54 protein-coding genes and 5 pseudogenes (1 of these 59 running past the window's edge) are annotated in these 56768 nt (G+C 60.5%); 13 read left to right on the top strand and 46 right to left on the bottom strand.

The features are described from left to right. The 8 genes and pseudogenes from RlegSU303_RS24845 to RlegSU303_RS24810 form a co-directional block, all read right to left on the bottom strand. Window positions 1-95: the 5' end (the start) of an amino acid ABC transporter ATP-binding protein gene (locus tag RlegSU303_RS24845; RefSeq protein ID WP_017956575.1), read on the bottom strand. Its footprint begins 676 nt before the window's first position; only the first 95 of its 771 coding nucleotides appear in the window; its start codon is at window positions 93-95; its stop codon lies beyond the left edge, outside the window. 12 nt (window positions 96-107) lie between these two features. Next, window positions 108-767 carry an amino acid ABC transporter permease gene (locus RlegSU303_RS24840; RefSeq protein WP_024319797.1) on the bottom strand — a complete coding sequence of 220 codons (660 nt, stop codon included), beginning with the start codon at window positions 765-767 and terminating at the stop codon, window positions 108-110. Between the two features lie 4 nt (window positions 768-771). Next, a complete protein-coding gene (locus tag RlegSU303_RS24835; RefSeq protein WP_131627372.1) occupies window positions 772-1434 on the bottom strand; it encodes an amino acid ABC transporter permease in 663 nt (220 codons plus the stop codon). Between the two features lie 113 nt (window positions 1435-1547). Further along, window positions 1548-2387, bottom strand: coding sequence for a transporter substrate-binding domain-containing protein (locus RlegSU303_RS24830; RefSeq protein WP_029871147.1), 840 nt, complete (start codon window positions 2385-2387; stop codon window positions 1548-1550). 142 nt (window positions 2388-2529) lie between these two features. Next, a pseudogene (locus RlegSU303_RS24825) lies at window positions 2530-2766 on the bottom strand (PAS domain S-box protein); the annotation flags it as partial. Next, a pseudogene (locus RlegSU303_RS34410) lies at window positions 2753-3081 on the bottom strand (DUF1217 domain-containing protein); the annotation flags it as partial. The pseudogenes RlegSU303_RS24825 and RlegSU303_RS34410, both read right to left, overlap by 14 nt. Window positions 3082-3086: 5 nt before the next feature. Continuing rightward, window positions 3087-3734, bottom strand: coding sequence for a TetR/AcrR family transcriptional regulator (locus RlegSU303_RS24820; protein ID WP_131627374.1), 648 nt, complete (start codon window positions 3732-3734; stop codon window positions 3087-3089). A gap of 363 nt (window positions 3735-4097) precedes the next feature. Next, window positions 4098-4330, bottom strand: a pseudogene (locus tag RlegSU303_RS24810) (plasmid stabilization protein); the annotation flags it as partial. Window positions 4331-4530: 200 nt separating this feature from the next. Between RlegSU303_RS24810 and RlegSU303_RS24805 the strand changes: the two are divergent. Then, window positions 4531-6348, top strand: coding sequence for a methyl-accepting chemotaxis protein (locus RlegSU303_RS24805; RefSeq protein ID WP_131627376.1), 1818 nt, complete (start codon window positions 4531-4533; stop codon window positions 6346-6348). Window positions 6349-6498: 150 nt separating this feature from the next. Here the strand turns inward: RlegSU303_RS24805 and doeB are convergent, their stop codons facing one another. The 10 genes from doeB to ehuR form a co-directional block, all read right to left on the bottom strand. Then, the gene (doeB, locus tag RlegSU303_RS24800; protein ID WP_017956582.1) at window positions 6499-7515 is read right to left on the bottom strand and encodes a N(2)-acetyl-L-2,4-diaminobutanoate deacetylase DoeB; all 1017 of its coding nucleotides are present in this window, start codon (window positions 7513-7515) and stop codon (window positions 6499-6501) included. Between the two features lie 7 nt (window positions 7516-7522). Next, window positions 7523-8704, bottom strand: a complete 1182-nt coding sequence (doeA, locus tag RlegSU303_RS24795) for an ectoine hydrolase DoeA (RefSeq protein WP_094088150.1) — start codon at window positions 8702-8704, stop codon at window positions 7523-7525. 32 nt (window positions 8705-8736) lie between these two features. Continuing rightward, window positions 8737-9729 (bottom strand): ectoine utilization protein EutC, encoded by a 993-nt coding sequence (gene eutC, locus RlegSU303_RS24790; protein WP_131627378.1) that lies wholly within the window; start codon window positions 9727-9729, stop codon window positions 8737-8739. Next, window positions 9726-10727 (bottom strand): hydroxyectoine utilization dehydratase EutB, encoded by a 1002-nt coding sequence (gene eutB / locus RlegSU303_RS24785; RefSeq protein ID WP_017956585.1) that lies wholly within the window; start codon window positions 10725-10727, stop codon window positions 9726-9728. The genes eutC and eutB overlap by 4 nt, the downstream gene beginning before the upstream one ends. 4 nt (window positions 10728-10731) lie before the next feature. Then, a complete protein-coding gene (gene eutA / locus RlegSU303_RS24780; RefSeq protein ID WP_131627380.1) occupies window positions 10732-11511 on the bottom strand; it encodes an ectoine utilization protein EutA in 780 nt (259 codons plus the stop codon). 2 nt (window positions 11512-11513) lie between these two features. After that, entirely contained in the window at window positions 11514-12173 is a 660-nt protein-coding gene (ehuD, locus tag RlegSU303_RS24775; RefSeq protein ID WP_017956587.1) for an ectoine/hydroxyectoine ABC transporter permease subunit EhuD, read from the bottom strand. 4 nt (window positions 12174-12177) lie between these two features. Continuing rightward, complete coding sequence (ehuC, locus tag RlegSU303_RS24770) at window positions 12178-12837, bottom strand: ectoine/hydroxyectoine ABC transporter permease subunit EhuC (protein ID WP_003550191.1); 660 nt, start codon at window positions 12835-12837, stop codon at window positions 12178-12180. A gap of 180 nt (window positions 12838-13017) precedes the next feature. Next, window positions 13018-13866, bottom strand: coding sequence for an ectoine/hydroxyectoine ABC transporter substrate-binding protein EhuB (ehuB, locus tag RlegSU303_RS24765; protein ID WP_017956588.1), 849 nt, complete (start codon window positions 13864-13866; stop codon window positions 13018-13020). A 56-nt stretch (window positions 13867-13922) separates the two neighbouring features. Continuing rightward, window positions 13923-14708 (bottom strand): ectoine/hydroxyectoine ABC transporter ATP-binding protein EhuA, encoded by a 786-nt coding sequence (ehuA, locus tag RlegSU303_RS24760; RefSeq protein ID WP_017956589.1) that lies wholly within the window; start codon window positions 14706-14708, stop codon window positions 13923-13925. Between the two features lie 122 nt (window positions 14709-14830). Continuing rightward, entirely contained in the window at window positions 14831-16216 is a 1386-nt protein-coding gene (gene ehuR / locus RlegSU303_RS24755; RefSeq protein ID WP_051077313.1) for a MocR-like ectoine utilization transcription factor EhuR, read from the bottom strand. A gap of 101 nt (window positions 16217-16317) precedes the next feature. On the opposite strand from ehuR, the gene RlegSU303_RS24750 reads away from it, so the two are divergent. From RlegSU303_RS24750 to RlegSU303_RS24730, 5 genes are all read left to right on the top strand, one after another. Beyond that, window positions 16318-16815, top strand: a complete 498-nt coding sequence (locus RlegSU303_RS24750) for an Lrp/AsnC family transcriptional regulator (protein ID WP_017956591.1) — start codon at window positions 16318-16320, stop codon at window positions 16813-16815. A 120-nt stretch (window positions 16816-16935) separates the two neighbouring features. Next, the gene (locus tag RlegSU303_RS24745) at window positions 16936-18432 is read left to right on the top strand and encodes an NAD-dependent succinate-semialdehyde dehydrogenase (protein WP_131718950.1); all 1497 of its coding nucleotides are present in this window, start codon (window positions 16936-16938) and stop codon (window positions 18430-18432) included. 42 nt (window positions 18433-18474) lie between these two features. Beyond that, the gene (locus RlegSU303_RS24740) at window positions 18475-19854 is read left to right on the top strand and encodes an aspartate aminotransferase family protein (protein WP_131718951.1); all 1380 of its coding nucleotides are present in this window, start codon (window positions 18475-18477) and stop codon (window positions 19852-19854) included. A gap of 14 nt (window positions 19855-19868) precedes the next feature. Beyond that, the gene (locus RlegSU303_RS24735) at window positions 19869-20942 is read left to right on the top strand and encodes an alcohol dehydrogenase family protein (protein ID WP_131718952.1); all 1074 of its coding nucleotides are present in this window, start codon (window positions 19869-19871) and stop codon (window positions 20940-20942) included. A gap of 170 nt (window positions 20943-21112) precedes the next feature. After that, window positions 21113-21508, top strand: a complete 396-nt coding sequence (locus RlegSU303_RS24730) for a DUF4112 domain-containing protein (RefSeq protein ID WP_131718953.1) — start codon at window positions 21113-21115, stop codon at window positions 21506-21508. 146 nt (window positions 21509-21654) lie between these two features. Here RlegSU303_RS24730 and RlegSU303_RS24725 read toward each other — a convergent pair whose 3' ends face one another. The 10 genes and pseudogenes from RlegSU303_RS24725 to RlegSU303_RS24680 all read right to left on the bottom strand — a co-directional run bounded on the left by RlegSU303_RS24725 (window position 21655) and on the right by RlegSU303_RS24680 (window position 30945). Further along, on the bottom strand, window positions 21655-22692 hold the full coding sequence (locus tag RlegSU303_RS24725) for a Gfo/Idh/MocA family protein (RefSeq protein ID WP_131718954.1): 1038 nt from the start codon (window positions 22690-22692) through the stop codon (window positions 21655-21657). Between the two features lie 152 nt (window positions 22693-22844). Beyond that, window positions 22845-23006, bottom strand: a pseudogene (locus RlegSU303_RS24720) (ThuA domain-containing protein); the annotation flags it as partial. A gap of 164 nt (window positions 23007-23170) precedes the next feature. Continuing rightward, window positions 23171-24136: an ROK family protein gene (locus RlegSU303_RS24715; RefSeq protein ID WP_094088156.1), complete on the bottom strand. Its 966-nt coding sequence runs from the start codon at window positions 24134-24136 to the stop codon at window positions 23171-23173. A 14-nt stretch (window positions 24137-24150) separates the two neighbouring features. Then, window positions 24151-24852, bottom strand: a complete 702-nt coding sequence (locus RlegSU303_RS24710) for a ribulose-phosphate 3-epimerase (protein ID WP_094088157.1) — start codon at window positions 24850-24852, stop codon at window positions 24151-24153. A gap of 4 nt (window positions 24853-24856) precedes the next feature. Next, complete coding sequence (locus RlegSU303_RS24705; protein ID WP_017956599.1) at window positions 24857-25666, bottom strand: alpha/beta fold hydrolase; 810 nt, start codon at window positions 25664-25666, stop codon at window positions 24857-24859. Next, entirely contained in the window at window positions 25663-26508 is an 846-nt protein-coding gene (locus tag RlegSU303_RS24700) for a sugar phosphate isomerase/epimerase family protein (RefSeq protein WP_131718955.1), read from the bottom strand. Before RlegSU303_RS24700 ends, RlegSU303_RS24705 begins: the two co-directional genes overlap by 4 nt. Continuing rightward, complete coding sequence (locus tag RlegSU303_RS24695; protein ID WP_131718956.1) at window positions 26508-27584, bottom strand: Gfo/Idh/MocA family protein; 1077 nt, start codon at window positions 27582-27584, stop codon at window positions 26508-26510. The genes RlegSU303_RS24700 and RlegSU303_RS24695 overlap by 1 nt, the downstream gene beginning before the upstream one ends. Before the next feature lie 133 nt (window positions 27585-27717). Then, window positions 27718-28863, bottom strand: coding sequence for an ABC transporter ATP-binding protein (locus RlegSU303_RS24690; RefSeq protein ID WP_029871177.1), 1146 nt, complete (start codon window positions 28861-28863; stop codon window positions 27718-27720). A gap of 337 nt (window positions 28864-29200) precedes the next feature. Then, on the bottom strand, window positions 29201-30142 hold the full coding sequence (locus RlegSU303_RS24685) for a PfkB family carbohydrate kinase (protein WP_131719021.1): 942 nt from the start codon (window positions 30140-30142) through the stop codon (window positions 29201-29203). Between the two features lie 2 nt (window positions 30143-30144). Continuing rightward, a complete protein-coding gene (locus RlegSU303_RS24680) occupies window positions 30145-30945 on the bottom strand; it encodes a class I fructose-bisphosphate aldolase (protein ID WP_094088162.1) in 801 nt (266 codons plus the stop codon). Window positions 30946-31189: 244 nt separating this feature from the next. Here RlegSU303_RS24680 and RlegSU303_RS24675 point away from each other — a divergent pair, with 244 nt between their 5' ends. Next, window positions 31190-31951 (top strand): DeoR/GlpR family DNA-binding transcription regulator, encoded by a 762-nt coding sequence (locus RlegSU303_RS24675; protein ID WP_003550157.1) that lies wholly within the window; start codon window positions 31190-31192, stop codon window positions 31949-31951. A gap of 92 nt (window positions 31952-32043) precedes the next feature. Here RlegSU303_RS24675 and RlegSU303_RS24670 read toward each other — a convergent pair whose 3' ends face one another. Next, complete coding sequence (locus RlegSU303_RS24670) at window positions 32044-32862, bottom strand: sugar phosphate isomerase/epimerase family protein (RefSeq protein WP_131718957.1); 819 nt, start codon at window positions 32860-32862, stop codon at window positions 32044-32046. Window positions 32863-33136: 274 nt separating this feature from the next. On the opposite strand from RlegSU303_RS24670, the gene RlegSU303_RS24665 reads away from it, so the two are divergent. Further along, entirely contained in the window at window positions 33137-34285 is a 1149-nt protein-coding gene (locus RlegSU303_RS24665; protein WP_094088164.1) for a Gfo/Idh/MocA family protein, read from the top strand. Beyond that, window positions 34282-35217: an alpha/beta hydrolase gene (locus tag RlegSU303_RS24660; RefSeq protein ID WP_094088165.1), complete on the top strand. Its 936-nt coding sequence runs from the start codon at window positions 34282-34284 to the stop codon at window positions 35215-35217. The genes RlegSU303_RS24665 and RlegSU303_RS24660 overlap by 4 nt, the downstream gene beginning before the upstream one ends. A gap of 20 nt (window positions 35218-35237) precedes the next feature. Here the strand turns inward: RlegSU303_RS24660 and RlegSU303_RS24655 are convergent, their stop codons facing one another. Beyond that, window positions 35238-36272 carry a LacI family DNA-binding transcriptional regulator gene (locus RlegSU303_RS24655; RefSeq protein WP_094088166.1) on the bottom strand — a complete coding sequence of 345 codons (1035 nt, stop codon included), beginning with the start codon at window positions 36270-36272 and terminating at the stop codon, window positions 35238-35240. A gap of 570 nt (window positions 36273-36842) precedes the next feature. Here RlegSU303_RS24655 and RlegSU303_RS24650 point away from each other — a divergent pair. The 3 genes from RlegSU303_RS24650 (at window position 36843) to RlegSU303_RS24640 (ending at window position 39968) form a co-directional block, all read left to right on the top strand. Further along, complete coding sequence (locus RlegSU303_RS24650) at window positions 36843-38090, top strand: ABC transporter substrate-binding protein (RefSeq protein ID WP_094088167.1); 1248 nt, start codon at window positions 36843-36845, stop codon at window positions 38088-38090. A gap of 88 nt (window positions 38091-38178) precedes the next feature. Continuing rightward, complete coding sequence (locus tag RlegSU303_RS24645; RefSeq protein ID WP_094088168.1) at window positions 38179-39117, top strand: carbohydrate ABC transporter permease; 939 nt, start codon at window positions 38179-38181, stop codon at window positions 39115-39117. Window positions 39118-39122: 5 nt separating this feature from the next. Beyond that, window positions 39123-39968, top strand: a complete 846-nt coding sequence (locus tag RlegSU303_RS24640; RefSeq protein ID WP_094088362.1) for a carbohydrate ABC transporter permease — start codon at window positions 39123-39125, stop codon at window positions 39966-39968. Here RlegSU303_RS24640 and RlegSU303_RS24635 read toward each other — a convergent pair. From RlegSU303_RS24635 to ugpB, 7 genes are all read right to left on the bottom strand, one after another. Continuing rightward, a complete protein-coding gene (locus RlegSU303_RS24635) occupies window positions 39926-40771 on the bottom strand; it encodes an HAD-IIB family hydrolase (RefSeq protein ID WP_094088169.1) in 846 nt (281 codons plus the stop codon). The two genes, RlegSU303_RS24640 and RlegSU303_RS24635, sit on opposite strands and share 43 nt — an antisense overlap. Continuing rightward, complete coding sequence (locus RlegSU303_RS24630; protein ID WP_094088170.1) at window positions 40768-41553, bottom strand: DeoR/GlpR family DNA-binding transcription regulator; 786 nt, start codon at window positions 41551-41553, stop codon at window positions 40768-40770. Before RlegSU303_RS24630 ends, RlegSU303_RS24635 begins: the two co-directional genes overlap by 4 nt. 9 nt (window positions 41554-41562) lie before the next feature. Next, window positions 41563-42312, bottom strand: coding sequence for a glycerophosphoryl diester phosphodiesterase (locus RlegSU303_RS24625; RefSeq protein ID WP_094088171.1), 750 nt, complete (start codon window positions 42310-42312; stop codon window positions 41563-41565). A gap of 55 nt (window positions 42313-42367) precedes the next feature. Then, a complete protein-coding gene (locus tag RlegSU303_RS24620) occupies window positions 42368-43414 on the bottom strand; it encodes a sn-glycerol-3-phosphate import ATP-binding protein UgpC (protein WP_094088172.1) in 1047 nt (348 codons plus the stop codon). 1 nt (window position 43415) lies between these two features. After that, window positions 43416-44264 carry a sn-glycerol-3-phosphate ABC transporter permease UgpE gene (gene ugpE, locus RlegSU303_RS24615; protein ID WP_003562583.1) on the bottom strand — a complete coding sequence of 283 codons (849 nt, stop codon included), beginning with the start codon at window positions 44262-44264 and terminating at the stop codon, window positions 43416-43418. Between the two features lie 12 nt (window positions 44265-44276). Further along, window positions 44277-45161 carry a sn-glycerol-3-phosphate ABC transporter permease UgpA gene (gene ugpA / locus RlegSU303_RS24610; RefSeq protein ID WP_094088173.1) on the bottom strand — a complete coding sequence of 295 codons (885 nt, stop codon included), beginning with the start codon at window positions 45159-45161 and terminating at the stop codon, window positions 44277-44279. Between the two features lie 65 nt (window positions 45162-45226). Then, window positions 45227-46549 carry a sn-glycerol-3-phosphate ABC transporter substrate-binding protein UgpB gene (gene ugpB, locus RlegSU303_RS24605; protein WP_094088174.1) on the bottom strand — a complete coding sequence of 441 codons (1323 nt, stop codon included), beginning with the start codon at window positions 46547-46549 and terminating at the stop codon, window positions 45227-45229. Between the two features lie 376 nt (window positions 46550-46925). On the opposite strand from ugpB, the pseudogene RlegSU303_RS24600 reads away from it, so the two are divergent. Continuing rightward, a pseudogene (locus RlegSU303_RS24600) lies at window positions 46926-47300 on the top strand (inorganic phosphate transporter); the annotation flags it as partial. Here the strand turns inward: RlegSU303_RS24600 and RlegSU303_RS24595 are convergent. The 9 genes from RlegSU303_RS24595 to repA form a co-directional block, all read right to left on the bottom strand. Then, window positions 47297-48271: a sugar kinase gene (locus RlegSU303_RS24595; protein WP_094088175.1), complete on the bottom strand. Its 975-nt coding sequence runs from the start codon at window positions 48269-48271 to the stop codon at window positions 47297-47299. The pseudogene RlegSU303_RS24600 and the gene RlegSU303_RS24595 overlap by 4 nt on opposite strands. Window positions 48272-48289: 18 nt before the next feature. Continuing rightward, on the bottom strand, window positions 48290-49105 hold the full coding sequence (locus tag RlegSU303_RS24590; protein WP_017956614.1) for a carbohydrate ABC transporter permease: 816 nt from the start codon (window positions 49103-49105) through the stop codon (window positions 48290-48292). Further along, window positions 49105-50043, bottom strand: coding sequence for a carbohydrate ABC transporter permease (locus RlegSU303_RS24585; protein ID WP_131718958.1), 939 nt, complete (start codon window positions 50041-50043; stop codon window positions 49105-49107). Before RlegSU303_RS24585 ends, RlegSU303_RS24590 begins: the two co-directional genes overlap by 1 nt. Then, entirely contained in the window at window positions 50043-51371 is a 1329-nt protein-coding gene (locus RlegSU303_RS24580; RefSeq protein WP_027664815.1) for an ABC transporter substrate-binding protein, read from the bottom strand. Before RlegSU303_RS24580 ends, RlegSU303_RS24585 begins: the two co-directional genes overlap by 1 nt. A gap of 55 nt (window positions 51372-51426) precedes the next feature. Continuing rightward, window positions 51427-52104: a GntR family transcriptional regulator gene (locus RlegSU303_RS24575; RefSeq protein WP_011648806.1), complete on the bottom strand. Its 678-nt coding sequence runs from the start codon at window positions 52102-52104 to the stop codon at window positions 51427-51429. Window positions 52105-52111: 7 nt separating this feature from the next. Next, entirely contained in the window at window positions 52112-52996 is an 885-nt protein-coding gene (locus RlegSU303_RS24570) for a dihydrodipicolinate synthase family protein (RefSeq protein WP_094088177.1), read from the bottom strand. 113 nt (window positions 52997-53109) lie between these two features. After that, window positions 53110-54414: a plasmid replication protein RepC gene (repC, locus tag RlegSU303_RS24565; RefSeq protein WP_094088178.1), complete on the bottom strand. Its 1305-nt coding sequence runs from the start codon at window positions 54412-54414 to the stop codon at window positions 53110-53112. Window positions 54415-54568: 154 nt separating this feature from the next. After that, window positions 54569-55570: a plasmid partitioning protein RepB gene (gene repB / locus RlegSU303_RS24560; protein ID WP_094088179.1), complete on the bottom strand. Its 1002-nt coding sequence runs from the start codon at window positions 55568-55570 to the stop codon at window positions 54569-54571. 4 nt (window positions 55571-55574) lie between these two features. After that, window positions 55575-56768, bottom strand: coding sequence for a plasmid partitioning protein RepA (repA, locus tag RlegSU303_RS24555; RefSeq protein WP_131718959.1), 1194 nt, complete (start codon window positions 56766-56768; stop codon window positions 55575-55577).

Below are 56768 nucleotides of genomic sequence, written 5' to 3'. Positions count from 1 at the left end.
TCGCCCTCCTCAACGGCGCAATCGACGCCCTTGAGGACTTCGTGGATGCCGTAAGTCTTGCGCAGACCCTGGATGTCGAGAATGGTCTTGGCCATCGGGGGAACTCCTCAGGACGGCAGGGCGGTCTTGCGCTCGACATATTTGCCGAAGTGCTCGATGCCGTAGTTGATGATGAAATAGAGACCACCGGCCAGGAAATAGAACTGGAGGCTCATGAAATTGCGGGAGATGATCTCCTGCGTGCGCAGGAGAAGCTCGGCGACGCCGATGACGGAGAGCAGCGTCGAGGCCTTCACCATCTCGGCCGCCGTATTCACCCAGGCCGGCAGGCACTGGCGCATGGCCTGCGGCCACAGCACCGAGGTGAAGGTCTGGGTAAAGGTCAGGCCGATCGCCTTGGCTGCTTCGGTCTGCCCCTTCGGGATCGCCTGAAGCGCCCCACGCACGATTTCGCCGACATGGGAGGAGCAGAAGATGGCAAGGGCGAGCACACCGGCAGAGAACGGCCCGAGATCGAGGCCGACGGCAGCGGAGACATAGTAGCTCGCCAGCACCAGCACGAGCACCGGCGTGCCACGGATGATATCCGTATAGGCGCGCACGGCCAGACGCAAAACAACGCCGCCATAGACGAGCGCCAAGCCGACGAACACGCCGAGTACGGAGCCCGCGAGGATGGCCAGGAGGGAGATCGACACGGTCACGCCGATGCCGTTCATGATGACGTATCGGGCGATCCAGAGTTGTTCGAGAAAGGTGTGGGACATCGGCTTATCTCTGCAGGGCCAGACGGCGCTCGATGAAGCGCATCACGGCGGCGATGAGGAAACAGGTCGCGACATAGAGCGCGGATGTGACCATCCAGGTCTCTATGACGCGGAAGCTCTCGACATTGATCTTGCGGGCGGCAAAGGTCAGTTCCGGCACGGCGATGGCGGCGGCAAGCGAGGTGTCCTTGAAGAGAGAGATGATCGTCGAGGACAACGATGGCAGCACGTTGCGCAGCATCAGCGGAGCGATGATGGAGCTGCGGATCTGCATCCCCGTCAGGCCGATGGCAAGCCCCGCTTCCGTCAACCCTCTCGGAATAGACAGCAGCCCGGCACGGAACACCTCGGCCAGATAGGCGCCGGAATAAAGCGACAGAACCAGGACGAAGCTTTTTATCTTGTCGAGGCGAAAGCCCATCTGCGGCAGCGCGAAAAAGACGAAAAGCACCAGGACGAGAATCGGCAGGTTGCGAATGACAGTGACATAGACCCGCGCCGGCACGACCGCAAAGCGGCTTTTGGACGTCAGCGCGAAGGCCACCACAAGACCGATCGCGGCCCCGATCAGGATCGAGATCACGGCAAGGCCGAGGCTGAGCGCGAGCCCGCTCAAAAGAAAATCGAAATTGCGCCAGACGGCAGCGAAATTCAACGTGTAACCCATACGGGACGCCCTTTCAGACCAGAGCATGATACCGAAAAGTGCGAGCGGTTTTCGGCGTCATGCTCTCACTCTTTAAGTGCAGAGCGGGAAACATGCCCCGCTCCGCATGGCTGTTACTTGAACTCGACCGGGAAGCCGATCTGCGGCGGCGTCAGATCTTTGCCGAACCAGGTCTTGAAGGACTTGGCGTAAAAGTCGAATTCAACGCCGGTCATGGCTTCGTGCAGGGCGGTGTTGACGAAGTTCAGCCAATCCTGATCGCCGCGCTTGACGGCGCAGGCGTAGGTCTGCGGGTTCCAGCCGTAGCCAGCATCTTTATAGCGGCCCGGATTCTGGGTCATGTACCAGGCGAGCGACGACTGGTCCGTGGCGACTGCATCGGCACGTCCCGATTCCAGTGCCTGATAGATCAGGTCGACGGAATCGTACTGGTCGACGGTCGCCTCCGGCAAGGCCGCATGCACCATCGCCTCGGCGTAGACGTTCTGGAGAACCGAGATGGTGACGGAGGAGCCTGCCGCCTTGAGGGCGGCGTAGTCGCCATATTTGCCATCCGCCTTGAGCATCAAGCCGACACCCTCGCGATAATAAGGAATGGTGAAGGCAACCTGCTGGGCGCGCTCGCCGGTAACAGTCATGAACTGGCAGGTGATGTCGACTTTGTCGGTGGTGATGTTCGGGATGCGGGCGTCGGAGGACTGGTTCACATACTCGATCTTTTCGGGATCACCGAAGAGCGCCTTGGCGATGATGTGGCCCATGTCGACGTCGAATCCCTGAAGCTTGTCGTCGGCGCTCTTGAAGTGCCAAGGCGCATTGGTGCTGCCCGTGCCGAGGACGAGATGGCCGCGGGCCAGCACTTCATCGAGCTTGCTGCCTTCGGCCAGAGCAGGCGTGGACAACAGAGCGGCGACGGCCAGCGACATCACGCCGGTGCGAAAGGAAATGGTCATGGCGTTCCCCTTATGGATGGTTCCTATTGTTCCAGTATAATGGACGCATATCTGTTTTACTGGAACAATGTTATGAAGTGCCATCAAGGATGAATTGTCAATGGGTCATGCTGAAAAAGCGCGCAGCGGCGCGCGTGGCGATTTTTTCGGCAGTGCAGGATGTATAGGCAGGTTCGACAAACATGCTGTGATGTTTTCCGACGATCTCCCTCAACTCGTAACCAAGCGCCCTGCAGAAGCTTTCGTTTGCGGTGAGGATATCGCCCGATAAATCAAACTCGATCATGGCTTGCGAATTCGACAGAGCCGCAAGAACCTCGACAGCATCTGCACCACGATCAAGAATACTCACGCGCGACGCGCGCGTCCGACGTGACATCGTTGGGATCGAGCCCCTTCGCCTCGAGCACGAAGGAACCAGACGATCGTCGGCCAGGAATTCGCTGGCCGTGGTCGTCGCCATCCGGTCGCGAAAATAGGCAAATTTCTTCGTCCGCCGCGTCGGTCGCTTCCGTCAACTCGTCGCCTTCGAGATATCGGATCTTGTCCTGCTTGCAGTAGGTTGCATAGTCGTCGGAGAAACGGTCACGTCACCATTGCTGTCGAAGTTGATGGCTTCGGCGACTAACCGGTCATCATCGAGGCTGTTGTAATTGCTTCGAGTCCGAGCATCGCTTTCCAGGATTTTTCGAATGCGCTTTAGGCGGCGCCGACGCCTGCGGCAAAGATGGCAATGCAGCGGCGAAGATGGGCAAACAGTTGAGCCCGATCGGGCCGGGCCCGCGCGCGCCCTTCCGGCGGACCCATGCCGCCGAGGATCATATCCATCAGCATCCGGGCTCCGCTCGCCGTATCGTCCAGCGTCAATCTGCCTTCCGACCGGCGTTCGCTCAACCAGTCGGCGAGATTCTGGTGGCTGGCAAGCATGCCTTCGCGCTGCAGGATATCGACAAGTTCCGGAAATTGCGCCGCTTCGCGAAAGACGAGCTGCAGGAAGCCGGTGCGATCGGCATCCTTGTCCTCATCCATATCGATCATGAAGATACGTTCGAGGCTCGCGGCGATCGAGATATCTTCAGCAGGCCTGGGCAGATCGAGCATCAGGCGTCGATGCGCGCCGACCACGGCAGCAAACAACTCTTCCTTGCTCTGAAACAGCTTATAGAGCGTCTGCTTCGAAACGCCCGCCTCGGAGGCGACGATCGCGGTCGTGCTTCCGGCATAACCGTATTTGACGAAAACGCGGCCGGCGACTTCAACGATATGCGCCCGCTTGTCCTCGTCGCTGGAAACTTTCGGCCGGCCCCGCTTGCGCGGCTCAGCCGCAGTCTCGTCGACAATATCCATGATGGTCTAGACCACTCTGCCGAAACGCGTAGCGACGACCTGAGAACGTAGACTACGATTTCTGAGGGATAGTGTTCTCGGTTGTGGCATTAGTGATTTCGATTTAAAGAACTAATCAGTTCTGCAATGCGCGTTGCGTCCCCACCTCCCTAGCGATGGAGCGCTTATGACGACCATTTCTGCTGCAACATCAGTCTCTTCCTATTTCTATAGCAAGCGCCCGACATCCGCGTCCCAGAACATCTTATCCTCTAATACGGTTTCGTCGGCAAAAGCAACCAAAAGCGGGCAGCTCGACGGAGACACGTCGAGCAGCGCCGATCCGATATGACGTTGGTATCGAGAAAGATCAAAGTTCGATGCCTTGTTTGCCCGCCTGTCCTCTTTGATAACTGATTCAAGGTCGATATCCGTGCCGCTTTGCTGCAGAAGACGAGCATAGAAGGTCGTGGCTGCCTCGCGGCCGGCTTCCCGTATTTCATGCGATTCGAGAGCCCCCTCAACGATGTCAGCTATTGAGCGATTTTCGCGCCGGGCAAAGCCGATGCGCAAGATCGCGTGCCTTCGCACTGCACGGAAAGTTGAGGTTCAGCCATGTCGGTCTCCTCTCACCTGTATATAGCATCAGTCAGCCATCAACATGGCAACTGATGGCTTGATACCACAAGTATTCAGGGTCCTGATTTTGTTCCGATGTCTAAAAGAATTAACCATATCTCAGTGGTCTTACGAAATAATGCCATACGTAGATCAGGCATCTCGAAGCAGAGAGGCCAAAAGTTATTTGGAGACAGTCTTGGCACTTACCATTGCTCGTAGTCTAGTGGCGTTTGGTGTCGCCGTTTCAGCCGGCCTTTTCATGTCGATCGGTTTGCAGCAATCGGCGCTCGAACGGCTGAAAGTCAACGGGCCGGTTTATGAGCAGGTCGTCTACGGCAAAGATTTGATTGCCGATATTCTGCCGCCGCCGCTGTTTGTGGTCGAATCCTACATGCTGTCCTTCGAGGCAAGCAAATTTCCCGAACTCACAGAAACCAATCTTGCCAAGATCGCAAATCTCAAGGCCGCTTACGACGACCGCCGCGCCTATTGGAAAACCACCCGGCTGCCGCAAGCTTTGAAGGACGAGCTTGAAAACGATGTCATCGGCAAGGGCGATACATTCTGGGGGGTGATGAACCGTGAGATCATCCCGGCCCTGAATGCCAAGGATGAAGACAAGGCGCATGGTGCGATCGAGCAGCTGCGCGTCGCCTTCCATTCGCACCAGGATGCAGTCGAGAAACTCGTTGCCAATTCCGACGCCTTCCTGAAGGGCGAGGAGCGCAATGCTGCCTCGGAGATCGTCACCTGGACGATCTATGCGGGTGCTGCGGGTCTCGGTTCGTTCGGGCTGTTGCTGGTGGGGCTCTATCTCTTGCGTCGCCGAGCAATCGTGCCGCTCGATGGCATGAAGGCCTATATGGGCAACCTTGCCGAAGGCGACTTTTCGACCGAAGTTCCCTATGCCAACCGGTCCGACGAGATCGGAGCCATGTCCAAGGCCGTGGCGGTATTCCGCCACAACGCGCTTGAGCGGCAAGACGCGCAGAAGCGCGAGACCGCACTGCGCGATGCGGAATTTGAGCGCGAACGCAGCCAGCTGGCCGAAAGGGCCGCAGAGGAGCAGATCCGCGAAACGGTGATCGATCGGTTGACATACGGCCTGGAACAGCTGTCGACCGGCAATCTCGATTGCCGGATCACGACGCCGTTCGCCGCCGCCTATGAGACTTTGCGCGCGAAGTTCAACGACAGTATGGACGCGCTTTGCGCTTCGATGGCCGAGATCGCCCAGACCTCCAAGCAGGTGGGCAGTTCCTCGGCCGGCATCACCGATGCAGCCGACAGCCTTGCCTCACGCACGGAACAGCAGGCCGCCATGCTCGAAGAGGCAACAGCCGCGCTCGATGAGATGAATGCCAAGGCGAAGGACGCCTCCGCTCATGCCGGCAAGGCAACCGGCATGATGGCCGAGACGCGCACCAGCGCCGAACATTCGGCCGCCGTCGTTCGCGAAGCCATCGCCGCCATGGAAAGGATCGAAGGCTCGTCCTCCCAGATCGGCGATATCGTCAATGTCATCGATGAAATCGCCTTCCAGACCAATCTTCTGGCGCTCAATGCCGGGGTTGAAGCCGCCCGTGCCGGCGAAGCAGGCAAGGGTTTCGCCGTCGTGGCGCAGGAAGTGCGCGAACTCGCCTTGCGCTCGGCCAACGCCGCCAAGGAGATCAGAGCACTGATTTCCACCTCCTCGTCTCAGGTCTCCACCGGGGTGCAGCTTGTCAATCGCACCGGCAAGGCGCTGCTGGAAATCGAAGGCCAGGTCGAGCAGGTTGCCGGCCTGATCGCCCGTATCGTTTCGGTGTCATCCGAGCAGGCGGTGGCGATCGGCGAGATCAACGCCTCCGTCAACGCCCTCGATCAGGTGACGCAACGCAACGCGGCCATGGCCGTCGAAACCGCCTCGGCCTGCCGGGCGCTCGGCAGCCAAACGCAGACGCTGGAAGGGGTGGTAAACCGCTTTCAGATCGACGCGGGAGCCAGCACCTCAAGACCGCAAAAAGCGGCTTGAGGTGTGATCAGCAGTCGAAACTGACCCCGCCTCGCCTGTCCGATCACCTAGAGCATGATGCCGAAAAGTGTGCGCGGTTTTCGGACGACATCATGCTCTAACCATTTAATTTAGAACAGGATTCAGATTTTAGGCCGACCCGGCCTAAAATCATCCTGTTCTAGCGGTAACGATCGCCACGACAGCAACGCAGTCACCAGCCTTGACCAGCCCCGGGAAATGCCGGGCACAAAGAATGCCGTTCATGCCGGCGCGGATCTCGCGGGGGGCCACTCCGGTCCGCCCGGTCGGATAGATGCGAGCGATGACGGCATTGTCGGTGACGACTTCACCGAGATCGATAACAGGTTCGATCAACCCACCCTCCTCTGCGAAGGAGAAGCAGCGGCCGTCCGGCATGTCGAGCCAGGTCGTCGGGCCGGGATCGACGGCGCCCGCGACGATCCCTGCGTGGCGTAGCACGTTCATGGTGCCGCGCTTGGCAATCGCAGCACTTTTGGCCGTGGCAGTGCCGCCGCCGCCGAGTTCCGTGGTGATGAAGATCTTGCCCATTTCCTCGGCCGCGGTGTCGTACATGCCGACCGCATCGATCTCCAGCATCTTCATCGAATAGGGAGCGGCAAACGCCGTCACGAATTCGAAGGCTTTTTCCTGCTGTTGCTTGTTCGGCAGGATGTGGGCGGCGCAGAACGGCAGAAAATCGAGCGTCTTGCCGCCGGAATGGAAGTCGAGGACGAGATCCGCCATCGGCAGAAGCACACGGCCGAAATAGTCGGCGATCTTCTCCGTCACCGTGCCGTCCGGCCGGCCCGGGAAGCTGCGGTTCATATTGCCTCTGTCGATTGGCGAGGTTCTGGTTCCCGCCAGGAATGCCGGATAATTCATGGCCGGCACGATGATGACAGTGCCGTTCACGTCTTCGGCCTTCAGCGAGCGGGCAAGATCGAAAAGCGCGATCGGTCCCTCGTATTCGTCGCCGTGATTGCCGCCGGTCAGCAGCGCCGTCGGTCCCTTGCCGTTCCGGATGACCGTTATCGGCACCATCACCGATCCCCAGGCGGAATCGTCGCGGCTGTAAGGCAGGCGCAGGAAACCGTGCTGGACGCCCTCGGCGGCAAAATTGACCGTCGCGCTGATCGGCGACGGCCGCAAGCCAATTTCTGTCATGACAGCCTCAATCCTTCACCATCAGCCTGCGCGGCACGTCGGCGAAGCATTCGACACCACTGTCGGTGATGAGGATGCTCTCGGTCGTCTCGAAACCCATGTCCTCGAGCCAGAGGCCGGTCATGAAATGGAAGGTCATGCCGGGCTTCAGTTCCGTCCGGTCGCCGGGACGCAGGCTCATGGTGCGCTCGCCCCAGTCCGGCGGATAGGAAAGGCCGATCGGGTAACCCGTGCGGTTGTCCTTGACAATGCCGTATTTCTTCAGCACCGCGAAGAAGGCGTTGGCGATATCCTCGCAGGTATTGCCGGGTCTGGCGACGGCAAGACCGGCTTCCATGCCCTCCAGCGTCGCCTTTTCGGCATCGAGAAAGGCCTGTGTCGGCTTGCCGAGGAAGACGGTGCGCGACAATGGCAAGTGATAGCGGTTGTAGCAGCCGGCGATCTCGAAGAATGTGCCTTCGCCCCTCTTCATCGGCCGGTCGTCCCAGGTCAGATGCGGTGCGGATGCTTCGACGCCGGACGGCAGCAGCGGCACGATCGCCGGATAATCGCCGCCAATGCCGTCGACGCCGCGAGTTCCGGCATCATAGATTTCCGCGACCAGATCGCACTTGCGCATACCGACCTCGATCTTGTCGAAGATGCGGGCGTGCATCGCCTCGACGATACGGGCGGCATTGCGCATGTAGCCGATCTCAGTCTCGCTCTTGACGGCTCGCTGCCAGTTGACGAGGGCGGTTGCATCGACGAAGCGCGCATTCGGCAGGTGCTTCTGCAGCGCCGCATAGGCCGCCGCCGAAAACCAGTAATTGTCCATTTCGACGCCGATCGTCAGCTTGCCGAAGCCGCGCTCGGTCAGGATGCCCGAGAGGTAATCCATCGGGTGGCGCTCGGTCGACTGCACGTAGTGATCGGGATAGCCGACGATGTTGTCGTGCTTCAGATAGGCGGTGAACTTGGCGCCATTGGCATCCTGACCGCGGCCGAACCAGATCGGCTCGCCCTGCGGCGGCACGATCACCGCCTGGTGCACGTAGAAGGACCAGCCGTCATAGCCGGTCAGCCAGGCCATGTTCGACGGGTCGCTGATAACAAGCAGGTCTACGCCCTTCGTCTCCATGGCACGCCGTGTCTTTTCCAGCCGCGCGGCATATTCGCCGAGCGAGAATTTGAGTTTGGGCTGGGTCATGTTTCTTCCCTTCTCTTCCGGCGCCGCGCCGGTCAGCTTTCGAATGTGGTCCCGGCATTCGCCGCACCGGCGCGGGCAAAGGCGAGCGTGGCGATGGCGGTGTCCTGGATGCCGGTCCCGGTCAGGTCCGCAATGGTGATCTGGTCGCTGCGTATCCGCCCCGGCGTCCGGCCGGCGACGATCTGGCCGAGCTCGGCAAAGACCGCATCGGCCGCGACCAGGCCGGCGTCGATGGCGTGATGCAACTCGCCGAGGCGCCGCGTCTGCTTCAAGCTGTCGGCGACGTAGAGGCCGGCACCCGCGATGGCGGCCGGATCGATCTCGTTCTTGTGCTCCGCATCCGAGCCCATGGCCGTCAGATGCTGTCCGGGTTCCAGCCACCCGGCCTCGATGATCGGCGTTTCGGACGGCGTGGTAGTGACGATGAGATCAGCGCCGGTCACCGCATGTCTGGCGTCCGCTGTCGCGACGACGGGAAACCCGAGCTTTGCCGCCAATTCGGCTGCCACGCTTTGCGCCTTGGCAGCATCGCGCGCCCATATCCTCGCCTCGCGGATTGGTCGGACCAGCGTCAGTGCTTCGAGCTGCAGCCGCGCCTGCATGCCTGCGCCGAAGATCGCGGCCACGGATGCATTTTCCCGCGACAGATGTTTCGCCGCGACGGCGCCGGCTGCTGCGGTGCGCACGTCGGTGAGATAGCCATTGTCCAAGAGCAGAGCCTGCACCAGTCCGGTTCGGCTCGACAGCAGCACCATCATGCCGTTGGTGCTCGGCAGACCAATCTTCGGATTGTCGAAGAAACCGGGGCTGATCTTGATTGCGAAGCCCTCGATGCCGGGCACATAGGCCGTCTTCACATCGACTTCGCCCCGATATTCCGGAATGTCGAGCCGCAGGATCGGCGGCATTGCGATAGCCTTGGTGGCAAGGGCTGCGAAAGCGGCCTCGACGCAATCAACCGCATCGCGATCAAGCGCGATGACTTTCCTCAGTTCCGCTTCCGTCAGAATGATCATTCGGCTCATAATCGGTCCTCCCCGCGCGTTGCCGTCTTGCCGTTGATCACCCGTAGGTGCTGCTCCATATCGACATTCGCGCCGGACAGGATCACGACGATGGGACCGTCGCCCCTGATTTTCCCGGCAAGCAGTGCGGCGATGCCGACCGCGCCAGCGCCTTCGACCACCTGGCGTTCGGCCGCATAGGCATGGCGCATGCCGGCGGCGATTTCCGCCTCCGTCAGCAGGATGACCTCGTCGAGAAGGTCGCGGCACATGGCAAAGGTGACGCGATTGTCGAGGCCGATGCCGCCGCCGAGCGAGTCGGCAAGGCTCGGCACTTCCTCGACCTGCACCGGCCGTCCAGCATCGAGGCTTGCCTTCATCGCGGCACCCTTCTCCATCGTCAGGCCGATCACTTTGGTCGTCGGACTGATGCCTTTGACCGCAGCGGCAACGCCGGCCGCAAGGCCACCGCCCGAGAGCGGCACCAGCACGATTGCCGCCTCCGGCAGGGTGTCGATGATTTCGAGCCCCAGTGTTCCCTGCCCGGCCACGACATCAGGATCATCGAAGGGCGGGACCATCACCAACCCCTCCTCGCGAACCAGCCGATCGACCTCCTGCTGCGCCTCGTCCTGTGATACGCCGACGATGCGGACATCGGCACCGAGGCGACGGATTTCCAAAATCTTGTTCTCCGGCACCAGCCGCGACATGCAGATGGTCGCAACAGCGCCTTCCGCCTTTGCCGCATAGGCAAGCGCCCGGCCGTGATTTCCGGTCGAGGCCGCGACGACGCCGCGCGAGCGCTCCGCCGGCGACAAGGACAGCACCGCATTGGTCGCGCCGCGCAGCTTGAAGCTGCCGGTCGTCTGATGATGTTCGAGCTTGAGATGGACAGGTACGCCGGCCAATTCGCCGAGTGAAAGGGACTGCACCATCGGCGTGCAGATCACGCGGCCGGCAATCCGGCGCGCCGCCGCACGGATATCCTCCAGCGAAACGGGCAAGGTGCTCACCATGATCTCAGCCGTCCCGGTAGGGCTTGGTCATCAATTGACCGAGTTCGGGCCGCGCCCGATCGTCGCCGCAAAGCCGCAGGCAAGCCCAGGCGGTCGCGAGATTGCTGGTGACCACCGGCTTGCCGATTTCAGCCTCGATCCCAGCCGCGACCTCTGCTGCCCGCACCGCCGTACAGGAGATAAACAGCGCGTCCGACTGCGGTGCCAGCGCCTGGCGCGCGAAGGCAAGGATCTCGTCCGGCGCGATCCGCGCCATCTCGCGATCATCGGTCAGGCCGAGACAGGTGAAGCGGTCGATCGCAAAGCCGAGCTCCGCGAAATAATCCGCCATCGGCCGGCTGGTCTCGATCGTATAGGGCGTCAGCACCGAAATCCGTCTGGCGCCCAGCGCCTTCAGGCCAGTCACCGCGGCAGCCGTCGGCGTCACGACGGAAACGCCGGGCTTGGCCGCATGGATCGCCGCCTCGATATTCCGGTCGCCGATCACCACCGAGGCGGAGGTGCAGGAATAGACGATCGCATCGAGCGCCTCGTCCGGCAGGATCAGTGCCGCGCCTTCCGTCAGCGACGGCTGCATCCTCAAGAGGTTTTCCGGCGTGACCGGATTGGCATAATGGATGCGACTGACATAGACCCCGAGGCGATGACTGGCGACCATGCGCTGGAAGTCGACTTCCGTCGTGTGGTCGGTCGCGAGGATGACCAGGCCGATGCGCTTTTCCAGCGGCCGATCCTCCAGCCGCGGCGGCCGGCCGGCAGCGATGATCTCGATCTCTACAGTCATGGTCAGTCATCCATCCTGGCGTAGCGTTCCTCGAGCCAGCGTAATCCCACGACCGAGATCAGGCTGATGACGAGGAAGAAGACGCCGACCAGCGTCATCGGCTCGATGTAGCGGTAGTTGCTGTTGGCGATGCTCTTTGCCTGATTCATGAGTTCGAGCACGGTGATCGCCGAAAGCAGCGGCGTCTCCTTGAACATGGCGATGAAATAATTGGCGAGCGCCGGGATCATCGGCGGGATCGCCTGCGGCAGGATCACGTGGATCCAGGCCTGGCGCGTCGACAGATTGGTGGCCTTGGCCGCCTCCCATTGTCCGCGCGGCACGTTCTCGATGCCGGCGCGATAGACCTCGGCGGTATAGGTCGCATAGTGAATGCCCATGCCGATGACGCCGGCGACCAGCGGCGCCAGCCGGATGCCGATATCCGGCAGCACGTAGAAGATGAAGTAGAGCTGCACCAGCAGCGGCGTGCCGCGGATGAATTCCGAGACGAAGGCGACCGTCCTGGAAATGCCAGCGACCGGTGATCGCCGTGCAATGGCGAGCCCCAGGCCGGCGATCATGGCGACGGCAGCGCCGAGGATGGTCGCGAGAAGAGTGATCTTGAACCCTTCGAGAAGGGTCGGCATGATCTGCCAGACGAAGTCCCAATCCCATTCCATCTGATCAGGTCCTTATGCCGTCGAGGCTGCGCGCCATCCGCCGCTCCAGCCAGCGCATCGTCGCGGAGATCGCCGAGGCCATGAGGAAATAGAGGATGAGGATCGTCGCGAAGGGCACCAGCGTATTGCCGGTCTGCGCCCGCACCACCTGGGCCTGGAACGTCATATCCGTCAGCGAGATCAGCGACACGACGGCCGTGCCCTTCAGGAGTTCGATCGCATTGTTGCAGAAGGTCGGCAGCATCAGCGGCAGCGCCTGCGGCAGGATGACGTGACGCATGCGCTGATATCGCGAAAGGTTGAGCGCGATGCAGGCTTCCGACTGTTCGCGCCCGACAGCCTTGACGGCGCCGCGCACCACTTCCGCCGCATAGGCGCCGACATTCAGCCCGAGCGCCAGCACGCCCGCCTGTAGCGGCGTCAGGGTCAAGCCCGCAAAAGGCAGCACGAAATAGACCCAGAAGAGCTGGACGAAGATCGAGGTGCCGCGGAAGAACTCGATATAGGCCGTCGCCAGAGCGCGCACGGCGAAGAAGCGCGACAGGCGGCCAAGGCCCGCCAGGAAGGCCATCACCAGCGCCAGCGCAGACCCCATGATCGTCAGTTCGAGCGTCACCAAGGCGCCCTCAAGGATCAGTGTCAGATAGCCGGACCATACCGACATCGGCAACTCACTTCCTAGAGCATGTCGCGCAAAACTGTGCAGCGGTTTTGCGATAACGACATGCGTAAAAACAAGGACCTAAAGCGCGAGGAGTGCATCTGAAAGATCGCGACGCGCTTTAGGAGATCGTTCGAGGGGGATCCGGCCATGCCCATGGCATGGCCGGCTGCTTACCTTTTGTTACTTCGCCGCGGCGCAGAGCTTTTCGCGGCTCGTCGACATCGCCGCCTTGGCCGAGAAGCCGTAGGGCTCGATGATCTTGGCGAATTCGCCGGATTCCTTCAGCTTCTTCAGCTCGACATCGAAGGCGTCGCGAAGGGCAACATCCTGCTTGCGGAAGGCCGCGCCATCGCAATAGACCGGCGCATTGACCACGGGAGCGACGGTTTCGAGGTTCGGATCGTTTGCCTTGGCCATCAGATCGTGGATCGACAGAACCGGCAGCGAGTAAACGTCGATACGGCCGTCCTGCAGCATCTTGATGCCGCTCTGGCCATCCGGAACGACGATGACGCGATCACGCGGCACGCCGGCCTCAAGCGCCAGCTTCTCCTCGGTGCCGCCGCCCGGCGCGCCGATCTTGGCGTCCGGATTGTCGGCGATGTCCTTGTAGCTCGTCAGCTTCAGCGGATTGCCCTTCTTGAGAGCGAAAGCTTCGGCGTCGCAAAGGATCGGTTCGGAATAGGCGACGGCGTTGCAGCGCTCGGGCTTCATGAAGAGGCCTGCGGTGATCGCGTCGTGGCGGCCGGCCTGCAGGCCGGGGATCATCGCGCCATATTCCGAGATCGAGGCGACCACTTCCTTGATGCCCAGCTTTTCGAAGATTGCGCGCGCCACATCGGGTGCGGCGCCGGACACCTTGCCATCGGCGCCGACGGCGGTGAACGGCGGCTCGTTGGCGATGGCGATACGCGCAAAGCCTTGCTCCTTCAGCTGCTCGAGCTTGTCATCGGCGGCGGAGGCAGGCGCAGCCGCCGTGACCAGAAGCACCGACAGGCTGGCGGCGCTCAAAAGATATCCTGTTTTCATCGTTCCCAACTCCTCTGATTTTCCTTGAGTTTTGTTCTTGCGGGCAATGTCTGAGGTCAGACGCGGTGCCCCGCCGCAATGATCTTGCGCAGGAAAGTCTGCGTCCTCTCCTGCGTCGGATTGCGAAAGATGTCGCCTGGCTTGCCTTCCTCGACGATCTTGCCGCGATCGAAAAACAGCACACGGTCGGCGAAATCATGGGCGAAGCCCATCTCATGCGTGACGAGAAGCATGGTCATGTCGGTCTCGGAGGCGAGCCGCCGCATGACGTTCAGCACCTCCTCGACCAGTTCCGGATCGAGCGCCGAGGTCACCTCGTCGAACAGCATGATCTTCGGCGACAGCGCCAGCGCCCTGGCAATGGCGACGCGCTGCTTCTGCCCGCCGGAAAGCTGCGCCGGAACGCTCTTTGCCTTGTCGGCCAGGCCGACCATATCGAGAAGCTCCATCGCCCGCTTTTCAGCCACGGGCCGCTTGATACCCTTGGTCAGCATCGGCGCCAGCGTCACGTTGTCGAGCACGCATTTATGCGGGAACAGATTGAAATGCTGAAAGACCATGCCGATCTTTTCGCGCATGCGATGCAGATGCCGTTCATCGGCCGGCACCAGCCCACTGCTACCAGGCATGTGGTAGAGCTGTTCGCCGTCGACCTCGATATGGCCGCCGCTGATCGTCTCCAAAGTCATCAGAATGCGCAGGATCGTCGTCTTGCCGGAGCCGGATGGCCCGATCAGCGCCAGCTTCTCGCCCGGCATGACATTCATCGACAGGCCGTCGAGCACGGTCAGCGGGCCGTATTTCTTGACGATATTGTCGATGCGGATGATGGGCGGAAGCATTCATGTCTCTCCCTGTTGAGACAAGCAATGTCCTAACGATGACGGCCCATCAAAATCATGTCAATTCGTAAAATAATATCATGACAATTATTCTGCACACGCTCAAATACAAGGCAGCGGCATCAGATCGCAAGCAGCAGCTCTTCCGGATTGCCTTGCGCCAATGAGGCGACGATGCCGAGCCCCGTCCGCAGCTCGCTTTCGGTTGTCGAGCCAAGCGAGATGCGCACGGCTGGCGTCCAGCCTTGATCGCCGGTGTGGAACGATTTGCCAGGCGCGATCGCCACGCCGCGCAGCCTTGCCTGCGATACGAAGCCGTCCTCCGTATGATTGCCTGAGAGCGGCAGCCAGACGTGCAGGCTTTGCGGATGCGCCCGGTACGGCAGGCCGGCCAGCATCTCCGCCGCGATCGCGTGCCGGCTCAAAAGGGCACGGCGCTGCCAGTTGACCAGCTCCATCGCCGTGCCGTCGCTGACCCAGCGGGTGGCGATCTCGGCCATGGCAGGCGTCGCCATCCAGTTGGAGACGAGATGCCGGTTGGCGACGGCGGCGACATAGCGGTCGGGCGCGGTGAGATAACCGATCCGCAGGCCGGGAACAGTAATTTTCGTGAAGCTCGTAACGTAGAGTGTCCGCTCCGGCGCAAACGCGGCCATCGGCGGCGCACGACCCTCGACCATCGGGCCGAGAATATCGTTTTCGATGATCGCGATATCATGTTTCGCAGCGACGGTGGCAAGCGCCTGCCTGCGCTCCGCGCTCATCAGCGCCGCCATCGGATTGATCACCGAGGGCTGCAGAAAAATGGCCCGGATCGGTCCCTTTCGGCAGGCTTCGTCCAGCGCTTCGGGGATCATGCCCTCCTCGTCGATCGCCAGCCCTTCGAGGTGCAGACCGAGATAGGTGGAGAGCGGAACCAGCGTATGATGGCTGATCGCTTCGGTCGCAACCGTCGAGCCGGGCGGGGCGACGCTCATCAGCGCCACCGTCATGCCCGATGTCGCACCGTTCGTCACGCTGATGTTCAGCGGCGATACCTCCAGCCCGCAGCGCGCCAGCCATTCCGTGGCGACCGCGCGGTGGCGCGGAAATACCATGTTCGGCCTGAACGAAAGCGCCGAGCTGGAAGGCAGGTTTTCCGAAAGCCAGCCGAAGGCCTGCCGCAGCCTTTCCAAATGGATCTGCTCGCAGACCGGCTTCAGGATCGACAGGTCGATCACCTCGCCCAGCCGTTCCGGCAGGTAGGGCGGTTCCGGCTCGCGCGGCCTGGTCTGGACGAAGCTGCCGCGTCCGATCTCGCCTGTTATCAGCCCCCGGCGGATCAGCTCGTCATAGGCGCGGCTGACCGTCTGCACGGAAAGATGCAGATCGTCCGCCAGCTTGCGATGCGGCGGCAATTGTGTGCCGTCGGAGAGCTTGCCGTCCGTGATCGCGCTTGCGATCTGTTCGGCAAGCGAGAGATAGGCCGGCCGGCGAAGTTGCGAGGGATCGGGGCGCCACTTTGTCATGATTTCAACACTGCTGAAAATCAGTTCAATTGACAATGCCAAAATGCGCTCCCATTGTCTTTTCGCTGCGTTTGAAATGATTTCTTTCTAAAGAAAGCACCATGAAGCTCGACGCCATCGACCTGCGCATTCTCGACGCCGTCCAGCGCGACGGCCGTATCACCAAACTGGCGCTGGCCGAAAAGGCCGGACTGTCGCCGACGCCGTGCTGGATGCGGCTGCGCAAGCTCGAAAAGGCGGGTGTTATCACCGGCTATCACGCGCGCATCGCGCCGCGGCGCATCGCTCCGGTCGCCAACGTGATGATGGAAGTGACGCTCGCCAACCATCGCCAGGCGGATTTCGAGCGCTTCGAGCGCGCCGTGACCGCAATCCCGGAGATCGTCGCCTGCTGGTCGGTCGGCGGCGGCGTCGATTACATCCTGAAAATCATCGCGCCCGATATCGATGCCTATCAGCGGCTGGTCGACGGGCTTCTCGACCGCGAACTCGGCATCGACCGCTACTTCACCTACATCGTGACCAAGACGGTCAAGGAGGACACCGTCCTTCCGGTCTCTTCCTTCACTGCCACCGGTGAAGAACCGAGCGCGTTGTAGACAATCTCTCTGCCAGGCCGCCGTCCTTTAGACCATCTCTCTCTTTTTGCATCCGCCAACAGACAATCTCTCGCCCGCTCCCGTGGAAGACTGACGTCAACCGCCACGAGGAGACTGGACATGACCGCCGTTTTTGCCCGCCCTGCCTATCATGACGCGCTGTCGCGGCTTACCGACCGTCATCTCCTGCGCGATCTGGCCTATGTCGGCGGCCGGTGGATCGCCGGCAAATCAGGGAAAAGTTTCGAGGTCACGGATCCCGCTTCTTCGGCGACGCTGGCCTGGGTTGCAAGGCTTGGCGCCGATGAGACGGCGGTGGCGATCGATGCGGCGTCGGAGGCTTTCGCCAGCTGGCGCGCAATGCTGCCGCAGAGCCGCGCGGCGATCCTGCGCAAATGGTTTGAGCTGATGCTTGCGGCCAAGGAGGATCTGGCACTGATCATGACGCTCGAGCAGGGCAAGCCGCTTGCGGAATCGCGTGGCGAGATCGATTACGCCGCCTCCTTCGTCGAATGGTATGCCGAGGAAGGCAAGCGGCTGAACGCCGAGAGCGTCACTAGCCATCTGCCCGATGCGGAAATGATCGTCCGGCGCGAGGCGCTCGGCGTCGTCGGCATCGTCACGCCCTGGAACTTCCCCTCTGCCATGCTCACCCGAAAGGCTGCTGCAGCGCTGGCCGCCGGCTGCACGGTCGTCGCCCACCCCTCCTCCGAAACGCCGCTTTCGGCACTGGCGCTTGCCGAGCTCGGCGAACGGGCGGGCATTCCCGCCGGAGTCTTCAACGTGGTCACCGGCAACGCCGCAACGATCGTCGGACGGATGTGCACCGATGTCCGCGTGCGCGCCATGAGCTTTACCGGCTCCACCGGGATCGGACGGCTGATCGCCGCCCAATGCGCACCGACCCTGAAGCGGTTGGTGATGGAACTCGGCGGCCACGCCCCGCTGATCATCTTCGACGACGCCGATATAAAAAAGGCGGTCGACATCGCCATCAACGCCAAGTTTGCCACATCAGGCCAGGATTGCCTCGCCGCCAATCGCATTTTCGTCCAGCGGCGGATCGCCGATGCCTTTGCCAAGGCCTTCGCAGACCGCATTGCCGAACTGAAGGTTGGTCCAGGGCTCGAAGACAGCGCCGAGATCGGGCCGCTGATGCATGAACGCGCCGTCGCCAAGGTCGAGGGACAGGTCGCCGACGCGCTGGCGCATGGCGCACGGCTCGTCACCGGCGGCAGGCGCCACAAGGCCGGTCGGCTTTTCTATGAGCCGACGTTGCTGACCGATGTGCCGGCGGATGCGCTGATCATGCGCGAAGAGACCTTCGGGCCTGTTGCGGCGGTTACCACTTTCGACACTGAAGACGAGGTCATCGCCCGCGCCAACGATACCGAATATGGTCTTGTCGCCTATATCGTCACGGAGAACGGCGCCCGCCAGATGCGGCTCGGCCGCGCACTGGAATACGGCATGGTCGCCGTCAACCGCGTAAAGATCACCGGCGCTCCCATTCCCTTCGGCGGCTGGAAGCAATCCGGCCTCGGCCGCGAGGGTTCACGCCATGGGCTCGAGGCCTTCACCGAGCTCAAATATCTCTGCATCGACACGGCCGCCTGACCCCATTTCAAGTGAGCCCCCATTCAAGAAAGAGGCTACGACATGCTCGACAGAAGCAACGAACTCACCGCCTGGGACCGCGATCACTTCTTCCACCCCTCGACCCATATGGGCGGGCATGCCCGCGGCGAGACGCCGACCCGTGTCGTCGCCGGCGGCGAAGGCGTCTACATCACCGACACGACAGGCCGCAAAAGCCTCGACGCCTTTGCCGGCCTCTATTGCGTCAATGTCGGCTACGGCCGCCAGAAGATCGCCGACGCGATCGCCGAACAGGCGAAGAACCTCGCCTATTACCACGCCTATGTCGGCCACGGCACGGAAGCCTCGATTACGCTGTCGAAGATGATCATCGACCGCGCCCCCGCCGGCATGAGCCGCGTCTATTTCGGTCTCTCCGGCTCGGATGCCAACGAGACCAACATCAAGCTCATCTGGTACTACAACAACATCCTCGGCCGTCCGGAAAAGAAGAAGATCATCTCGCGCTGGCGCGGTTATCACGGCTCCGGCGTCATGACCGGCAGCCTCACCGGCCTTGCGCTCTTTCACAACGCTTTCGATCTACCGCGGGCACCGGTGCTGCACACCGAAGCGCCCTATTATTTCCGCCGCCCCGACCGGTCGATGAGCGAAGAGCAGTTCTCGCAATATTGCGCCGACAAGCTCGAGGAGATGATCATTACCGAAGGCCCGGAAACGGTCGCCGCCTTCATCGGCGAACCCATCCTCGGCACCGGCGGCATCGTGCCGCCGCCGAAAAGCTACTGGCAGAAGATCCAGGCCGTGCTCGACAAATATGACATCCTGCTCGTCGCCGATGAAGTCGTCACCGGCTTCGGCCGTCTCGGCACGATGTTCGGCTCGGATCATTACGGCATGAAGCCGGACCTGATCACCATCGCCAAGGGCCTGACCTCGGCTTACGCCCCCCTTTCCGGCACGATCGTTTCGAACAAAATGTGGCAAGTCCTGGTGCAGGGTTCCGACCAGCTGGGCGCGATCGGGCACGGCTGGACCTATTCCGCCCATCCGATCTGTGCTGCAGCAGGCATTGCCAATCTCGAACTGATCGACGAACTCGGCATTGTCGAAAATGCCGGCACGACCGGCGCCTATTTCCGTTCGGAACTTGCAAAGGCCGTCGGCGGCCACCGCAACGTCGGCGAAGTCCGCGGCGACGGACTGATGGCGGCCGTCGAATTCGTCGAGGACAAGGACGACCGAAAGTTCTTCGATGCCGGCCGCAAGATCGGTCCGCAGGTTGCCTCCGCCCTCCTCGAACGCGGCGTCATCGGCCGCGCCATGCCGCAGGGCGACATCCTCGGCTTCGCCCCGCCGCTTTGCCTGACACGCGAGGAGGCCGACATCGTGGTCAAGGCCGCGGCGGATACGATCGAAACCGTCTTCAAGAACATCTGAGGGAGAAGAGCGGTATGACGATCCCGGAAACGATGGCGGCCGTATTGCTCACCGGCCATGGCGGTTTGGACAAGCTCGTCTATAGCATGGACGTGCCCGTCCCGAGACCCGCGGACGGCGAGGTTCTGATCCGCGTCACGGCCTGCGGCATGAACAATACCGACGTCTGGGTCCGCCAGGGCGCCTACGGCACCGAGGACGACCCGTCCGCCGTCTCCACATGGCGCAGGCAAGGCAATACGCTGACATTCCCGCGCATTCAGGGCACCGATACGGTCGGCCATGTCGTCGCCGTCGGCGCCGGCGTTAATCCGGCACGCATCGGCGAACGCGTCATGGTCGACTTCTCGATCTATAACCGCGACGACGATAGCCTCGCCGACATCGATTACATGGGCCATGGCCGCGACGGCGGTTATGCCGAATACATGGCACTGCCGGCCGAGAACGCCCATGTCGTTGCAACCGATCTGACCGACGTCGAACTCGCCACCTTCTGCTGTGCCTATCTGACCGGCGAGCGCATGTTGGAACGGGCAAGGCTTGTTGCCGGTGAACGCGTCCTCGTGACCGGCGCCTCGGGCGGCGTCGGCTCGGCGATCATCCAGCTCGCGCGTGCCCGCGGCGCCATCCCGATCGCGGTCGCCGGTCCCGGCAAGGAGACGGCGATGCTCGATATCGGCGCCGAGGCGATGGTGACCCGCGGCAAGGGCAATCTGGTCGAAGCCGTCCATTCCGCCAGCCGTGGCCAGCCGATCGATGTCGTCGCCGATCTCGTCGGCGGGCCGCTGTTCAACGATCTCCTGAAGATCCTGCGCCCCGAAGGCCGCTATACGACAGCCGGCGCCATCGCCGGCCCGGTCGTTCAGCTCGATTTGCGCACCATGTATCTGAAGCAGCTGGAGCTGCACGGCTCGAGCCAGGGAAGCCGCGCCGACTTCCGCCGGATCGTCGGCTACATCGAAAGCCGGAAGATCCGGCCTCTGGTCGGCGGCGTCTATCCGCTGTCGGAGTTCCACCGAGCGCAGACCGATTTCATGGCGAAGAACTTCGTGGGCAAATTGGTGGTGGTTCCCGACAACAGATGATCCTTGCTTTCGCGGCGAACCTTATCGGGTTTGCAGCGTTTCACGGCCATGGAAAATCATGATGGCACCGGGCTTTCGCTGCGTCGGACTATTTCGCAGCAAGGCGACGACATCCTTCCCGCGCCCTCACTCGAGGAGGCGGAACGGTCGTTCGCGCCAAAAGGTCGCTGATGCCAACCTCCGCCAGCACGAAACACCTGACGTCCATTGAACTTGGCAGAATTCGGCGCGCCGTCGGCATTGCGCGCCTGATGGATACTGCGGTCAGATTGCCTGTCGTCGGCGTGCGGATCGGCGCGGACTCGATTCTCGGCCTCATCCCGGCCGTCGGCGACGTTGCCACGTCACTCATCGGTCTTTACATCCTCAATGAGGCGCGGCGTCTCGGCATTCCCAACGACAAGCTTGCCCGCATGGCCGTCAATCTCGGGATCGACGCCGCCGGCGGCACAGTTCCCCTGCTTGGCGATCTCTTCGACGTCTATTTCAAATCTCATCGTCGAAACGTCGGCATCATTCTCGACCACTTTGGGATCAGCGAAGACGAGCTGAATCGGCGCATCTGACCGAGCCGGCGTCCCCTTGCAACTCCCCTGTCGAGGAATTTGTACGAGGCCGTCGGCGCCGGTTCCAACGAAGCCGCGCAACCGGTGCCCTCGCCTTAAAACGACGAGCAACCTGCAGAGGTGGCACTGAACTGGAGCGCCTTTGCTTAAAGTTCAGTCAGAGCGCCGGCCGTCTTCACTGCGTGGTCAAGAACGAATTGCAGCTTGGCCGCGTGGCCGAAACCAGGCTCATCCAGCTGCCCCTTTTGCACGGCATTTGCAAATCGCTGGAAATTGGTGATAACCGGTTCGACCTCGATCTTACGCCAGATTGCCTTGTCGGCATCGGGACCTTCACAAGCCCTAAGCGTCGACCCTTCAGGTGCATGCACCACCTCCAGCGCGCCCTTGTCTCCATGCAGGCGCAGGCGCAATTCGTTGAGATGGCCAGTCGCCCAGCGCGTTGCGTGGATGACGCCAGCCGCCCCGTTTTCGAGTTCAGCCATCATCAGGAAACTGTCGTTAGCATCGAGATCATACTCGCCGATCCGATTTCCGGGGCTCTTGTCGAACACCTTAAGATGCGATGCGGCAGCCTTGACGTCACTTCCGGCGGCAAAAACCGCGAAGTCGAGAATATGGATACCGACATCGCCCAGTACGCCATTGGAGCCGTGCTTTGTCGACAGCCGCCAAAGCCATTGCGATTCCTTGGTCCAGTCGCCCCACGCCTTTGAGACCAGCCAGCTCTGGAGATAGGACGCTTCGAAGTGGCGGATCGCGCCGAGGCGTCCGTCCAGCACCATCTCACGCGCTGCTTGCAGCGGCGCTACATTACGATAGGTAAGGTTTACCATCGTCACCTTGCCGGACGCAGCGGCAGCGTCGGCCATCTCTTTGGCTTCGCGGTAGTTAACCGCCAGCGGCTTCTCGCAGAGGACATGCTTGCCGGCGCCGAGTATCTTCATTGTCGTGGAATAATGCGCGCGATCCGGCGTGACATTGGTCACGGCGTCAAACTCTCCCCAGGCAAGGGCGTCATCAAGCGACGTGAAAGTAAGTGGGATACCATGCCTGAGCGCGAAGGCCCGCAGCCGGACCTCGTCCGTATCGACAGCAGCAACAATTTTTACGTCGGCGATTTCGGAAAAATTCATGGCATGGGTGTTTGCCCATCCTCCGGTTCCGAGAATGATCAAGCGCATTTTTGTCCTCATGGTCGTTTATCGAAATCATTACCGTCGTCTTTCACAACCGCCAGATGGTCTTGCCAAATGGAGAGCGACAACTGTCAGCGCAGTGTTTTCCCGGGCGACCGCACGCGTGGCGTCCACGCCCAAGGAAGGTGTTCAGTTCCTCAGCGGTAACCGGCTTCGCCGGCCTGGTGCAGTCTCGGGCCGCGTTCGACGATCGGCTCCAGTGCTTTTTCTACCGGGACATTTGGAGCATCGGTAATGCTCGTCAACGACCCCTCAGGGTTATAGGCCCACTTCACGCCGTTGATCAGCACCTTAAGTACCGCCCCGCCGCCCTGACGGAGAGCAACGTCTCGATACGGAAAGGGGACGTTGACGATTGTCCTGGCTGCGCCCATTTCGATCCTGCCCGTCGCACAAACCGTTGCCGCGTCTCGAGAGGCTTTGCGTCAGTTGCGTTTACAGCACGCGGGATCGGCCTGCTTTTCTAAAGCTGATCGATCGAAGGAACCTTGCCGGTCAGAAACGCCAGAGCTGCTGCGCCAACGAGGCCCGAGTTCTGATCCAACGCCGCCAGCATTACCCTGACATCCTTGAATGCCGGCATTGCCCATTGCGTGATGTAGCCTTGAATGCCGGGTTGCAGCCGATCGAACTCGTGGGAAAGCCCGCCTCCCATCACGATGATATCGGGACTGAAGATATGGATCAGGCTGGTGAAGCCGCGACCGAGAATTTCCGCTTCTTCGTCAATCAGTTGATTTGCGAGCCGATCGCCATCTCTTGCGGCTGCGAAAACGCTGCGGCTGTCGATGGCGCCGCCATCGCTGCCGATCGTCGTCCCGCTGGATTCCATCGCCCGCATTTGAGCGCGGCGCGCAAAAGCTGTTCCGGATCCGTAGGCCTCGAAACAACCGCTGTTGCCGCAGGGGCAAAGCTCTCCGTTCGGCACGACCGACATGTGCCCGACATGGGCTGCCATTCCCTTGCGGCCGCGCACGACGCGACCATCCGAGACAACGCCACCGCCAATGCCGGTGCTCACCGTGACATAGACCAGATTGTCGAGCCCCCTGCCGGCTCCGAACTGCCACTCGCCGATGGCAGCGGCAATCGCATCATTCTCGAGGTCGACCGGAAACGGAAACCGCTTCTGCAATTCCGCCTTCAGTGGAAAATCGACAAAGCCGGAGAGCGTCGGGATATTCGAGGCGACACCGGCGACCGTATCGAGCGGGCCCGGAGCGGATACGCCGACGCCCACTACCGAGGCAGGGTTCGATGCTGCAAGCAATCCATCTGTCAGGCCGCAGATTTGGGCGAGCACCCGGTCGGGGCCTGCCAGCGCATCCGTCGGTTCGGCTGCACGCGCCAGGATCCCGCCGTGCTCGTCGACGAGGGCAGCGCGCACCTGCGTCCCACCGAGGTCGATTCCAATGGCAATCTGCTGCATGTGAAGACCATGAGTTAGAGTGCGCGCACCCATGCCATCCGCTCGTCTAGCGACGGCGCATTGAAAGCCAGAGAACCGAGGACGACCGTTTCCGCACCCGACTGGCGCAGAAGAGGCACGGTGTGCTCGCGAATACCGCCGTCGGCCGCCAGCACGATCCGATGCGCCGCACCGCAGCCGTCGATGATTTGCTTTGCCTGCTGAAGCCGCGCGCCGGCCTTCTCGTCGAGGCCCTGGCCCTTCACGCCGATCGCCGTGCCGAGCAGCGTCACAAAGCGCAGCCGGGAAGCGTATTTCTCGACCCGTTCGACGGGGGTGTCGACCTTCAGCACCATGCCGGCGGCCACACCGCGGCGATCGAGAAGATCGAGAGCCTCGTCGGCGACGCTTTCGTTTTCGACATGAAGACTGATCAGGTCGCTGCCCGCATCGGCGAACTGCTCGATCTGCGACAGGAGGATGCTGTCGGCGACCATCAGGTGAACATGGATCGGGCGCGCGGACACTTTGCGCACACCGGCAACAAGATCAGGGAAAAACAACATTGCCGGTGCGAAGTGGCCATCGGCGACATCGATGTGGAGGACGTCGGCGTGAGGATCGACGCGTGCTAGATCGTCCGCCAGACGCACGAGATCGGCCGACCAGACGGAGAATTCGGCAATCAGGCGATCCTTCGGAAGATCCGCGATCCAGGTCTTGGAGGGGGGTGTCATTGTTTCAGAGCTCCTTCAGAAAATTGCCCATGGCAAGCCGGAAGTCGGCGACGTATTGCGTACGGCTCTCGGTCTTCGATGTGATCTGCACGAAGCGCGCGCCGGCAATCCGCTCGGCAAGAGCATGCGCGTAGGCGAAAGGATGAATGCTGTCCCGATCATGGCCGATAACCAGCGTCGGCAAGGTGAGATTGCCGACCTCCTCGTCGGTCACATCGGGACCATCATTGGAAATCCTGGTGAGCAGTTCGGCGGTCACATCCAAAGGAGAGCGGGAGAAAAAGCCGGCGAGCGAGGCCAGATTGTCCGGCGCCTCGGCGGCGAGCCGCACGCCAACCGGCCCGGCAAGGAAGGCGGTCTTTGCCTCATCCGGCGGCAGAGTTTTCAAAAGATGCCCGACTTCGGCGTTGGGTGCCATATTCTCCGGCGCGGATGCCGTCAGCCAGGCCGGCCTTGCGATGATCAGAGCCTTGACAAGATCCGGTCGCTTGACCGCGACACGTAAAGCGATCGCCGCGCCCATCGAGATGCCGCCGATCACGATCGGCGCCGTAAGGTCTTTTTCGATATAGGCGGCGATATCATCGCAGAAGGTCGCGATCGACAGCTGCTCCAGTTTGCCGGCTTGGGAATGGCCGTGCCCGCGCGCTTCGATCGTGACCCGGCGAAAACCTGCGTCGAGCGGAAAGACCTCATCGGTCTGCGCCGCGTCGCCGCATAGGCCGTGCTGGAAGATTATGGACGCGCCCTCGCCCGCCACATCCACATTGAGAATGGCCCCGTCGCTGGTTTCGAACGGTTGCGCCCGTCTCATCTGCCAGCCTCCGCAGAATTACCGTCGAGGCTATTCTTCAGGAAGGTTGCCACACCGGCCGCCTCCGAGGCCGAAAGACCATGCGTGACGAGACTGCCCTTAAAACCGATCGCCTTGAGACGGCCGAGATAATGCCCGTAGTCGAGCACACCCTTGCCGGCGGTCGCGAAACTACCGTCCGGATTGCGATCCTTCGCATGTGCCATGACGATCCGATCGGCCAGAAGGTCGATGGCGGAAGAGACGATGCTCCGCTGCTCATCCAGCGTCGCGACCTCGAAGAGATTGGCCGGATCGAGCACGATCTTGATGCGGGGGCTCTTCAGTGCCGCGATCAGCCGATAGGCTTTCTCAGCGGAGTTGACGACATTGGCAAGCTCGGGCTCGATGCCGAGATCGACCTCGTAGCGCTCGGCGATCTCGATGGCCGCCGCCATCGCCGCGAGGAGATCCCGCCAGGCCTCCGGCGTGTCGTTGTCGGCATGCGCCTTCCACTGGTCGATGGGGTCGCGTGTGCCGGTGCAAAGCGTTATCAGAGCCGTCGACATGCCGGCGCAGCGCTCAGCCAGCGTTGCCAGTCTGCGAAGGCCGGCCTCGCGCACGGCGGGGTCCGGATGGATCATGTTGAAGGTGCCGGAAACGGCAACGATCTCGACGCCGCTCTCGCGCGCCGCTTCGGCAATCGAGCGGACCTGGGCTTCCGTGATGATCTCCGGCATCGGCGAAAGGCCCGAGCAGGCCATATTATATTGTGCGCAGGTGAACCCGGCGCCGGCAACCGAAGCGAGAACCGTTGCGGGTTCCGTTCCCTCGAAGGTCTTTGCGAAGATGCCGAGCTTCATCACACGCCACCCGTGACGTCGGACAGCGCAACCGCCTTGCCGCTTTCGACGGAGCGCGCAACCGCGACCATGGCCCGGACGGATGCCAGGCCATCATCGATGTCGGCGCCTTCCATCACGGCACCATCCAGAATGGTGCGGGCGAAGCCTTCGACCTGACGGCGATAGAAATGGCCGTCAGCACCGAGAACGCGATGGGTGGCTCCATCCGCTTCTCGGAAAATGTCCACCTCGCTGGTCTTGTAGTACCACGGGTTATAGGTCTTGCCCAAAATGCTGCCGTTCTTGCCGTAGATCTGAAAGCCTTCGTGCCAGTCCATGCGCACCTGGACGGTGAGATCGAGATGGCCGAGTGTGCCGGAGGCAAATTCCACGTCCACGAACCAGCACCAGATACCGGCTCGCTCGGACAGACGAGCGTTGACGGAAACGATGTCGCCGGCGAAATAACGTGCCGTGTCGATCAGATGGCAACCGTGCGCAAGCATATAGTAGCGCCGCAGGTCGGCCTTCGGATTGGTGGAGGGTTTCTTCGCATTGGCGCTGGTGACGATCAGAGGCTGGACCGCATCGGTCATCGGATAGCGGTGCGTGCTGTCGCAATACCATGCTTTCAGAGCGACCATCTCGCCCATTTCATCGCGGATGAAGGATTTGGCAGTTTGAAGCCCTGCGTCGAAACGCTTCATGTGCCCGACCTGAAACACCTTTCCAGACTTGTCGACTGCGGCCTTCAGTTCAAGGCATTCCTCGATGGTGACGCCGACCGGTTTTTCGCAGAGGACATGTTTGCCCGCCTGAAGGGCGCGAAGGGAAGCCGGGACGTGAAAGGCATCGGCCGTCGCGATGACCACGGCATCGAGGTCGGGATCGGCCAGCATCTTATCGTAGTCGCCATAGGTTTTTTCCGCCCCGTGGGTGATGGCCATACGTTCGCGGAGATCCTCGGCAACGTCGCAAATTGCATAGAGGTCGGCATTGGCTGCCTTGGTGCAGCTCTCGAAGTGCGCGGCCTGGGCAATCTGGCCCGCTCCCAATACGCCGATGCGGAGACGTCGTTCCTGTTTTGCTGGCATCGATAAGCCCTTTGGATCGGATATTGAAGATGAATGCTGGTTTCGGCGTCGGATGGAATGCTTTCAAGACGTCGAACGTCGCCGGCGTCTTCTGGCCGGACCGCCACCGGCGTGTCGGCTCTCCCTCGTCACTTCACAGCGCCATATGTGTTTGAGGATTGAAAAAGTGAAGTTTCGCCGGGTCGATCGCCAGATCGATCGATTGGCCCGTCTCGACCGCGCTGACCGCTTCGAACCGCGCGACGGCGTTGGCGGCCCCGCTCAGGTCCTCGACGGCATCGGGATCGCCCGAGTCGATCCGGACCGCGTCGATCTTCAAATGCACGATCAACTCGGAGCCGAGCTCCTCGATCGACTTCACGACAACCGGGATCGTCGGATGGGAGGCGCCTGATGGCAATCGGCTGTCGTAGAGGTCCTCCGGCCTGACCCCAAAGATCACGTCCTTTCCCTCGAAAGCGGATAGACCAGGAGCACGCTCGAAGGCGCCGTCGGACAAGGGAATGGAGAAGCCCGATAGATGGATCCGCCCGCTCGCCAGACGCCCTTCGAAAAGGTTCATCGACGGCGAACCGATAAAACCCGCCACAAACGCATTGACCGGGCGGTGATACAGAGCCTTGGGCGTATCCACCTGCTGAAGCACGCCGCCCTTCAGCACCGCGACTCGATCGCCCATGGTCAGCGCTTCGGTCTGGTCATGGGTCACGTAGATCGTCGTCACGCCCAGCTGTCTCTGCAGGCTGGCGATCTCCGCCCGCATCTGAACACGCAGCTTCGCATCAAGGTTCGACAGCGGTTCATCCATGAGAAATGCCGCGGGCTCGCGGACCATGGCGCGGCCCATCGCAACACGCTGGCGCTGGCCGCCGGAAAGCTGCGCGGGCTTGTTGCCCAGCAAGGATTCCAGCTGCAGGATCTTGGCGATCTCATGCACGCGCTTGGTGCGTTCGGCCTTGTTCTTTCCGGCCAGCTTCATCGAAAAGGCGATGTTGTCGAAGACGGTCATGTGCGGATAAAGCGCATAGCTCTGAAAGACCATGGCAATGTCCCGGTCCTTGGGCGCGAGATCGACGACATCCTGACCGCCGATGCTCAATGTTCCGCTGCTGATTTCCTCGAGCCCGGCAATCATGCGCAGAGCGGTCGATTTTCCGCATCCGGACGGCCCGACCAGAATCAGAAACTCGCCATCATGGATCGTCAGGCTCAGATCCTTGATCGCATGGTAGCTGTTTCCATAGGTCTTGCAGATTTTGTCGAGTACAACCACAGCCACGTCTCGTCCTCCCGTACCAGTCCGGATCACATCTTCAAACGGCGCTCCCCGCCGTCTCCGATCCTTTTGACAAGAAAGCTCAGGCCTGAGCTTCAAAGTCAACTAAAGAATCCACGACAATCCGCTGATGATCACAAGACATTCATTATATCCTTTTGAAAAACATAGGTCTTTTAAAGGAAATTGATATTTTATTGCGGGATTATATTTTTTGCCGCGCGTAACTTTTTTGACCAGCATTAGAGGTGTCGGGAGATCGCTCAATGCGATTCAATGACACGTCACCCATGAGGCTTTGCTCAGTCGGCCGACCGGCGCCGACATCCGTCGCCGTGCTTCATTTTTGGTATCCCGACATCGGGAGCGGCGCAGGCGCATTCTCTGCCGTCATCCATGCCAGGCATGTCTGGTGATCCGGCAGGCCCTTGCGCCCTCCCCGTGCGGTCACGGAAATGGCGGCCGCCGCCGTGGCATAGACAGTGCAATCAAGCGGGCTCTTGCCCCTCGCGAGGGCGAGAGCGTAGGCACCGTGAAAACAATCACCGGCGCCGGTCGTGTCGACCGCCTGAACCTGATAGGCCGGCACATGCCATCGGATGGCATCACCTTTCTGGCGGAGATAGGTCCCTCGTTCGCCATCGGTGAGGACAACCGCGGACCGATCCGCGGACCAGAGCTTGTTCAGGATCACCGTTGGATCACCCTCGCCGGTGTACTCCTGCGCAAAGGCGAGCGGCAGCACCAGATGGTCAGCGAAAGCCAGGATCTGATCGGTCGCGGCACCGACCGTCCATTCGATATCGGCTATCACGGCAAGGCCCAAGGCGCGTGCGCGCGCCACGACACTTTCCGAGTGCGTGGCATAACCATCGATCAGCAGTACCGGGGCCTGCATCAGAACATCATCGGGCAGCGCATCCGACGTGCCGTGCAGCACATCGTCGTCATAAGCGATGAACCGGTCGCCGTCGGGACCGACCGTGATCACCGAGCGGATCGGCGCGGCATCCACGTGGCGGGGAGCCAGCGATATGTCGACGCCGTCCCGCTCGAGTTCGCTGCCCGCCACGTCGGCCGCCCGCTCATCGCCGAGCCAGCCGATGAAGCCGGCGCGCCCGCCAAGCCGGGCGACGGCAACCAGCGCCGTCGCCACGTTGCCGCCATGGTCCGTGACGCGCTTCGTCACCTTGCCCTTGCCGGCCGCCAGCCCCCGATCGACATAGATGATGTCATCGATTGCCAGGGCGCCGAAGCCCAGAACCTGGAAGGGGCGCGACACTCTCAAGCACCGGCCGCCGCCAGCGCATCCTCCGGCGTCATGCCCTTATGAATGACGAATTTGAAGGCGCGTGCGGCCATGGTCGTATCGCCGTGTCCCCAAAGGTTGCGGCCGACGACCGCGCCTTTAGCTCCAGCGCGCAATGCTTCCGACGTCTGGACGAGCGCTCCGAGCAGCGTATCGGTCTTCGGGCCGCCGGCGATCACGACCGGGATCGGGCAGGTCGCAACGGTCTCGCGGAAGGATTCGAAATCGCCGGTATAGCCGACCTTGATCACGTCGACGCCGGTCTCGAAGCCGATGCGCACCGCATAGGCAATCTCATCCGGGGTGAACACGATCTTGCCGCCGTCGGAGAAATCGCGGGGATAGACATGGGCGACGACCGGCATCTCGAAGCGGGCGGCGGCGTTGACCGTATCGGTGAGCCAGCGAATGTACTCCCCTTCGGTGGCGCCGCGCACGGGAATGGCGACAGCCAGTGCGTCCGCACCATAACGCACCGCGTCTTCCGGGGTCGCAATGAGCTGGCGAATGCGGTCGTCGGCGGTGAAGCAACCGCCCTGAATGACCAGCGCTGCCTTTCCGGCATATTCCGACCAGAGGTGGCGCGCCGCGCCAGGCTGGATGCTGATGTAGTCGGGGCCTCCCGCCATGACGCGTCTCAGCGCACCCGGCAGATCGGCAAGCCCGCCCTCACGCACATTGCCGTAACCGACAAAATGATCGACGGCGCCTCCGAACAGATGACCCGATGGGTTCGAGAACAGGCGTGCGAGGCGGACTTTGGTTCCGAGACCCATGGCGATACTTCCTTTGTGATGGCGGCCTTTGCGATTGCTGGCGCCGATGCTGGCAAAACCCTAACTCGAAAACAAACAAATATTCAATATTTCGATTTCTTTCGTTTTCACATGAATGATGAATTTTTGTCGTGCATTTTTGTCATCGAACGGCTATTTCTGCAGCAGGTGCCGTGGAATGAGACGGCGAACTTTCGTTTTTCACAAGTCGCATTGTTGCAAATAACGGCAGTCGGGATCACATATGCTTGCAGAACAGAGGCGGCAGCAGATCATGCTGGAACTTCAACGGGTCGGCCAGGCACGCACCCGCCAACTGGCAGAATTCTTCGAGGTCTCGGAAGTGACGATCCGCTCCGATCTCGAAATCATGGACGCCAAGAAGCAGCTGATCAAAACGCATGGCGGGGCAATCGCCCTGCCGTCCGACTCGCCGGCAGCGGCCTTCGAGGAACGCATGCAGCGCAATTTCGATGCGAAGCGACGCATCGCCCAGATGGCTGCGCGACAGATCATCGATAACCAGTCGATCGTTTTCGACAGCGGTTCGACCCTGCTGCAGGTGGCCATGCAGATGCCACCGGTCAACAACGTCGTGGTCGCGACAACGGCAATGAATATCGCCCAGCATCTGATGTACCGGCCAGGGCTCGACGTGCACATGATCGGCGGCCGCGTGTTTCCCAGCACCGTGAGCACGATCGTACAGGATTCCGACAAGGCGGTCGGCGGTCTCGTCGCCCATCAGGCTTTTGTTGGCGCCCACGCGATCGATCAGGCCTTCGATGTCGTCGACGTGTCCGAGGACGTGGCGCGGACCAAGCGCAACCTGGTTCGCATGGCCCGGCGTGTTGTCCTCGTGGCGGATTCGAGCAAATTTGACATCGGCGCTTCCTCCAAAGCCTTTTCGCTGTCGCGCGTCGATCTGATCATCACGGACAGCAATATGCCGCACAGCATTCGCCACAGGCTCGACAAGCTGGGCGTGGAGGTTCGCTACGCGTGACCTCCAGTCCACCTCCCCAATTTACAAGAGAGACAGGAGAGGCTTTGGTGTCGACGGATAGCTTTGGCCGACGCCACGGACTACGAGATGGGCTAAAACCCGAGATGTCGAAGCGTCTCGCGGTTCGCTCGAACGGCAGCTGCAGGATCGGTTGCGGCATGGTCCGATTCTTCTTCCACCACGATCCAGCCGATAAAGTTCGGCGCATCCCGAACGGCCGAAATCACGGCAGGCACGTCGCAGACGCCTTCGCCGAGCATCGCCCAGAGCCCGCCGGCGTCAACATCCTTCAGATGCACGTAGCGGATCCGGTCCCGGTGGGCGGCCAGCGTGTCGCCGATCTGCTGGCCGCCACGCAGGATATGGCCGGTATCCGGCACCCAACCCACTTGTGGATCCAACAGAGCAAACAGGCGGTCATAGTCGTTCCGGGTGAAGAGGAGCGTGTTGTGGTGCGAGGAAGGATGGACAGCTACAGCGACGCAAGCCGACTGTCCGATCTCGGTCGCACGATTGTAGCACTCGGCCGCAATGGCGAATTTCTCATCGCGCGGACCGTCCAAGACGACCGTCGCCGATCCCATCGATATCATCGCGCCGGGAAAATTCGCCGCGAAATCGACCCATCGCCGCGCCGTGTCGAGATCGGAGGCAATCTTTTCCGCCACCGTGAAGCCGCTGGGGGAGCCGAAGGCAAAGGAAACCAGCGCCAAGCCGGCATCCGTCAGGGCGCGGGCAAAGTCGGCAGGCTTGAGCGCGTAGTGACCGATCATCGTGTCGGTGATTTCGATACCGGCATATCCGCCATCGGCGACGGCGCGCACCAGATCGTCCGGACCGCCGCCCCAATCTGTCCCCAGCATCTCCCAGGTGAATGTCTGGCAGCCGATCTGCAGCTCAGCATTTTTCATATCTTAGTCCTGACCTGTCCATTGATGCAGCCGATACCGAAGCAGCAGCTTCCGCGCATGCAATCCTCGGGGCTTCGCCGGCCTTGCCGAAAATCCCTTCCGCCTGGAGAGGTGGCCGGGACCGGAACGGCGGGCTCTGCAGCGGGGATTGCGACGCCAGCGTCTTGCCATTACGTATGGTCAAATGTTAGCGTACGTCAATATATTTCATTCCTTGCGATTAAAATATAACGCTCAACCCTTCGCAGCCGCAACGGCAAAATCAGGTTCTTAGATGGCACAGACCAATGGTATGAAACTCAGGATCGGCGTTGTCGGATGCGGCAATATTTCGCTCGCCTATATGCGCAACGCGCCGCTGTTTTGCGGCGTCGAAATCATCGCCTGTGCCGATCTTAACGCAGACGCCGCCAAGCGTCGCGCGGCGGAGTTCAATTTGCGCGCGGCCGACGTCGATAGCCTCATTGACGATAAGAACATCGACCTCATCCTCAACCTGACGATCCCGGCTGCGCATTTTGACGTTTCGATGCGGGCTCTGTCGGCAGGCAAGCATGTCTTCACGGAGAAGCCACTCGGCGTCACGGCCGCAGAAGGACGCGGCTTGGTGGATGCGGCCGCGGCGAAGGGCCTCATGCTCGGCTCGGCGCCAGACACGTTCCTCGGCGCGGCCGGACGCCATGCCCGGCGGCAGATGGAAGCCGGCGCCATCGGCAAGCCGGTGACCGGGACCGCCTTCATGATGGGGCGCGGCATGGAGCACTGGCATCCGGATCCCAGCTTTTATTACCAGGCCGGCGCAGGCCCGCTGATGGATATGGGCCCCTATTATCTGACGATGATGGTCAATCTGATGGGGCCGATCCGTCGTGTGCAGGCCGTCGCCACAAGCGCTCAGGAAGAGCGACTCATCACGGCGGAGGGACCGAAGCAGGGCACCACGTTCAAGGTCGGCACGCCGACCAGCGTGCTGTCGCTGCTGGAATTCGATTGCGGTGCTACGGTCACCTTCGGCACCTCCTGGGACGTATTTCGCCACTCCAACCATCCCATCGAACTCCACGGCACCGAAGGCTCGCTGCGCCTGCCCGACCCCGACAATTTCGGCGGCTCCGTCGGGCTCTCCGGCCGGGGCGCGCCCTGGCAGGAAACGGATACATCAGGCGAACTTTTCGGTGCCGTCAATTGGCCGATCACAGCGCCTGATCGTGCCAACTATCGCATGCTTGGTCTTGCCGATCTCGCACGCGCAATCATCGAAGGCCGTAAGCCGCGCGCTTCGGGCGATCTCGCGCTGCATGTGCTCGAAGTCATGGAAGCGATCCTGCGTGCCGGCGAAACCGGTGCCGCGCAGACCATTTCGGGTATAGTCGCGCAGCCGAGGGAATTGCGGGAAGACGAAGCGAGGAGTTTGCTCAAATGACACAACTGGATGAATCCGCCAAACGCGCGCTTGCATGGCCTGGCGATCCGGAAACGCCGGTCGAAAACTGCACGCCGGCGCTGGCGCGGCAGCAATATCTGGATAGTTTCGCAGCCATCCAGCGGCCGCTCGAAGACGTGGCCGAGATCCTGGAAAGGCATTTGGGCGCAATCAGGTTGAAGATATGGCGCGGACGGACCGCGCCACGCCAGGCCGCACCGGCCTTGCTTTATCTCCATGGCGGCGGCTTTGTGATCGGCGCGCCGGAAACCCATGAGGATATCTGCCGGACGCTTGCCAATATGGCAGGCGCCGTCGTGGTTTCGCCCGACTATCGCCTGGCCCCGGAACACCCCTTTCCCGCTGCCATTGACGATTGCGCCGCCACACTCGTCTGGATGACGGAGGAGGCTGATGCGCTCGGCATCGATCCCCTGCGGATTATCGTCGCCGGCGATAGCGCCGGCGGCAATCTGGCCGCCGTCGTCGCCCTGCTGGCGCGGGACGGACAGGTGCCGCCTGTCATCGGACAGGCGCTGATCTATCCGGTGACCGACCAGTTGCAGACAAGCGACAGCTACTCACGTTACGAAGAGGATTTCGGCCTGACGGCAGCCGCGATGAAATGGTTCCGAGACCACTATCTGCCCGACGCCGCGAGCCGGTCGGACTGGCGCGCCTCGCCGCTTAACGTAGCGTCGCTGGCGGGCGTGGCGCCGGCTCTGGTGATCCTTGCCGGACATGACGTGCTGTTCGACGAAGGGGCCGCTTATGCCGAGCGGCTCAGCACCGAAGCGAAGGCAACGACCCGGACCTGGCCCGGGCAGATCCATGGCTTCGTGTCGAAGAGACGGGCCATTCCGGAGGGGCAAGAGGCCCTCGAAGCCATCGCAACGGGATGGCGCGTCATGGACCCAGCGCTTGCCCGTTGACGTGGAAACCCGTGCCGGCCTTAAGCCGACTCGCGCATGACCAGCGTTGCTTCGAGGATCACCTTGTTCGTCACAGGGGTCGTTCCATCATCCTCGCTCTCGATATGCGCCAGCAAAAGCTCCACGGATTTCGCGGCGATCTCCGGCGCGTTCTGGGCCATGGTCGTCAACGACGGACAGGTATATCGGCTCAGCGGGTGATCGTCGTGCCCGGCAATGCGCACGTCGCAATCGTCATTCCGGCCGATTTTCAGTCCCGACGCGAATGCGGCTGCCATCGCGCCGAAAGCGAAGCGGTCGTTGGCGCATAGCAGCGTTTTGCCCGGAAGACCGCCATTCGCAAGAATTCTCTGCATCTGCTCGTATCCGAGACGCTCGAATTCCCAGGAAGGCGGCGCGTCGCAATCGATGACGAGCGGGGAATGCCCTTCCCTCGCCATGGTCGCGCGGTAACCCGCCTGCCGCTCGCCGGCATTTTCGGTCATATGCGGAATTTCCAGGAAGATCGGCGGCTCACCGGACCGGCAGAGATATTGCACAATGGCTGCCATGCTTTGCGCGTTGTCGTTGCCGACATAAGGAAGGTCGGCGTCGGCAGGATTGTCGAAGCAGACGACAGGTATGGCATCCCTCAGCCTTTCCAGCGCGGAACGGCGCGAACCGGCTCCGAGCGGCGCCACGATCGCACCCGCGACCTTCAGCGAGAGCAAGGTCCGAACGGCCTCCGCCTCCAGGTCCGGCCGCGTATGCGAAGAAATCTGGACAGGCCAGAATCCCTTTTCGCGCAACTCCAGCTCGATCAGCGACACGACCTGCACATAAAAGGGATCCGACATGGTCGGGACCAGAATCCCGATATTCCTGGTCCGCTTGCGATTGAGATGCCGCGCGAAAAGATTCGGCTCGAAATGCGACTTCTTCAGAGCCGCCTCGATACGCTTGCGGGTCACCTCCTTGATCTGCGAGGGATCATCGAAATATTTCGACAAGGTCGGACGCGATACGCCGGAGGCGCTCGCGAAGTCGTCCATCGATTTATAACTTTTCTTGGCCATTCAATTCCTTATTGGCGGGACGACGACAACTGATCGGGAACGATTTCGCACTCAACGGCAGATCAGCCGACGCGCCAAATCACGCATTCGGCAATTTGTACAGGTCAGCTTCGTTTTCCGGAATCGTCGAAAATCCACGCATAAACTGGCGTGACTTTTTGTGCAGGCTCTACCCTCCCTTTCGAAAATCGAAATATTCCCTCCATTTGCGACTTTTGCAGTCTGCGCCGCGTGGTTGCAAAAGGCGCTTGTTTCGGCACCCAAAATTCGAAAATTTGCAATGAAGAAGCCGGGTGCCACGCTTTTCATTTTGTTGGGTAAACTTTCATTTGTTTACGAAAGTAAAGAAAAAATGCGTCACAAGCAATACAAATGCTGCAGAAAAACACTGATGATGTCAATCAATTTTATGATTTTTTATCAATGATTTAACGCATCACGGGCCGTGAATGCCAGCCTCCCATCTTTTCCTGATCGCAGTTCTTCATTGACAGACAGGGGCGTCAGGGAACCTACTTTGCCTACGATCTTGAGGAGGATCGATTAACTGACAATCTTTGGGAGGCACAGATGAATATCAGAAAATTCGGCGTGACGATGCGGGCTGCCGTGGCGGTATGGGCACTCTGCGCCACATCGGCGTTTGCCGACACCACCATCGAGTTCATTCAATGGTGGGAACCCGAAATGCCGTCGGGCGCTCTGCGCGGCATCATGAACGATTTCGAAGCCAAAAACCCAGGCATCAAGGTGACGCTGGTCAGCGGTCCCTATGCCACAACGCGTGACCAGATCGTCGTCGGCGCAGCCTCCGGAACGCTGAGCGACGTGGTGGGCCTCGATGGTGCGTGGGTAAACGGGCTCTCCAAGCAGGGCGCAATCGCCTCCATGGACGAACTGATGGAGAAGGCGAAATACGACAAGAGCCAGATCACCGATATCGTCAAGATCGATGGCAAGAGCGTGATGTTCCCGCTGGCATCCTTCGTCTACCCCGTCTTCGTCAACCTGGATATCGCCAAGGCCGCCGGCGTCGACAAGCTGCCGGCCACGCGCACGGAATTTGCCGAAGCCGCGAAGAAAATGACCGACGCCTCGAAGAACCAGTACGGCTGGGTCCTGCCGCTATCGCTGCAGTCTCCGAGCGGAATCCAGAACGACGTCATGTCCTGGGTCTGGGCCTCCGGCGCCTCGATGCTGAAGGACGGCAAGCCTGACCTCGAAAATGAAGCCGTCGTCGGCACGCTCGACTACATCGCTTCCCTCAACAAGGAAGGCGTTATTTCTCCCGGCATTTTTGCCAAGAAGGAACAGGACAAGGTCGAGGAATTCGTCAATGGCCGCGTCGGAATGATGGTGGATTCCCTCGCCCATGTGAACCTCATCCGCGAGCGTAATCCGAAGCTCAATTTCGGCATCTCCGCCTTGCCGGCCACTGACGGCTACACCGGCAAGCGCGGCATGCCCTATGCCTCCTGGGGCATCGGCATCAGCGAGGGCAGCCAGCACAAGGAAGAAGCCTGGAAGCTCGTCGAATACCTGATGAGCCCTGACGTCAACGGCCGTCTCGTCTCGATTGCCAATGCCTTCCCCGGCAACGTCCATGCCAAGCCGGACTTCGTGGCCTCGGACCCGATTTTCGCGGAAGCCTTCAAAATCTTCCAGAGCGGTTATCCCGCGAACGAATTCGTCGGCCTTCCGGTTGCCGAAGAGCTGATGCGCGACATGAACGTCGAAGTTCAGAAGATGTTCGACGGCGGGCAGTCAGCCAAGGAGGCAGCTGCCAATACCGAGAAGGCTTGGCTGGCGAAGTTCTAAACACGTCGCTTTCACGGATCACCGGCAGCGCAACCAGGCGCTGCCGGTGCAAGTCGTCAAATTTCGGCAGAATAGAAAGTCACAGCTCATGAATCATTCGGCTACGGCTCTGGTCGCCGCGCAAGCCAAAGCGCGAAGAAAAGGATGGCTTCGTTACAGCACCTTGAGGAAGCTGGTGCCGTATTTCTACGTTTCGCCGGCGACCCTGCTGCTTGTCCTGCTGATGCTGTTTCCCATGGTGATGGTCTTCAAATATTCACTGATGGACGGCGCCATCATGAAAAAGGACGCTGCCTTCGCGGGCGTCCAGAATTATATCACGATCTTCGAGAATCCGGTCTTCTGGCAGTCGGTCGTGCAGACGCTTTATTTCACGATCATGAGCGTCATCTTTCACTTCATCATCGGACTGGCCTTCGCGCTGCTGTTGAACACCAACCGCGTCGATCCGCTCATTCGCAGCATCCTGCGCGTGCTCTTCATCCTGCCCTGGCTGTTCACGGCGGTCATCATCGCCATCATCTGGCGCCTGCTGCTCGACCCGAACGGCGTCGTCAACAGCGTGCTGATGGCGCTCCATATCATCAACTTCAAGGTCGAGTGGTTCTCCTCGACGCGCACCGCCATCCACGCTTTGACCTTTGCAAATATCTGGGCAGGTTATCCGCTCTACATGGTCAGCCTGCTCGCCGGCCTCCAGGGCATTTCGAAGGAGCTCTACGAGGCAGCCGGTATCGATGGCGCCAACGAAATCCAAAAATTCTGGTACATCACCATTCCGCAGCTGATGCCGATCATCATCAGCATCGCGCTCCTCGATTTCATCTGGACGATGCAGGTTTTTCCACTCGTATGGATGACGACGGGCGGCGGCCCGATCTATTCGACGGAAGTGCTCTCCACCTTCACCTACAAGCTCGCCTTCTCCCAGTACGAATTCTCGCTGGCTTCGGCGAGCGCGATGATCATCCTCATCATCTCGATGAGCGTCACCTACTTCTACATCAAACACCAGCAGCGCAGGTGATCGCCATGGCAAAGCGTTCCTTCAAGAGCTCGGTATTGCCGACCATCCTGACCTATCTCGGCCTGGCGATCGGCCTTGTCTTTTCGGCCTTTCCGATCGTGTGGATGTTTTTCAGTTCGCTGAAGTCGAATACGGAAATCTTCGCCCTTCCGCCGCGGCTGTTGCCGGATGATTTTACCGTGGCCGCCTATCTGACGATCTTCAACGATCCAGTGAAAGTGCGGTTCTTCATCAACAGCTACTTCGTCGCCGGCGTCGTCACCGGCCTGACCCTGGTCGTCGCGATCGTAACCGCCTACGGCTTCAGCCGCTATCAGTTCCGGTTCAAGAACACCTTGAACATCTTCATCATCAGCACCCAGACCGTTCCGCCGATCACCCTTCTCATCCCCTATTTCGGAATGGTGGTCGCCTTCAGGATCTTCGATACTTATCTGGCGCTGATCCTCACCTACATGGTCTTCACGCTGCCTTATGCCATCCTGCTGATGACAGGCTATCTCAACACCCTGCCGAAAGAGCTGGACGAGGCCGTCTTGGTGGACGGCGGTTCAAGCTGGACGGCGCTTTGGCGCGTAATCGTTCCCGTTTCCATCCCCGGGATCGTCGCCACCGCGGTCTACACCTTCCTGCTGGCCTGGAACGAATTCCTCTTTGCGCTGACGCTGACAAAGTCGATGGACCTCAGAACCGTGCCGATCGGCATCCAGCTTCTGATGGGCCAGCACGCCTTCGAATGGAACGAGATGATGGCGATGAGCGTGCTCGGTTCCCTTCCCCTTCTGGTCCTTTACCTGGTTGCTCAACGCTACTTCCTGGCAGGCATGACCGCCGGCTCAGTCAAAAGCTGACGAGACGTCTCAGAACCTGCGCCAGCCGCGTCCAAGATGGTTTGGGCAATATCGGCAAAGCCAAGCCCGGCGGGCTGCGAAGAGACCCATTTCGGCGCGTATTGCAATTGTGAAAGCACCGGGATGATGTTGTTGACCCCGAAGGAGTTGCGGATAAAGCCGAACATTGGCGCATCGTTTCGAGAGTCGCCGACAAAGGCGGTAACGGCGGGAGTTTCAGCCGAGTCGATACCGAATATCTCGGTTAGAACGCGTTCGCTCATCGACCGCTTGTTGTAATCCCCGATCCACGTGTTGATGTGAATGGAGCTGATCGCAACCGTTCCGCCAATGGCGCTTATACTGGACGCGAGGTCCTCGACCTCACGCCGGTCGTGACCCTGGATATCGATCGCGACGTCCGCCAGCCGGAAGACCTGATCGTGGGCAATTCTGAAGGTCTTGCTCCCCTGAGAGAGCAGCTCTTTGATTGCCTGGAGATGCTGGCCCTGGCGTTCAGCCTGCAGGGTGGCGTCCTCCCAATAGTCGAAGACGACTGCGCCGTCCTGACGGGTGACACAATATGCGCCACTTTCGCCGATGACCGCGGCTACCGGCCAGGCACGAACGATATGTTCGCACCATCCGGCGGAGCCGCCCGTGACCGGCACGATGGCAATGCCCGCCCGGCTGAGATCCCAGAGAGCTTCGTAGGTTTGCGGCAGTAACTTGCCTTCGGTGGTCAGCGTATCGTCGATGTCGGTGAACAGATAGCGCACATCCTGCAACTCACGAACTGATGGCGCTAGGTCTACATAGCTCATGTCATATCCTCGCTGCATGTGACCACGTCCAAGCCGCTCTCGGCGAGAGCATTGGCGGCGGCCGCTTCGCCAGGCAGCCGATCGGTGTAGAAACGGGTGAGTTTGCTGAATGGCGCCACACGCACGGAAGCGTTGCGCGTCCACTTGCTGACGTCCGCGGCCAGGATCTGCGTTTGTGAATTCTCCAGCAGGGCATTGGTGATCTGGGCTTCGCTGTAGCTGAAGTCCATCAGTCCGTTAAGCGGGCTCAACGCGCCTGCGCCGACGATTGCGTAAGTCGCATAGAATTTTTCGACGAACCTGATCACATCCGTTCCGACCACGTCGCGGTCATCGTGACGCAAAAGACCGCCCGTCAAATGGACCTCGACGCTCGGCGCGTCGCAAAGGCTCAAGGCGACGTGGATGTTGTTGGTGATCACCGTCAGGCCCTGATGATCACGCAGCGCCTCGGCAACGAAGCGAACCGTACTGCCGATCCCGAGAAACACTGTCGCGTCTGCACCTATATCGGAAGCGACACGCTTGGCGATAAGCCGCTTGGCGCGCCGATTGAGCTGGGCGCGAGCATTGAGCGAGATGTTGCTGCCTTCGACCGGCAGATCGACGCCGCCGTGAAAGCGGCGCGCGTGCCCGAGATCGCATAATGCATTGATATCGCGCCGGATCGTCTGCGTCGTCAGATCGTATCGACGTGCCAGTTCCTCGATGTACTGAACACCTTCCGTCTCGATCAGCGCGAGGATCTCACGTTGCCGGCTCGATATGATCCGCTGCCCCATCGCCGCTCCTTACCTGAGGTAGAGACTGGGGTCGTCTGTTATCACACCGGTCAAACCCACATCCCAAAACGATGCGAGCCGCCCGGGATCGTTGCAGGTCCAAGCCCGTATCTTGATGCCACGACGAACAGCCTCTTCGAGAAACCCGATACTCAGAACCTTGTAGTCGAGATGGATGGTCTTTGCGGGAATCAACCGAAGGACATCCAGCCAATCCGCAGGCAACTTGCTCCACAGCATGGCGAGTTCGTAGCTTTGATCGATCTCGTGCATTCCCTTCAGCGCAGCGGCATCAAAGCTCGAGATCATGATCTTGGTATGCTCTGCCCGCGCCTTCAGGTGTTGATCAACGACCTTGACCAGCTGGCCGAGTGACTTGTGATGGGCATGCTGCTTGATCTCGACATTGGCGTTGAGGCCGAGTTCGCCCAGCGCCGAAACAACGCGGGCCAGCGTCGGCAGTGGTTCGCCTTTGAATTTCGGGCTGAACCACGAGCCGGCGTCGATGGCGTCGAGATCCGACGCGGTGAGGTCGGCAAGATTTCCCTTCGACGACGAACAGCGATCGATGGACACGTCGTGGATGACGACCGGAGTACCGTCTGCAAGAAGTGCAACATCGAGTTCGACCCACTCCGCGCCTTGTTCGGCGGCCGCCCGGAAAGCGGCAATGGTATTCTCGGGCGCAATGGCAGAGGCGCCCCGATGCGCCTGCACCTCACTGCGTCTCGGGCCGGATCGCGGCTCTACGGTCGTCATCGTCTCATCTCTTTCGTCGTCGTCTGCGGTGGGATGGAGAAATAATAAATCGGAGTCAATCTGTGCGTTTTCCGGTATCGCTGTTGAAAGGATGCATCGCGCCGACACGTGCGAAGACGTCGATATTCGCATTCTCGGCAAAATCCGGACGACCCGGTACGGTCAGGACGACCGTCTGCTGACTCCCTCCCAATCGCACATGCAGATGGCTTTCTCCCCCGATTGGCTCGAGCAATTCGACCGTTGCATTGAGACGAACGGAAGGCTCTACCGGTTTGGTGACAAGCAAAGCGTCCGGGCGAAGGCCGACCATGTCGGTGCCGGCGGGCAATGCCAGGGCATTTGCGCTGTCGGCTGCCCTGAGGACGTCGATCGGCACGAGATTCATAGGCGGCGAGCCGATGAAGCTGGCAACAAACAGGCTCGCCGGGCGATCGTAGACCGCCACGGGCGTGCCGACCTGTTCGACAAGTCCTCCATTCATCACGACCAGCCGGTCTGCCAGCGTCATCGCTTCAAGCTGGTCATGTGTGACGTAGATGCTGGTGGTCTTCAGGCGCCGTTGCAGCCGGCGTATTTCAACACGCATCTGCACCCGCAATTTGGCATCGAGATTGGACAAAGGCTCATCGAAAAGGAAGGCGGCCGGCTCACGAACGATGGCGCGCCCCATCGCAACACGTTGGCGCTGCCCGCCGGAGAGTTCGCGAGGTTTACGATCCAACATCGGCCCGATCTCGAGGATCTCGGCCGCCTCCGCCACGCGGCGGTTAATTTCCGCCCGTTCGGTACCGCGATTTTTCAAACCATATTCGAGATTTCCGCGTACGGTCATATGCGGATAAAGCGCGTAATTTTGAAAGACCATGGCGATATCGCGGTCGGCCGGTTCTGCCTTGTTGACATTGCGGCCGGCAATTTCGACATGACCCTCGCTGATGGTTTCCAGCCCCGCAATCATACGAAGCAGGGTTGATTTGCCACAGCCGGAGGGGCCGACGAGGACGATGAGTTCGCCGTCTGCAACAGACAGGTTGATACCCTTGACCGCCGGAACGGCACCATAATTCTTCTTGACGTCGATGATGTTGATCGTTGCCATTTCACTTCTCCGTTTCGACCAGGCCTTTGACGAAAAGGCGTTGCATGGCGACGATGACGAGGACGGGTGGTAGGGCAGCCAGAATGACGGCTGCCATCACAAGGTTCCAGCGCGGCTCGGCATCGGCAACCGCTGCCATGCGCTGGATTCCCATTACGACGGTATAGAAGCTCTGGTCGGTCGTTATGATGAGCGGCCACAGATACTGGTTCCAGCCGAGCACAAACAGGATGATGAACAACGCGGCGATGTTGGTGATCGACAGCGGCAGCAGGATATCGCGGAAGAACTTCATCGGCCCCGCCCCATCGACACGGGCAGCCTCCATGAGTTCGTCAGGGACTGTCAGAAAGAACTGGCGAAACAGGAAGGTTGCGGTTGCCGACGCGATCAGCGGAATGATGAGGCCGCCGTAATTGTTCAGCATTCCAAGGTCGGCGACGACTTTATAGGTCGGCACGATGCGCACCTCCACCGGCAGCATCAGCGTGATGAAGATCATCCAGAATGCCAAGGTCCGGAACGGAAACCGGAAATAGACGATGGCGAAGGCCGAAAGGATCGAAATAGCGATCTTCCCGACGGCGACGCCAACCGCCATGATCAGCGAGTTGATCATCATCGGCCCGATCGGCGGCGCCCCGGAGCTTGTCATTCCCGATGACAGCATCGTCGAATAGTTCTCGATGATATGGCTTCCCGGTGTCAGCGGCACGACGCCTGACAGGAAGTCGTTTGGGCCGTGGCTCGATGCGATGAACGCCACGTAGACCGGAAATACGACGATGGTGACGCCGATGATGAGGACAAGGTGCGCCAGGAAATTCAGGAAAGGGCGATTTTCAACCATCCTCGGGATTCCTCAATATTGCACGCGGCGTTCGATGAAGCGGAATTGGACCGCGGTCAGAGCGATGACCATCACCATGAGAATGACCGACTGCGCCGCCGACGAGCCCAAATTCAGTCCGATGAAGCCGTCGAAATAGACCTTGTAGACAAGGATCTCGGTTGCCCGCGCCGGTCCGCCCTGGGTGGTCGCATGAATGATGCCGAACGTATCGAACATCGCGTAAACGATGTTGATGACGATCAGATAGAAGGTCGTCGGTGAGATCAGCGGGAACACGATCGTCCAGAAACGCTTCACTGGACCGGCTCCGTCGATGGCCCCGGCTTCCTGAAGCGAGCGCGGGACGGATTGCAGCGCAGCCAAGAAGAACAAGAAGTTATAGGATATCTGCTTCCACGTCGCCGCGATCACGATCAGGACCATGGCGTGATCGGGATTGATTAGGTGGTTCCAGTTGATTCCCATCGCCCGCAACATATAGGCGACGATACCGATCGACGGATTGAACATGAACCACCAAAGAATGCCGGCGATCGCGGGAGCGACGGCATAGGGCCAGATGAGCAGGGTCGAATAAATTCGAGAGGTGCGCAACACGCGCATAGCCGCTGCAGCCAGGAGCAACGCGATCGCCGTCGACAGGACCGTCACGAGAATGGCGAAGACGAGCGTGTGGCCGAAGGCATTGATGTAGATCGGATCGGCAAAGAGCCGGCGATAGTTTTCGAACCAGACGAAATTCGTTTTGAAGCCGAAGGCATCCTGGCGCAGGAAAGATTGCCAGAACGCAGTCGCCGCGGGCCAGAGGAAAAATACTACGGTCACGAAAATTTGGGGTGCGATGAGCAGGTAAGGCAAAAGCTTGTTGGGAAATACGGTCCGTTTGGTTTGCATGGGGCCTCACACTGACGGATGGGAAACGGGGGCCGGTCTCTCACCAGCCCCCGTCGCAGAGCCCATTAGTTGGCCGACTGGAAATCGCGAAGCTGTTCGTTGCCTCGTGCGACCACGGAATCAACCGCTTCCTTCGCCGTCTTCTTCCCGCCCAGCAAGGCTGCAAACTCATCGTCGATGATACCACGCACCTGGACGTAGTTGCCGAACCGGATACCCTTCGAATTGTCGGTGGGTGTTACCCGCGTCAGCTGCTTGATGCCGATATCTGCTCCGGGATTCTTCTCGTAATAGCCCTGGTCCTGGCCAAGCTTATACGCAGCCTCGGTTATCGGCAGATAGCCGGAGAACTGATGCCAATCGGCTTGAACTTCCGGCTTCTGCAGGTAGGTGTAGAATTTCGCGGCGCCCTTGTACTCCTCTTCCGGGCGGCCTTTCAGCGTCCAGAGCGTGGCGCCGCCGATAATCGAATTGAGCGGCTGCGGAATGACGTCGTCATAGTAGGGAAGCGGCGCAAACCCGACCTTGAAAGCCTTTGCGTTGTTGATGACGCCGGCCCGGCCGGCCGAGGAATTCATGTACATCGCGCAGTCCTGCGAATAGAACATCGGAGGAGCGTTATCGCCGCCGCCAGGCCCGCCGAATTTGAAGAGCCCCTCGTCCTGCCACTTCTTCAGATTGTCCCAATGGCGGACCGTCAGATCGTTGTTGAAGGTGAATTCCGCATCCAAGCCGCCAAAACCGTTGGCCTTGGTGGAGTAGGGTTTGTCATGCAAGGCATTGAGGTTTTCGGTCTGAATCCAGGAGATCCAGGCGCTGGTAAAGCCGCATTTGGCTGCACCGGACTTCATGATCGTCCGTGAGAAGGCTTCGACGTCCGCCCATGTTTTCGGCGGTGTTTCCGGATCGAGCCCCGCCTTTTTGAAGACATCCTTGTTGTAATACATGATCGGCGTCGAGGAATTGAACGGCAAGGACAAGACGTTGCCGCTGGTGTCCGAGTAGTAGCCGACGACCGGCGCAATGAATTTGCTCTGGTCCCAGGCCTCCCCCTCGTCCTTCATCAACTGGTAGACGGGATAGACCGCGCCTTGTGCTGCCATCATCGTGCCGGTGCCGACTTCATAGACCTGTACGATTGCGGGCTGCTGGTTGGCGCGGAACGCAGCAATGGCGCCGGTCAACGTCTCATCATAGGTACCTTTGTAGACCGGCACGATCTCATAATCGGACTGCGACGCGTTGAACCCCTTGGCGATCTGTTCAAGCTTCGCGCCATTCTCGCCACCCATTGCGTGCCACCACTGGATCTTCGTGGCGGCCATGGCCGGAACGGATAACGAAAGGCTGGTCAGTCCTGCGGACAGGAAAAAAGCGATCTTGTTCATCCTCACTCCCACTTGTTTGTCGGTTCATAGCCTCCCGCTACGAACATGAGCCGATCGTAACAGGCGAGTTTCACTTTGCAAATATGAAATGTTCATATGAACATATGATGACACCAAGCCCCGACGGTCATAAAGGGCGGCTGGCTGGAAGTATGAGTTGAGTGGCCGATCGATTTGCGCGCGCTGACCCAGCTTTGGGATGGCTCGCTTGGGTCGTTAACGGCTTTTCACGGGCAGCGGCGTGCTTGTAGCAGTTTTGCGACACTCGATGGAGCGCAGATGCTGAACTGGTTTCCGAAAACTGATGCCGCGGGCAGATCGCTTCTTCGGTTTGCTCACCCAACACGCAAAGACCGTCGTCGGTGTGGCCGAAACCCTCCAGTTTGTGTCCGCCTCTCTCTATTCCCTCGGCCATGGGGCAATGACACTCAAAAGACGATGTTTGATATCGCAAGGATACTTGGCGGATGATTCCATGTAAAAGTGCAATTGCACTCGGTACGCTTTTCGATCCCATGGCGGATTGTATGGGGAAGATTACGCGTCTCAACCCAATGCAGGGCTTTTGTGCCGAAACAGGCGGAGCTCTGACATTGGTTGGCCCAACCTGGCTAGGCATCCCGGTTTCGACCACACATGCGATCACCGCTGGGGCTTGGCGGGCAACATTGTTGTTGCCCGGGTTGCCACACTTGCCGTCGCTGCGATCGCTTCAGCCTTAGGCTATTGGCTTTCGGACCTCTTCCATTAACGATCCCTCATCCTGGTCATCGGCACGTCCCAATCCCGCAGGCCATCGCGGACCTCGGCTCTGCTGGGCGCGCCGGTGCGACCGCCGAATACCTGGCATTTGAGCGCCGCCGCTATGGATGCCCAGCGCATCGTCTCTTCGATCGGCAAGCCTTCGGCGGCAGCCAGCGCGAAAGCGCCATGAAAGATATCGCCGGCTGCGAGCGTATCGACCGCCCTCACCTTCGGAGCGGCAAGATGGGCGATTTCGCCGGTTCGGTCATCGAACCAGAAAGAGCCATTTTCGCCCGCCGTGACGCTGATGAAAGCTTGCTCGAACTTTCGTTTCAGAAGGCCGACGACCTTCACCAGCTCGGCTGCACCCGCAAGGCGCTCGGCGGCCGGCTGCGAGAATACGATGTGGCTGGCCGCCGGTGCAAGCATCTCGATTACGCCATCGCCTGCGACATCGCCATCGAGAATGGCCGGCTTGCCCGCCTCTCGGGCGGCCAACAGCGTCCGCAACGCAAGCTTCGGCCACCGGACGTCGACCAGCACCGCATCGAAAGAAGAAACGTCCTCTCTTGTGACCGGCTTGACCGTCTCGTGCAGGCCCGCATCGTAGAAAGGCACAATCAGGCGCTCGCCCTGATCATCGACGAGAATGGTCGAGATGGCCGAGCGGGCGCCTTCGACACGCAGCATGCCGCTCGTGTCTATGCCGCTCTCGCTGAGGTCGGCAATGATCCGTTCGCCGATGGCATCATTGCCGACTGCGCCCCAGAGGCTGGCATCGCCGCCCAGCCGGGCGACCGCAAAGGCGGCGCTCGACGCCATGCCCTCGGCGATCTGCAGCATGTCGTAGGGCAGAATTTTGCCCTGGCCGGTCGGCAACGTGCGCACCCGAAACAGGGTATCCATCACCGCCGCGCCGACACAAAGAACGCGGCGCGCCGGACCGGGAGGCGCTTCGAAGGCAGAAGAAGTCGTCAAAGCCTTTGTCTCACCCGCTTACTTGACGGCTCCGGCCGTCAGACCCGCCACGATCTGCCGTTGCGCAAACACCGTCAATATCAGCACGGGCAAGGTGACGATCAATGCGGCTGCGGCGAGCGGACCCCAACTGACCTGTTCGAAAGAGAGCATGTTATAGACCGCGACGGGAAGCGTGCGCGTCTCGCGGCTGGCAAGCACGATGCCGAAGACGAAGTTGTTCCACGAGAAGATGACCGACAGGATGAAGGCGACGACGATGCCCGGCCTGGCGATCGGCAAGGCGACCAGCCGGAAAACCTGCCAGGGTGTTGCGCCGTCGATGCTTGCAGCCTCCTCCAGCTCCATCGGCGTCGTCTCGAAATAACCGATCATGATCCACACGACGATCGGCACGGTGACGACGAGATGGATGATGATTTGCGGCAGGAGCGTGCCGAGCAGGTTCAGCCACTGAAACAGCAGGAAAAGCGGGATCAGGAAGGAAAGGCCGGGCGTCATGCGCGCGATCATGATGACCATGGCAGACTTCTCGGCCTTCAGGCGCGCGATGCCATATCCGGCCGGCACGCCGATCAACAGCGCCAGAAGCGTGGCCGCGCCCGTCACTAGCACCGAATTCCAGAGATAGAGGAAGAAGTTGTTCTCCTGGAAGACTTTCAGATAGTTCGACCAGGCGAAGCGTTCCGGAATGAAGATCGGCGGGTAGGCACCGTTGTCGATCTCATATTTCAGCGACAGCGAGATCATCCAGAGGAAGAACAGGACGACCGGCGAGATCATCACCAGGGCGACAAACAGCAGTCCGATGCGATCGAGCGTCTTGCGCTTCATCAGCGTGCCTCCCCGTCGGACCAGTTCACGCGCTGCCGGAGCATCATAAGGATGAAGGAGAGCAGGACGATGAGGATGAAGAAGACGACCGCCATGGCCGAGCCATAGCCGATATCGTAGTAGGCGAAAGCGGTGTTGTAGAGATAGATGTTGATCGTCTCCGACGCTGTGCCCGGGCCGCCCTGGGTCATGGCATAGATGATGTCGAAACTTTTCACCGCATCGATGCTGCGGATGATCACGGCAATCATCAGGAACGGTGCGATCATCGGCAGCGTCAGATAGCGGAATTTCTGCCAGACATTGGCTCCGTCGATTTCAGCACTTTCATAGGGCTCACGCGGAACCGCCGCCAGACCGCCGAGCACGATCAACATGATAAGCGGCGTCCACTGCCAGGTCTCGACCAGTACCAGCGACGGGATGACGCTGCTCTGATTGTAGATCCACTCCTGCGGGCCGATGCCGATGAAGGAGAGGAGATAGTTGAGGACGCCGAGCTGCGGATGGTACATCATCGTCCAGACGAGTGCGATGGCCACGGGCGTGGCCATCATCGGCATCACGAATATGCCGCGAATAAGACCGCGCAACGGAAATTGAGCATCGAAGATCAGCGCGGCGAGCGTCCCTAGAAAAAGGGGGGCCACCACGGAAAGCGTCGTATAGAGCACCGTATGCCACAGCGAGTCCCAGAAGCGCATGTCCACGACCAGCCGGGCATAGTTGTCCAATCCCGCAAAGACCTGGGACTGGCCAAGCGTCCAGCTGTTGACGCTCATCCAAAGCGTAAACACCCATGGAAAAACGATGACGGCCGCAATGACGATCAGCGCCGGGATGACGAAAGGCCAGTAGTTGGGAGCAAACCGGTCCGGTTTGCTCCTCCCTTTCGACGTCTTGGCCACTGCGGCCGTTTCGATGCTTGTCGAGGCCATTATCCCTCGCTTTTCGCCAGGACGGGTTCGAACTGTGCCGTCGCTGCCTTCAGCTCGGTTTCGGGATCGGCGCCGCCGATCATGTTGGTGAGACCGACACCATAGACGTCGCGGAACTCGGTGACCGGAATGATGACCGGCAGCGCGAGCTGCGAGATCTTGCCGGAACCGACCACGGCATCAAGCCAGGCGCCCGGCATCTTGACGCCTTCGCGGACCTTCGCATCCTCGAGGACGGACTGCCGGAAGGGAACGCCGGCGCCGGCCTGCAGCAGACGTGCGCCCATTTCATGCGAAATTGCCCATTGGCAGAAGAGGTACCCGGCTTCTTTCTTCTGGCTTGCCGCGACGACGCCAAGGCCGTCGCCGAAGGTGCCCGCGGCCTGTGCCTTCGGACCTTTCGGCATGATGCCGTAACCGACTTGGCCGACGACGCGCGACTTTTCCGGATTCTCGATCGGCGGCGCAAAACCGACGCCGTCCAGCCACATGCCGATCTTGCCCTGCAGGAAGGCCGACTGCGCCTCGGCCCAGTTGAAGCCAGAAACGCCGGGAGGGGCGGTCTTGGTCATCAGTCTTTGATAGAGCTTGGCTGCATCGATCGCTTCTTGCGATGTCGTGCGCAGCTTGCCATCCGGACCGAGCGGGCTCGAACCATACCCAAGCAGCAGCGACGTCCAGACCGGCGTATTGGCGTTCTTCAGGCCGCGGGCGACGAAGCCGTAGGTGTTGGTGGAAGGATCGGTGAGCGCCTCCGCAGCACTGGCGAGTTCTTCGAACGTCGTCGGGTAGGCGAGCCCCTTCTTCTCGAACAGCGTCTTGTTCCAGTAGATGATCCAGTAATCGACCGAGAATGGAAGCGAACGCAGAACGCCGTCCGGATCTCTGGCAAAAGTCAGGCCGGCTTCGGCGAAGTCGCTTTCAACCAGAGACGGGTCGGTCAGAGACGGGTCCTTGAGAAAACCGCCGATATCGGCAAGCCAGCCCCCCTTTTCGAACTGCCGCTTCTGGACGTGGTAGCTCATGTGCACGACATCGAAGCTGGGCTTGCCGGAGCTCAGCTCGATGGTCGTTTTCTGACGCTGCTGTTGTTCGGGCGTCGCTTCGGCATTGACCTTGATGCCGGTGAGCTCCTCGAATTCGGACAAGTACTTCAGAAGTATTTCGCTGCGCGGGCTCTTGACCAGGTTGACTTCCAGCGTCGTGCCGGCAAAGCGCTTCCAATCGACGGCAGCCGATGCCAACCGGACACCGAGCATGCTGCTGGCGCCAAAAGCGGCCGTACCCGCCAGAAAGCCGCGTCTCGTCGGGTTCAAAAAAGATGACATGTGATTCCTCCTCCTTTTGCCGGCGATCTCCTCACCCCCGGCTGTTTATTTCCGATTATATCCTGAGCGCACGATCTCTTGCATGATTGATATGTGCGACAAGGCTGTTGACGGCGTCCTCCGCCGATCGTCGTTCGATCGCCTCGAGCACCTTCAGGTGCTCAACCATGACAGGTCCGACGTGACCATCGATTCGAAAACGGTCCTGACTGATCAGGCGCATCTTGATCGAGTTCACCCGGTAGGCGTTCGAGATGATGGTATTTCCCAAAGCATCAATAAAAGCATCGTGCATGCCCCAATCGACAGCCTGCGCGTGCACTTCCAGTTCGTGCGATCCATCGCCGTTTCGAATGGCGTCGGCAATATCCCGATGCTGCTTCAGGAGCCCAGCGACCGTCTCGTCAGACGCAGAGCGGGTGAAAAGCGCGACCGCTTCCTTCTCCAGGAAGACGCGCAGCTGGAACGCCTCGCGAATGAGGTTCAGATCGATATGAGCGATCTGCAACCCCCGTTGGGGCACCGTCTTGATCAGACCTTCGGCTTCGAGCCTCGGGATGAGTTCGCGGATGGCGCCAAGCGTCAGCCCCGTCAACTCGACGAGGCGACGCTGCGAAACGAACTGGCCGGGGCGCACGTCACGCGCAAGAAGGTGGCGTGTGAAGCTCTCATACGCCTTTTCCCGCAGTGTCGGCTGCTCGTCCGTTCCGTCCATCGCCTCCCCCAGAAACATCTCCGACCTATGCCGCTTTCGAGCGGAAAAGAGTGTCGAACGCAAGAGCGAGTTGCGCCTGCCCTTCGCCGGATATTGAGACGAGTGGTGGTCGAACCGCAAGCCAGATTTCATCCGACGTCAGGTGAGCGACCATCGCTTTCACGGCGGCGGTCACCGGAAATTTCAGCAGTTCGTCCACGAAATTCTCGACGCGAGGATCGTCCATTCCTTCCTCCGCCATCAGCTTGACTTCGCGAGGTACGAAATTCGCCATGCCGGAGATCGCACCCTCGCCGCCAAGCCGCACGCCCTTCGCCAGGTGACGTTCGTCCCCCACCAGGATGACGAGATCGCCATGCGCCTTCAGTAGCGTTTCGGTAAAAGGCCAATCGCCGGAGGAATCCTTGACGCCCGTTACCACGTTGGGAAAGGCGGTCCGCAGGCGGCCGATCAGCGAAACAGTCAGCGGAACCATGGTGACCGAGGGAATGTTGTAGACGATAATGTCTCGCGCCTTGTCGCCCAGGATGGCGAAGACAGCCGAGAACCACTGGAAGACGCCATCGTCACTGACGTTCTTGAAGTAGGAAGGAGGAGCAAGAAGGATATTGCGGGCTCCCTTGGAAAGCGCATGGCCGGCCTGCATCGCCGCATCCTCGGCCGCGTCGACCAGCACACCGACGATGATCTGCTTTGCGGCTATCCCACTATCGAGCAAGGAAGCGAGAACATGCTCACGTTCCCGCGTGCCGATGGAAGAACCTTCCCCCGTCGTCCCGAACAGGGTTACACTCGAGCACCCTGCAGCGAGGCTTCGGCGTGCCTGCTCGATCATCGCCCCAATCGCGATATCGCCATTGCTGTCGAATGGTGTGGCAAGAGCGACCGAGAGCCCGAATTTTTGTGTCAAATATGCTTCCTCCCAAAGAATGGATCAGGTGTAGCAAACTAACATGTTAGATGTAAAGAGGTGATTGCGCGCTGCCTCGCTGCACGAATATCGAGGCAGTCGCTTTCTCACGATCAACTGGCATGCCTCGCCGTTGGCCCGTTCGCCCGCACGAGCGCCATCAGCATCGGGCCGATCGCAAATTCGCCCCTCTCGGTCCTTCGAGTCAGATCTCTGAGATAACCGCCGGGCGAATTGATGTGCCCTCCCCTTTCCAGGATGCAGGCGATCACGGTTGCGGCGTTTTCCGGCCCCATGCCCGAGCAGGCTTCCTCATAGGCCGAGGGACTGACGCCGAGCATCGACCGCACGACGACGGCGGCCGACATCAGGTCTCGCCAATTGCCGATGCTTCCGCCAGGCCCGTAATCGAGAATACTGGGGCAGGCCTGGAGGACGAGGCCGAGCGGGAAGGATTTCAGGCTTGGTCCGGCGCCCGGATCGGCCGCGCCCCCCGCCCTGTTGCTCATCCCGCCGGAAGGCTTTTGCTGTTTCAATCTTCGTTCGTCCGACGGGCCGACGTTCGGGTCGTTATCGGCCGCTGCCTTTTCGCCCTGCTTCGTTTCGAAGCTTGGTTCAAGTTCATAAAGGGAGTTGGGATTTGAATTCTGTTTGTGATGCTCAATTTGAGACTCATTGGCGTCTATTTTTTTTGCTTTTATCCGTCTTTCCAGCATGTTGACGATCTCTGCACGCAGCAGCCCCATCTCGTCGAGCAGCGGGGCGAGGTCTTCGGCGGTCGCCACGCGTGGAATTCGAGCAAGAAGCGCTCGAAACATCGCCGAAATGCCTTCCCAATTACCGGAAACCCCTTCTTCGAGCGCCGCCGCGATCAGTTTGGAAATGTCGCGCCGGCACACCGTCAGGCGTTCCCTTGTCACCCGTAAGAGCTCCCGGTCGGCAACCGCCTGGGCGGCCAGGCTTTCGATTTCGACAGCACGGGCCAGAAGCGGTGCGACGCTGAAGCCGAAGGCCTCGCCGATGGCACCTGCCCTGTCGCGGCGCGCATAGCGCTTTCCATTCGGGCTGTCCTTGCGCAGGATCAGGCCTGCCTCGACCAGAACGGCAAGATGCCGCCTGAGGGTGGCTGGGGTCATGCCGCGAGCGCGCAACGAAAGCTGCGCATTCGACGGGAAGACGATCAGTCCCTTTTCCTCGGAGATTTCGTCGTCAGGGTAGAAGGTCAAAAGCGCGTCGAGCACCGTCAGCGCCCGATCGGTGACGCCAAGCGCCGGCCGTGCTTCGCAGATCGCCCTGAACAGCTTCCATTTGCTGCGTTTCATCCCCGGCTCGATGGTCTCGGCCAGTTGCTGGCTTGCCAGCATGCCAAGCGACATCGGCCGCCGCCCGAAGGGCGTCGTCACATATCCACTCTCCATTTGCCTTCACCTTCGTTCAGGCAAAAGAAAACCATCCACCAATTTGGTGCCTAAGACGCTTGACTGTGATTCGTGGAAATGCGATTCTCGATGTGCTTAAGATCTGAGAAGGGCTTCCACGACGGCGTCGTTGGGGGCCTTTTTCTTTTGCGCGCTACGCTCCTCTGTCCTTGTTGAACTCCTGGAATAGGCCCTTCAGCCTTTCCTGGACGAATTGATCGAAACCGGGCGCGGTCTTGCCGTCGAAGACGAAGGTCGCACCGGATGCTGTCTTCTTGATCATGACAGGCACGCCACTAACCTGGGTTTTGGCCACCGCCGGCTTCGGCGCGGCCGTCTTCTTCGTTGCCAGAACGAGTGCCCGGTGAAACCGCTCGTCGCTTGAAATTTTGCGCGCGTCGTCCGCGGACAACTCCGCGATGATCTTCTCGACGTCGGCTTTCTCAAGCCGCTCGCCCAGTTCCAACCATCGGCGGCGGCCGATATCAGGTGCTGCACCGATGACGTTGACGAGCCCCAGCGGGACCTGTCGTATGACGATCAGCATTCTCGACAGCGCCGCCTTGTCCACGCCGAGAGCCGCCATGATGACATCGCGGCCAAAGCTGCGCTCCTCGAGCCGCGATGCGAAGAGCGCGCGCTCGATGTAGGAAAGATTGGTTCGAGCGCTGTTTTCCTGTCCCTGGCTGACGACCAGCTGACCGTCGGTAAGATCGCGAACGACCGCGCGCACCCTGATGCCGATTTCTCTGGCGGCAGCCAGACGACGATGGCCGTAGGCGACTTGGTAGCGTCCCCTCGTTTCCGGATGTGGGCGGACAAGGATCGGAACCTGCTGCCCGTGCTCGCGGATCTGCTCGACAAGCTGCGCGAGTTCGGCCGCATCGATCGCCAATCGATCACTGACGAAGGAGGCGTCGATCAGGCCGGGATCGAGTTCGACGATAGTCTGGCCGGTGGCAAGCTGCCGTTCCAGCTCACTCGCCCGCTCCATTTTCTCGGTAATGTTGCCAAGCGTCTTGGTAATGCCGCCGACCGGCGCGGCACTGCGCTCCTGCGGCACGAATCCGGCGATGGGGCGATTGTCGCGCGGCGCGACCGCATCCGCCCTTGCCGGGTTCGGAGCGGAAATTTCGATGAGGTTTTTGCGCGCCATCTATCTATTTCCTCCCCCAGGTCGAGCGAATATGCGCCTCGATCTCGCCGTTCACGAGGTTGAGCGACTCCAATGCCCGATCGTAGGTTCCGCGTGTGAACTGCGCCCGCTCGACCTCGTAGAGTGTCTGCTTGGTGACGCCGGCGTCGGCGACCGCCGTCGACTTCACCATGGCGTTGTGGAGCATTCGATTGCCGAAGATAGCCCGCATGAAGCCAGTCATCTGGCTTTGCGGTCCGTCGTTCGGCTCGAACCGCGTCACGAGATAGCGCATCCAGTCATAACTGGTGCGCCCGCCGGCCTTTTCCACGACGGACATCAGCTCACTCGTCATCGTCAGAAACTGCGACATCGACATCACATCCAGCATCTGCGGGTGGACCGTGATCAAGACCGAGGTGGCCGCGCAGAGCGCCGACATCGTCAGGAACCCCAGCTGCGGCGGGCAGTCGATAACCACGACATCGTAAAGGCTTTCGATCTCCGTCAGGACCTCGCCGATGCGGGCAAAGAACATCGTCTCCGCCGTACCAGACGCCATCGCTTTCGGGGTCTCATGCTCGAATTCCATCAGCTCGAGATTGCCCGGAATGAGATGCAGATTGGGCGTGTAGGTGGCGCGCACGATGTCGGCGATGGGGCGCGGCTCCTCATATCGGATCGCACCGTAGATCGTTTCGCCCTCTCCGACGTCGAACTCCGGCTGATGACCGAACAAGGCGGACAAGGAGGCCTGCGGATCGAGGTCGACGGCGAGCACGCGGTAGCCCCTGAGCGCCATGAACTGCGCCAGATGGGCCGCAGTGGTGGTCTTGCCCGAGCCACCCTTGAAATTCATGACGGAGATGATCTGGAGTTTTTCGCCCGGCCGGCGGGCCGGCACATATTTCGGCGTTCCGTTTCGCTCGTCGAGGACCCGGCGAATCCGGTCCATATCGGTTGCACTGTAAAGCCGCCGTCCGTTTGCGAGTGGATCGGGCCCATGGCCGTCGGCGGCCACCTGGCGGAGATAACCTTCGCCGATGCCGATGAAGGCCGCAGCTTCCGCCGGCGAAAATGTTCTGATGGTCTTTTGCGAGAGCGGGGGAAAGATTTTTGCCTGATGCTGCTGAAGTTGATAGGATAACTCCTTCGCATCTGTTGCCAGAAGCGATGGGAGGTGCTCTTGATCGTCTTGAAGAGCAAGACTCGGCTGCAT

The organism is Rhizobium sp. SU303 (genome assembly GCF_021052345.1).
GTDB classification, from domain to species: domain Bacteria; phylum Pseudomonadota; class Alphaproteobacteria; order Rhizobiales; family Rhizobiaceae; genus Rhizobium; species Rhizobium laguerreae.
The sequence above is the reverse complement of the archived record's forward strand: the minus strand, read 5'-3'. Positions and strand labels throughout refer to the sequence as shown.

Bases quoted from the DNA above. Each gene is read 5' to 3' on its own strand.
- RlegSU303_RS24735 (WP_131718952.1), top strand. From the start codon at position 19,869: ATGACGATCCCGGAAACGATGGCGGCCGTATTGCTCACCGGCCATGGC.
- ehuA (WP_017956589.1), bottom strand. From the start codon at position 14,708: ATGCTTCCGCCCATCATCCGCATCGACAATATCGTCAAGAAATACGGC.
- RlegSU303_RS24840 (WP_024319797.1), bottom strand. From the start codon at position 767: ATGTCCCACACCTTTCTCGAACAACTCTGGATCGCCCGATACGTCATC.
- RlegSU303_RS24705 (WP_017956599.1), bottom strand. From the start codon at position 25,666: ATGAGACGGGCGCAACCGTTCGAAACCAGCGACGGGGCCATTCTCAAT.
- ehuD (WP_017956587.1), bottom strand. From the start codon at position 12,173: ATGGAATGGGATTGGGACTTCGTCTGGCAGATCATGCCGACCCTTCTC.
- RlegSU303_RS24670 (WP_131718957.1), bottom strand. From the start codon at position 32,862: ATGAAAAATGCTGAGCTGCAGATCGGCTGCCAGACATTCACCTGGGAG.
- RlegSU303_RS24640 (WP_094088362.1), top strand. From the start codon at position 39,123: ATGGCAAAGCGTTCCTTCAAGAGCTCGGTATTGCCGACCATCCTGACC.
- RlegSU303_RS24625 (WP_094088171.1), bottom strand. From the start codon at position 42,312: ATGACGACCGTAGAGCCGCGATCCGGCCCGAGACGCAGTGAGGTGCAG.
- RlegSU303_RS24630 (WP_094088170.1), bottom strand. From the start codon at position 41,553: ATGGGGCAGCGGATCATATCGAGCCGGCAACGTGAGATCCTCGCGCTG.
- RlegSU303_RS24740 (WP_131718951.1), top strand. From the start codon at position 18,475: ATGCTCGACAGAAGCAACGAACTCACCGCCTGGGACCGCGATCACTTC.
- ehuR (WP_051077313.1), bottom strand. From the start codon at position 16,216: ATGACAAAGTGGCGCCCCGATCCCTCGCAACTTCGCCGGCCGGCCTAT.
- RlegSU303_RS24675 (WP_003550157.1), top strand. From the start codon at position 31,190: ATGCTTGCAGAACAGAGGCGGCAGCAGATCATGCTGGAACTTCAACGG.
- RlegSU303_RS24700 (WP_131718955.1), bottom strand. From the start codon at position 26,508: ATGAAGCTCGGCATCTTCGCAAAGACCTTCGAGGGAACGGAACCCGCA.
- RlegSU303_RS24635 (WP_094088169.1), bottom strand. From the start codon at position 40,771: ATGAGCTATGTAGACCTAGCGCCATCAGTTCGTGAGTTGCAGGATGTG.
- RlegSU303_RS24665 (WP_094088164.1), top strand. From the start codon at position 33,137: ATGGCACAGACCAATGGTATGAAACTCAGGATCGGCGTTGTCGGATGC.
- RlegSU303_RS24680 (WP_094088162.1), bottom strand. From the start codon at position 30,945: ATGGGTCTCGGAACCAAAGTCCGCCTCGCACGCCTGTTCTCGAACCCA.
- ehuC (WP_003550191.1), bottom strand. From the start codon at position 12,837: ATGTCGGTATGGTCCGGCTATCTGACACTGATCCTTGAGGGCGCCTTG.
- RlegSU303_RS24725 (WP_131718954.1), bottom strand. From the start codon at position 22,692: ATGCGCTTGATCATTCTCGGAACCGGAGGATGGGCAAACACCCATGCC.
- RlegSU303_RS24830 (WP_029871147.1), bottom strand. From the start codon at position 2,387: ATGACCATTTCCTTTCGCACCGGCGTGATGTCGCTGGCCGTCGCCGCT.
- ugpE (WP_003562583.1), bottom strand. From the start codon at position 44,264: ATGGTTGAAAATCGCCCTTTCCTGAATTTCCTGGCGCACCTTGTCCTC.
- doeA (WP_094088150.1), bottom strand. From the start codon at position 8,704: ATGACCCAGCCCAAACTCAAATTCTCGCTCGGCGAATATGCCGCGCGG.
- eutC (WP_131627378.1), bottom strand. From the start codon at position 9,729: ATGAGCCGAATGATCATTCTGACGGAAGCGGAACTGAGGAAAGTCATC.
- repA (WP_131718959.1), bottom strand. From the start codon at position 56,768: ATGCAGCCGAGTCTTGCTCTTCAAGACGATCAAGAGCACCTCCCATCG.
- RlegSU303_RS24645 (WP_094088168.1), top strand. From the start codon at position 38,179: ATGAATCATTCGGCTACGGCTCTGGTCGCCGCGCAAGCCAAAGCGCGA.
- repB (WP_094088179.1), bottom strand. From the start codon at position 55,570: ATGGCGCGCAAAAACCTCATCGAAATTTCCGCTCCGAACCCGGCAAGG.
- ehuB (WP_017956588.1), bottom strand. From the start codon at position 13,866: ATGAAAACAGGATATCTTTTGAGCGCCGCCAGCCTGTCGGTGCTTCTG.
- RlegSU303_RS24655 (WP_094088166.1), bottom strand. From the start codon at position 36,272: ATGGCCAAGAAAAGTTATAAATCGATGGACGACTTCGCGAGCGCCTCC.
- RlegSU303_RS24715 (WP_094088156.1), bottom strand. From the start codon at position 24,136: ATGCAGCAGATTGCCATTGGAATCGACCTCGGTGGGACGCAGGTGCGC.
- RlegSU303_RS24695 (WP_131718956.1), bottom strand. From the start codon at position 27,584: ATGCCAGCAAAACAGGAACGACGTCTCCGCATCGGCGTATTGGGAGCG.
- RlegSU303_RS24660 (WP_094088165.1), top strand. From the start codon at position 34,282: ATGACACAACTGGATGAATCCGCCAAACGCGCGCTTGCATGGCCTGGC.
- eutA (WP_131627380.1), bottom strand. From the start codon at position 11,511: ATGACTGTAGAGATCGAGATCATCGCTGCCGGCCGGCCGCCGCGGCTG.
- doeB (WP_017956582.1), bottom strand. From the start codon at position 7,515: ATGACAGAAATTGGCTTGCGGCCGTCGCCGATCAGCGCGACGGTCAAT.
- RlegSU303_RS24835 (WP_131627372.1), bottom strand. From the start codon at position 1,434: ATGGGTTACACGTTGAATTTCGCTGCCGTCTGGCGCAATTTCGATTTT.
- RlegSU303_RS24650 (WP_094088167.1), top strand. From the start codon at position 36,843: ATGAATATCAGAAAATTCGGCGTGACGATGCGGGCTGCCGTGGCGGTA.
- RlegSU303_RS24575 (WP_011648806.1), bottom strand. From the start codon at position 52,104: ATGTTTCTGGGGGAGGCGATGGACGGAACGGACGAGCAGCCGACACTG.
- RlegSU303_RS24745 (WP_131718950.1), top strand. From the start codon at position 16,936: ATGACCGCCGTTTTTGCCCGCCCTGCCTATCATGACGCGCTGTCGCGG.
- RlegSU303_RS24590 (WP_017956614.1), bottom strand. From the start codon at position 49,105: ATGAAGCGCAAGACGCTCGATCGCATCGGACTGCTGTTTGTCGCCCTG.
- RlegSU303_RS24585 (WP_131718958.1), bottom strand. From the start codon at position 50,043: ATGGCCTCGACAAGCATCGAAACGGCCGCAGTGGCCAAGACGTCGAAA.
- RlegSU303_RS24820 (WP_131627374.1), bottom strand. From the start codon at position 3,734: ATGGATATTGTCGACGAGACTGCGGCTGAGCCGCGCAAGCGGGGCCGG.
- RlegSU303_RS24710 (WP_094088157.1), bottom strand. From the start codon at position 24,852: ATGACACCCCCCTCCAAGACCTGGATCGCGGATCTTCCGAAGGATCGC.
- RlegSU303_RS24580 (WP_027664815.1), bottom strand. From the start codon at position 51,371: ATGTCATCTTTTTTGAACCCGACGAGACGCGGCTTTCTGGCGGGTACG.
- RlegSU303_RS24730 (WP_131718953.1), top strand. From the start codon at position 21,113: ATGCCAACCTCCGCCAGCACGAAACACCTGACGTCCATTGAACTTGGC.
- ugpB (WP_094088174.1), bottom strand. From the start codon at position 46,549: ATGAACAAGATCGCTTTTTTCCTGTCCGCAGGACTGACCAGCCTTTCG.
- RlegSU303_RS24620 (WP_094088172.1), bottom strand. From the start codon at position 43,414: ATGGCAACGATCAACATCATCGACGTCAAGAAGAATTATGGTGCCGTT.
- ugpA (WP_094088173.1), bottom strand. From the start codon at position 45,161: ATGCAAACCAAACGGACCGTATTTCCCAACAAGCTTTTGCCTTACCTG.
- RlegSU303_RS24750 (WP_017956591.1), top strand. From the start codon at position 16,318: ATGAAGCTCGACGCCATCGACCTGCGCATTCTCGACGCCGTCCAGCGC.
- eutB (WP_017956585.1), bottom strand. From the start codon at position 10,727: ATGGTGAGCACCTTGCCCGTTTCGCTGGAGGATATCCGTGCGGCGGCG.
- repC (WP_094088178.1), bottom strand. From the start codon at position 54,414: ATGGAGAGTGGATATGTGACGACGCCCTTCGGGCGGCGGCCGATGTCG.